The sequence below is a fragment of the Streptomyces sp. NPDC031497 genome, assembly GCF_055580905.1.
In genome coordinates, this window is sequence record NZ_JBVIKO010000039.1 from 1 (window position 1) to 57,671 (window position 57,671).

Sequence of the window (57,671 nt, forward strand, 5' to 3'; positions counted from 1 at the left end):
GCGTTGACTTTTGGCACGCTGTTGAGTTCTCAAGGAACGGTCGCTTCCTTTGTACTCACCCTCTCGGGCTTTCCTCCGGGCTTCCCTTCGGTGTTTCCAACCTTACCAGATCCGTTTTCCGTTCCGTTTCCGGTCGGAATTCATTTCCGGTGGCCGCTGGAGGGCCTTTGCCTATTCAATCGCCTTCCGGCTCTCTTTCGGCGTTTCCAACTTTATCAGAAGTTCTTGGCCGGTCTGACCGGCCACTCATTTCTGAGTAAATCGGAGGTGGCTTCGATGTTCGGAGAGAAGTCTCCGTTATGAAGCAGATCGATTCTAACGATCAGCCCTGAACCTGTCCAGTTCTAGGCAACTGTTTGAATCTACCTCCCCGCCGGACCCGTGTCAACAGGTCTTCCGGGGCGAAGAGGACACTAGCAGCTCACGAGGGGTCTCCGCACATCAGGCGGCCATCGGCACGACGGCGCTGCGCTCGGTCTCCTCAAGGTCACCCGTCTCGCCGGCGCGGGCGGCGCGTCCGCCTAGAACGAAGACATAGGCGAGGAAGGCCAGCTCAGCGACGACTCCGATGCCGATGCGGGCCCAGGTAGGCAGGCCGGACGGGGTGACGAAGCCTTCGATGGCGCCGGAGACGAACAGGACCAGGGCCAGCCCGATCGCCATGCCTACGGCGGCGCGGCCCTCCTCCGCCAGGGCGGTACGGCGGCTGCGCGGGCCAGGGTCAATGAGGGTCCACCCGAGGCGGAGCCCCGTACCCGCGGCGACGAAGACCGCGGTGAGTTCGAGCAGCCCGTGCGGAAGGACCAGGCCCAGGAAGGCGTCGAGGCGGCCGGCCGAGGACATCAGGCCGAAGCCGACGCCCAGGTTGAGCATGTTCTCGAAGAGGATGTAGAGCACCGGGAGGCCGAGAAAGACCCCCAGGACCAGACACATCGCGGCGGCCTCGGCATTGTTCGTCCACACCTGGGCGGCGAACGAGGCCGCGGGATGGCTGGAGTAGTACGTCTCGTACTCACCACCAGGACGGGTCAGCTCACGGAGCTGGCTGGGGGCGGCGATGGTCGACTGCACGTCCGGGTGGGCGCCGATCCACCAGCCCAGAAGGATCGCGATGGCGGTGGATATGAGCGCGGTGGGTACCCACCAGTGACGGGACCGGTAGACGGCAGCCGGAAATCCCTGCCCCAGGAAGCGGACGACATCGCGCCAGGAGGCACTGCGGGCCCCGGTCACAGCGCTACGCGCGCGTGCCACGAGTTGGCTGAGCCGTCCGACGAGCTGTGGGTCGGGTGCGCTGGACTGGATCAGGGAGAGGTGCGTGGCGGTGCGCTGGTAGAGGGCGACGAGTTCGTCGGCTTCGGTTCCGTTGAGGCGCCGCTGGCGGCGGAGGAGCGCGTCGAGGCGGTCCCACTCGGCTCGGTGTGCGGAGACGAAGACGTCGAGGTCCATCGGGTCTGCCTGCTCCTCGGCTGGTCGCCGACTGCCTGTCGTAGCTGTCAGCTTGTCGTACTGCGGCGCGATGCGCTCTCAGCTTGGCAGACTTGCGCTGTACGGGGCAGACCAGGGGAAGGCGGCAGGCGTGAGTGAGCTGGTGACAGGTGAGGCGGTGGCGCTCGAACTGCGTCCCGCGAGGCTGCCCAGCAGGGCGCTGGCCATACTGCTGGACCTGGTCGTGGCCATGACCGTGTATATCGGTGTGTCCATAGGCCTGGTGGCGGCCACGGCCTCGCTGGACGAGGCCGCACAGGTCGCCCTGTCGCTCGCGGCCTTCCTGTTGCTGCTGGTGGGCGGGCCGATCGCGGTGGAGACGCTGAGCCATGGGCGCTCGCTGGGAAAGATGGCGTGCGGACTGCGTGTGGTGCGCGATGACGGCGGGCCCATCCGGTTCCGGCACGCGTTGGTGCGTGGTGCTCTCGGCGTGATCGAGATTCTGATGACGTTCGGGGTCGTCGCCTGTATCGCCTCACTGGTCTCGGCGCGCGGCCGGCGACTGGGGGACGTGTTCGCGGGGACTCTGGTCGTACGTGAGCGGGTGCCCGTCGGGCAGACCCGATTCATTCCGCCGCCTCCGCCCTGGCTGGCGGGACGTTTCGCCGAGCTGGATCTGTCGGCCGTTCCGGACGGGCTGTGGCTTGCCGTCCGGCAGTACCTGACGCGCATGCAGCAGCTCGATCCGCAGGTCTCCTGGGCGATGGCCGAGCAGCTCGCGGCCGACCTCGCGGCCCGGACGGGTACTCCGGCGCCGCAGGGCATTCCGCCGGCGGCGTATCTGGCGGCGGTGGCACAGGAGCGGCAGGCGCGGGAGGCGCGGCGGGCCTTCGTCGGCCGTGGCCCCTCGGAGTCCGGTGCGCCGGACGCGTACGGCCCGCCGCCGCCCGGTGCTCCCTATGGGCCGGGCGTGCCCCACGGCTACGCCCCGCCGGTGCCCCAGGGGCCCGCGCCTCTGTCGGCTCCATACGGGCCCGGGCCGACGGCGCCGGCCGGTACGTATCCCCCGCCCCCGCCGGTGGAGCAGCCCCCGGCTCCCGCACCCGCCGCTTCTCCGGCGACTTCTCCGGCGATCGAACGGCCCTCCACCGGATTCGTACCGCCGGCCTAGGCCGGAACCCGAAGCCCGGTCAGTCGGGGAAGACGGACGGCGGCGACCGCAGCTCCTCCAGCTCGATTCCAGGTGCCGCCAGGACGACGTCGCCGGCCAGGTGCACGGCGTGCTGCTCTCCCGTGTCCAGGGCTGTGACCTGGTATTCGTCCACGGTCAGAGGGCCACTGTCAGTGGCGTGTGCTTCGCTTCTCACCAAGGCCCAGGACTGGTCCACGGTGCGCGGGGCGAGGACCGGGTCCGTGAAGGCCACTAGGCGTACGCGGGTCGCGGCGGCGGAAGGGGTGAGGCGCAGGAGACGGGCGGTGGCGACCATAAACGCGGGGGACGTACCGGTGAAGGCGTGGGCGCGCACATGGCCTTCGGTGGCATGAGCGCCGGTGGGGTCCGTGCGGACCCAGGTGACGCCGTCGAGGGCGGCGCCGCGCACCCGCCAGCTCCCGGCGTGCAGTTCGAGGCGGATGGGGCGGCCGAGGTCGTCGAGGGCGAGATCGACCGAGCCGCCGTGGTCACCGGAGGGGGTGGTCACCTGGGAGACATAACGCCAGCCGGAGGGGCCGGGGGCGCATTGGAAGTGTTCTTCGCCGAGGGGGGTGTGATCGTGCGGATCGTGGAGCGAATAACGGCCGCGGGGCATGGGGGTCCTGGGTCTTAGCGGGCTGCCGGTCCGGTGCTCGGTCCTGCGGTACGGCTGCGGGGGCGGGCCGGCGTGCCAAAGGGGCAGGCCCCCGACACGGGGGTGCGGGGGCCTGCCTCGATGGACCGGAGCGTCTGCCTCCGGGAGAGCGCGTCAGTGCACTGGCGTGTTCTCCCGGAGGGCGGGCCGCGGACTCAGCCGAGGCACCTCAGCAGCGGTACCTCAGTAGCGGTAGTGGTCCGACTTGTACGGGCCCTCGACCTTCACGCCGATGTACGAGGCCTGCTCGGGGCGCAGCGTCGTGAGCTTCACGCCGAGCGCGTCCAGGTGCAGGCGGGCGACCTTCTCGTCGAGGTGCTTGGGCAGCGTGTAGACGCCGACCGGGTACTCGTCGGGCTTGGTGAACAGCTCGATCTGGGCCAGGGTCTGGTCCGCGAAGGAGTTGGACATCACGAACGACGGGTGACCGGTGGCGTTGCCCAGGTTCAGCAGGCGGCCCTCGGAGAGGACGATGATCACCTTGCCGTCGGCGAACTTCCAGGTGTGGACCTGCGGCTTGACCTCGTCCTTGACGATGCCGGGGATCTTGGCGAGGCCGGCCATGTCGATCTCGTTGTCGAAGTGACCGATGTTGCCGACGATGGCCTGGTGCTTCATCTTGGCCATGTCCGAGGCCATGATGATGTCCTTGTTGCCGGTCGTGGTGACGAAGATGTCGGCCTTGTCGATGACCTCGTCGAGGGTCGTGACCTGGTAGCCGTCCATCGCGGCCTGGAGGGCACAGATCGGGTCGATCTCGGTGACGATCACGCGGGCGCCCTGTCCGCGCAGGGACTCCGCGCAGCCCTTGCCCACGTCGCCGTAGCCGCAGACGACCGCGGTCTTGCCGCCGATCAGGACGTCGGTGGCGCGGTTGATGCCGTCGATCAGGGAGTGACGGCAGCCGTACTTGTTGTCGAACTTCGACTTGGTGACGGCGTCGTTGACGTTGATCGCCGGGAACAGGAGCTCGCCGTCACGCTGCATCTCGTACAGGCGGTGGACGCCGGTCGTGGTCTCCTCGGTGACTCCGCGGATCTCGGACGCCAGCTGGGTCCACTTCTGCGAGCCGTCCGTGATGGTGCGGTGCAGGAGTTCGAGGATGACGCGGTGTTCGTCGGACTCGGCGGTGTCGACGGACGGCACCTTGCCGTCCTTCTCGTACTCGACGCCCTTGTGGACGAGGAGGGTGGCGTCACCACCGTCGTCCAGGATCATGTTCGGGCCGCCGGTGGGGGTGTTCGGCCAGGTCAGCGCCTGCTCCGTGCACCACCAGTACTCCTCCAGCGTCTCGCCCTTCCAGGCGAAGACGGGGACGCCCTGCGGGTTGTCGGGCGTGCCGTTCGGGCCGACGGCGATGGCGGCGGCCGCGTGGTCCTGGGTGGAGAAGATGTTGCAGGACGCCCAGCGGACCTCGGCGCCGAGGGCGACCAGGGTCTCGATGAGGACGGCGGTCTGCACGGTCATGTGCAGGGAGCCGGTGACGCGGGCGCCGGCCAGCGGCTGCGCGTCGGCGTACTCCTTACGGATCGCCATCAGGCCGGGCATCTCGTGCTCGGCGAGGGTGATCTCCTTGCGGCCGAAGTCGGCCAGGGAGAGGTCGGCGACCTTGAAGTCCTGTCGGTTGTCGACAGTCGTCATTGCGAGCTGCTCCTCGGTATCGGGTCGAGGGTGGGTACGGCTGGTCTGCGCGGCGGCGGACACAGGGGTGCCCGACAAGAGGACACAGGCATGCCCGCGTACGCGCAGCGCAGTCCGTCGGAGGCCCTCTCTCCCTCGGTCGGTCCGCAGGGGGACCGCCCGACCGCCATCAGCAGCGACGTCTGGCTCCGTCCCAAGCTACACCGGTGGGGCGGGGCGTCCCCAGTCCGGATCCGAACAGTTCACGCCGTTCGAGGGCGCGAGCGCGGTCGGCGGGGTGGGATGTGAAGAGGTGATGAGGGTCTCCGCGAGGGGGCACACAGGAGCGACCAGAAGGGGATCAACCTGGACTTTCGCGCCTTTGAGTCGGGGTGGGGGTGTTGCAGGATGCAGGGAGATCGGGAGTTCCGATCGAGCGCGCGGAGCGTCCGGGACGGCGTTTCGTGTGACGAAGGCGTTAGGAGATCGACGTGACCAGTCCGGCCGGCCCTCCCCCCACGGGCAGCCACGGTGACGAGCCGAAGACGTTGAAGCTGCTGGCGGTGACCGCGTGCCCGACGGGTATCGCGCACACCTACATGGCAGCCGAGAAGCTCGCGCAGGCCGCTCAGAGCCGCGGTGTCGACATGAAGGTGGAGACGCAGGGTTCCATCGGGGCCGAGAATGTGCTTGATGACAACGATGTCAGAACTGCGGACGGTGTCATCGTCGCCGCCGACAAGGATGTGGATCTGAGCCGCTTCGTCGGTAAGCGGGTGCTCAAGGTCGGGGTGGCCGAGGGCATCCGCCATCCCCAGCAGTTGATCGAACGGGTTCGGTCGGCGCCCGTGCACCAGCCCGGGGGCTCTGCCGCGGATCCAGCCGCGGCATCTGACGCGGACTCGGCAGCGAGCGGCGGCAAGGAGCGGAGCGTCGCCTACAAGGCGCTGATGAACGGCGTCAGTTACATGATCCCGTTCGTCGTGGTCGGCGGGTTGCTGATAGCGATCTCACTCTCGCTGGGCGGGAACCCGGACCCCTCCGGCGGGCTCGTCATCCCGAAGGACTCCTTCTGGATGGACGTGAACAACGTCGGCGTCATCGGCTTCACGCTGATGGTGCCGATCCTCTCCGGGTACATCGCGTACGCCATCGGCGACCGGCCCGCGTTGGTGCCGGGCATGATCGGCGGCTGGATCGCCAACACCGGGTCGCTGTACGACTCGAAGGCGGGCGCGGGGTTCATCGGAGCGATCGTGACCGGGTTCCTGGCCGGGTATCTGGTGCTGTGGATCAAGAAGGTCAAGGTCCCGAACTTCGTCCAGCCGATCATGCCGATCATCGTGATCCCGATCGTGGCGACGACGGCGCTCGGGCTGTTCTTCATCTACGTGATCGGGAAGCCGATCGCCTGGGTCTTCGAGCATCTGACCAGCTGGCTGAGCGGGATGACGGGCACCAGCGCGATCCTGCTGGGCGCGATCCTGGGCCTGATGATCGCGTTCGACATGGGCGGGCCGGTCAACAAGACGGCGTTCCTCTTCGGCGCCGGGCTGATCGCGACCGGCAACCAGACGGTGATGGGCATGTGCGCGGCCGCGATCCCGGTCATGCCGCTGGGCCAGGGGCTGGCCACGCTGGTTCGGAAGCGGTTGTACGACGAGCAGGAGCGGGAGACCGGACTGGCCTCCCTCTTCATGGGCTGCTTCGGTATCTCGGAGGGCGCGATCCCGTTCGCCGCGGCGCGGCCCGCGCAGGTCATCCCGGCCAACATGCTGGGCGGCGCGGTCGCCGGTGCGATCGCCGGGCTGGCCGGGGGACGCGGTGCCGCACGGCGGGCCGATCGTGGCGGTGCTGGGCGCGGTGAGCGGCGTACCGATGTTCTTCGTGGCCGTGGTGATCGGGGCGGTGGTGACGGCGGTGACGACCGTGACACTGGTCGACCTGAGCGTGCGGAAGAAGGGCGGCGAGCCGGCGGAGGGTGCAGGCGCGCCGGTCGAGGTGCCGGAGTCCGTGCTGGTCAGGGCGGTGGCCGGTGGGGGTGCGTTGCCGGTGGCGGTCGGTGCGGGCGGTGCGCCCGATCGGGCGACGGTGACGTCGGGCGCAGCGGGGACCGCGACGGGGACGGCAAGGGCGGCGACCGCGGGCGCGGCCGGCCGGCCGACGGTCGCGAGCGTGATCGGCGGGCCGGGTGCGCCGGGTGTGGCGGGTGTGGCGGATGCGGCGGATGCGGCGGATGCGGCGGATATATCCGAACGCGACTCGGTCGAGGTTCTCTCCGGGTATCTGACCGAGCAGACCGTCAAGGTCCGGCTGGACTCGGACGGCAAGGAGGACGCGATCCGGGAGATGGCCGGGTTGCTGGCGGGCAGTGGCCGGGTCGCGGATGTCGCGGAGCTGGTGGCCACCGCGCTGCGGCGCGAGGAACAGGGGACGACCGGGCTCGGTGAGGAGATCGCGATCCCGCATGCCAAGACGGATGCGGTGACCGCGCCGGTCGTCGGGTTCGCGCGGTCGGCGGAGGGCGTCGAGTGGGGCTCGCCGGACGGTACGAAGGCACGGCTGGTCTTCATGATCGCCGTACCGGAGGCGGCCGCCGGTGACGAGCATCTGCGGATACTCGCGCTGCTGTCCCGGAAGTTGATGGACGCCGGGTTCCGGGCGCGGCTGCTGGCGGCACCGGACGAGCGGGCGGTGCTGGGCGTGCTGAGCGAGGTCGGATGACCGGATGACAGCGGGCCCGCTTCCCCGGCGGACGGGGGAGGCGGGCCCACGTTCCGCGTGCGCTGGGCCAGAGCCGGAATCTCCGCGTGCTCTGGGCCAGAGCCGGAATCTCCGCGTGCGCTGGGCCAGAGCCGGAATCCGAGCCAGAACCGGCGCCAGGGCCAGGGCCATTGGCGAGCTGGGTCTGAGCGGGCTCGTCGGCTACGGGCACCCGATGGCGACGGGCCCGCTCCCCTGTCTCAGGAGGCGGGCCCGTCGCTGTGTCGGTCCGGGGAGGTCAGTGGCCGGCGGGGTGGGGGGTCGGGCCGCCCGGGGTGGCCTCGGGGTCGGGGCCCTTGGCGGCCTCGGCCTCGCTGTAGATGTCGGGTTCGAGGTAGATCACGCGGGCGATGGGGACCGCGGTGCGGATGCGGGCTTCGGCGGCGTTGATGGCCTGGGCGACCTCGGCGGCCGTGTCGTCGTGCTTGACGGCGATCTTGGCGGCGACGAGCAGTTCCTCGGGGCCGAGGTGGAGCGTGCGCATGTGGATGATGCCGGTGACCGTGTCGCTGTCGACGATCGCGGCCTCGATCCTCTTGACCTCTTCGACACCGGCGGCCTCGCCGAGCAGGAGGGACTTGGTCTCGGCGGCGAGGACGAGGGCGATGAGGACGAGCAGGACACCGATGCAGACCGTGCCGATGCCGTCCCAGACGCCGTCGCCGGTGAGCAGGGCGAGGCCGACGCCGCCGAGGGCGAGGACCAGGCCGATGAGGGCGCCGAAGTCCTCGAGGAGGACGACCGGCAGCTCGGGTGCCTTGGCGCGGCGGATGAACTGCGACCAGGACAGCTTGCCCCGCAGTTCGTTGGACTCCTTGATGGCCGTACGGAAGGAGAAGCCCTCGGCGATGATCGCGAAGAGCAGGACGCCCACCGGCCAGTACCAGTGTTCGACCTCGTGGGGGTGGCTGATCTTCTCGTAGCCCTCGTAGATGGCGAACATGCCGCCGACCGAGAAGAGGACGATGGAGACCAGGAAGGCGTAGATGTACCGCTCCCGGCCGTAGCCGAAGGGGTGTTGCGGGGTAGCCTCGCGCTGGGCCTTCTTGCCGCCGATGAGCAGCAGGAACTGGTTGCCGGAGTCGGCGACCGAGTGCACGCCCTCGGCGAGCATCGACGAAGAGCCGCTGAACGCGAACGCCACGAACTTCGCTGCCGCGATCGCGAGGTTGGCGCCGAGTGCCGCCACGATCGCCCTGGTGCCGCCTGACGCGCTCATGTGTCCGCGATGTCCCTTCTCGCCGTCGTCCGTCTACGCCTTCCAGGCGTGCGCTCGTCTTTGCCCGTGCTTTGCCGGATGGGTCATTCTTGCAGCCCTGCCCGGGACCGGCTCGTCAGGTATCCACAATCCCGGTACGACAATCCAACCCATCTGGACCCATGGATCCCTCAGACGATCACCGTGGCACGGAAGACCGTGCCCGCGCCCGAGACCTCCGCCTTTTCGCCTGCGGGGACGAACACCGACCGGCCGGGGGTCAGGTCGTACTCGCCCGCCCGGACCGCACCGGCCGTGCAGAGCAGGATCTGCGGGGTCGGCAGGGTCAGGTCGTGGGCCGAGGTGCCCTCTGGCAGGACGTACCGGGAGAGCCGGAACTCGTCGATCGGCGTCTCGTACACCTCCTCGCCGTCGGGGGCGGCCTCCGGGCGCAGCACGCCGGCGTCGCGGGCCTCGAAGCGGACGACACGCAGGAGTTCGGGGACGTCGACGTGCTTGGGGGTCAGGCCGCAGCGCAGCACGTTGTCGGAGTTGGCCATGATCTCGACGCCGAGGCCGTTGAGGTAGGCGTGCGGGATGCCGGCACCGAGGAAGAGGGCCTCGCCGGGCTGGAGACGGACGTGGTTGAGGAGCATCGAGGCGATCACGCCAGGGTCGCCCGGGTAGTGGTGGGCGAGGTCGGCGTAGGGCGCGTGGTCGCCGCCGAGGCGGGTGCAAGCGGCGGTGGTCTCGGCGACCGTGCGGGCCATCTCCTCGCGGTCGGCGGTGAGGATCGCGGTGAGGACCTCGCGCAGGGCCGCTTCCTCGGGGTGGGCGCGCAGCAGGTCGACGTACGGCTTGAGGGAGTCGACGCCGAGGGCTTCGAGGAGTTCGGCGGCCTGTTCCGGGGCGCGGAAGCCACACAGGCCGTCGAACTCGGTGAGGGCGCAGATCAGTTCGGGCTTGTGGTTGGCGTCCTTGTAGTTGCGGTCCGGGGCGTCCACCGGGATCCCACGCCGCTCCTCGTCCTCGTAACCCTCCCGCGCCTGCTCCAGGTTGGGGTGCACCTGGAGGGAGAGCGGGGCGCCGGCGGCGAGGATCTTGAGCAGGAAGGGCAGCCGCGGGCCGAACTTGGCCACGGCGGCCTCGCCCAGCTCGGCCTTCGGGTTCGCGTCGATGACCTCGACGAGCGTGCCGCGCGTGGTGCGCGAAGGGGCGCCCGGGTGCGCTCCCATCCACATCTCCGCCTGCGGCTCGCCGCTCGGCTCGACCCCGAGCAGCTTCGGGATGGCGGTCGGGGAACCCCAGGCGTAGGGGCGGATGGTGTTGTCGAGGCGGTCCATGACTTCTCTCTGCCGGTTCTCTCTGCGTACGGGGCGATCAGCGAGCAGGGCCGTCGCGTAGGGGCGCGGGGCGCGTCGTACGACGCTGTACGACGATCCACGACCGGTCCACGACGGGTCCACGACCGCGTACGCCGGTGTACGAGCGCATACGCCGTGCGCGAGCGCGTACGCCGGTGCGCGGCGGCCGTGTTCACCGTGTGTTCCCCCACCGGTTTGCCTCCGGTACGGCCCTCAGGTCGTCCTTCGTACGGCGGGCCCGGTGTCGGTGTCCACCTCAGGCCCCCGAAGCGAGCGCCAGGTAAACGGCGGCGAAATCCGTGACGGCGATCAGTTCCGCGAGGGTCTCCAGCTCGTCGCCCTCCTCGGGCTCCAGCTCGCTGACCGGGGTGTCGTGACCGAGTGCGAGCTCGCGAGCGGCGGGCGCCGCGGTGAGGCCGCCCAGGGGGCGGTCGCGCAGCAGCACCACGTGCGCGTGCAGCGCGGGAGCCTCCTCCACGCGGTCGCGGAAGAAGTCGTCCGGGTCGGCGCTGGCGGCGAGCGGGCCGGCGAGCAGCGCGTGGTGGGCCGCCAGGGCCTCGGGGAGTTCGGCGGCCAGGGCGGGGCGGCCGGCCAGTTCGGCGAGGGCGGCGGCGAAGCGGCGGCCCGCGGGGCCGGCCGAGACGCCCTCCGTCCAGACCACCGGGAGCGCGTCGGCGAGGTCCGAGGCGAGGGTCTTGGCGGGGTTGCTGTAGGTCACGATGGCCGGGCCGCAGCGCTCGGCGACCCGGTCGAGGCGGTCGGCGACCTTCTCCAGATCCTCCGGCGGGGCGGTGACGAGGCCAATGCGGTCGAGAAGCACCAACAGCGGGGTGAGCAGCGCCCACAGGACGCCCGGGGAGGAGCCTGCGAGCGGCTCGCCCTGGTCGTACGGGGCCGTCGCCATCGGCACGAACATGCCGTGGGCGCCGGCCACCGCCTCGGCGAGCGGGGTCTGGGCGGGGGCCACGGCCGCGACCGAGCAGCCGCGCCGGTAGGCCTGGTCGGCGAGGAGGGACAGGCTGGGTTCGGTGCCGTCCGGGGTGGCGATCAGCAGCAGGTCGACGGAGCCGGCCCAGCCGGGCAGCTCCCAGCGCAGGGCGCCGGCGGCCGGCGCGACGCCGGAGGGGGCCAGCCGGATGACGGGGCTGCCGGGGCCGGCCAGCGAGCCGAGGAGGTCGGCCGCGTGGGTGGCGGCGACGCCCGGGCCCGCGATCAGCACGGCGCGCGGGCGGCCGTCCGGCTTCAGCTCCTGGACACCTGCCTCGATGGCATGCCGGGCCGCGGTACGGACGCGGGCGCCGGCCTCGGCCGCGCCGCGCAGCAGACCTCGGCGGTCGGCCTCGGCGAGGCCCTCCGGGGTGTCGAGCAGCGATTCGTCGAGCATGGGAGCGGCCTCCGGTTGCCGGGGTCCTGATGCGGGGCGGTTGTGGTCGCGGTGGTGCTGCTTACGCGGGGCGGCGGGCCTCGTCGACGAGGAGGACGGGGATGCCGTCACGGACGGGGTACGCCAGGCCGCAGTCCTGGCCGGTGCAGATCAGCTCGGCGTCCTGCTCCTTGAGGGGAGCGTGGCAGGCCGGGCAGGCGAGGATCTCCAGAAGGCCGGCTTCGAGCGGCATGGGGCTTCCCTTCGGGGATTCGAGGTTTCGGAGTGTCGGGGAGTGGGATGTTCGCGTGCGGTCAGATTACCGCCGCAGGGGTGGGCGGGGCCGTTTACCGCCGCCGGGGTGGGCGGGGCCGATCTCAGCTCCTGATGATCGCCAGTACCTCGTCCCGTACCTTCGTCATCGTCGCCTCGTCCCTGGCCTCCGCGTTCAGGCGCAGCAGTGGTTCCGTGTTGGACGGGCGGACGTTGAACCACCAGTCGGCGGCGGTGACGGTCAGCCCGTCCAGGTCGTCCAGGGTGGTGTCGTCGCGGTCCCCGTAGGCGGCGCGGATGTCCGCGAGGCTGGCCTGCTGGTCGGCGACCGTGGAGTTGATCTCGCCGGAGCCGACATATCGGTCGTACTGGGCGACGAGGGAGGACAGCGGGCCGGTCTGGCCGCCGAGGGCGGCGAGGACGTGCAGGGCGGCCAGCATGCCCGTGTCCGCGTTCCAGAAGTCCTTGAAGTAGTAGTGGGCCGAGTGCTCGCCGCCGAAGATCGCGCCGGCCCTCGCCATCTCGGCCTTGATGAACGAGTGGCCGACGCGGGTGCGGACCGGGGTGCCGCCGTTCTCCCGGACCACCTCCGGGACGGTCCAGGACGTGATCAGGTTGTGGATGACCGTGCCCTTGCCGCCGTTCCGGGCGAGTTCGCGGGCGGCGACGAGGGCGGTGATCGCCGACGGGGAGACCGGCTCGCCACGCTCGTCCACGACGAAGCAGCGGTCGGCGTCGCCGTCGAAGGCCAGGCCGAGGTCGGCCGACTCCTCGCGGACGCGCTGCTGGAGGTCCACGATGTTGGCGGGGTCGAGCGGGTTGGCCTCGTGGTTCGGGAAGGTGCCGTCCAGCTCGAAGTACATCGGGACCAGGGTCAGGGGCAGGCCCTCGAAGACGGTCGGGACCGTGTGGCCGCCCATGCCGTTGCCCGCGTCGACCACGACCTTCAGCGGGCGGATGGAGGTCAGGTCCACGAGCGAGCGCAGATGGGCCGCGTAATCCGTCAACGTCTCGCGCGAGGTGATGGTTCCGGGCGTGGCGGCCGGCTCCGGGGCGCCCTCCTGCGACCAGCGCTCCGCCAGCTCCCGGATCTCCGTCAGGCCCGTGTCCTGACCCACCGGAGCGGCGCCCGCGCGGCACATCTTGATGCCGTTGTACTGCGCCGGGTTGTGCGAGGCCGTGAACATCGCGCCGGGCAGGCCGAGCGCGCCCGAGGCGTAGTACAGCTGGTCGGTCGAGCAGAGGCCGATCTCGGTGACGTCGACGCCGCGGGCCGCCGCGCCGCGCGCGAAGGCGCGGGACAGGCCGGGCGAGGAGGGCCGCATGTCGTGGCCGACGACGATCGCGGCGGCGCCGGTCACCTGTACGAACGCGGCGCCGAACAGCTCTGCGAGCGCCTCGTCCCACTGGTCCGGAACCACCCCGCGCACGTCGTACGCCTTGACGATCTGCGACAGATCAGCAACCACGGGCCAACCCTCCTGAAGTCCTATCGGTCGCCCCAAACTACCTGCCCCGGGTGAGGCGCGGACGCGGGATCCGCCAGCGGGATCCCCGACGGACTCCCGGCGCGGACTCCCGGCGGCCTCCCAGCGCTCTCCCGGCCGTGATCTGCGGCGATCTACGCCGATCCGATGCGATCCCACTCGGTCCTGCGATCCACCACGGTCAGACCCGGCCAGTCCCGCACAGCCGGTCACCCCCAGCCGGTCCGCACTGCCGGTCACGCACTACCGGTGATGCGCAGCCGGTCACGCACTACCGACCATGCGCAGGCCGCCCCACACAGCCCGTCCGCGCACCCCGCCCCCACACAACCAGACCCGCACAGCCGCCCCACACAACCAGACCCGCGCAGCCCGTCCGCGCACCCCCCTCCCACAGCCCGTCACGGCAGCATCCACCCCAGCACCGGCGAGCTCTGCCCCGCCACGATCAGGCACATCACCAGCAGCAGCCCGAGGCTCCACGGGAGCACCCTGCGCAGCAGGTCCCCCTCCCGCCCCTCCAGGCCGACCGCCGCGCAGGCGATCGTGAGGTTCTGCGGGGAGATCATCTTGCCGAGCACGCCGCCGGAGCTGTTGGCGGCCGCCAGGAGTTCCGGCGAGAGTCCCGACTCGTGCGCGGCGCTCACCTGAAGGGCGCCGAAGAGCGCGTTGGCCGAGGTGTCGGAGCCGGAGACCGCGACGCCGAACCAGCCGAGGACCGGCGACAGGAAGGCGAGGCCCGCACCGGCCGCCGCCACGAACTGGCCGATGGTGGCCGCCTGTCCGGAGAGGTTCATGACGTAGGCGAGGGCGAGGACGGATGTCACGGTGAGGATCGCGAACCTCAACTCCCGTACCGTCGCCGCCCACTCCGCGACCGCCACGCGCGCGTGCACGCGAAGGACGGCCGCCGTGGCGACGCCGGCGAGCAGGACGAGGGTGCCGCCGGTCGACACCACCGGCCAGGTGAAGAGATTCCCGCCGACCGGTTGGCCGTTCGGGCCGACGACGTCCAGGAAGGGCCAGTCGTAGACCTGGTTCGCCTGTGCCAGCCAGTCCTTGACGGGCGGGATCTGGGCGACGGAGAAGACGACGACGATGAGGGCGTACGGGGCGTAGGCGCGCAGGACTTCGGGGCGCGGGTCGGGTTCGTCGAGGTCCGCGCTGCGGGCGCCGGTGAGCACGGCCGCACGCACCTCCTCGGCGGCGGGCACGCGCGCGTGCGGTACGGCGACCAGGGCGGCCGCGCCGGCCAGCGCGGCGCAGATGTCCGCGAGTTGGGCGGAGACGTAGTTGGAGGCGGCGAACTGGGCGGCGGCGAAGGCGGTTCCGCATGCCAGGGCGGGCACCCAGGTCTCGCGGAGTCCACGTGTGCCGTCGACGAGGCCGACCAGTACCAAGGGCACCACCAGGGCCAGCAGCGGGGTCTGACGGCCCACCACGGAGGCCACCGAGTCCAGTGGCACTCCGGTGACCTGGGCGAGTGTGACCACGGGCGTGCCCATGGCGCCGAAGGCGACCGGGGCGGTGTTGGCGACCAGGGCGAGCACGGCCGCGCGTACCGGGTCGAAGCCGAGGGCGACGAGCATGACCGAGCAGATCGCGACCGGTGCGCCGAATCCGGCCAGCGCCTCCAGGAGGGCGCCGAAACAGAAGGCGATCACCAGGGCCTGGATGCGCGGGTCGTCGGAGAGTCGCCCGAACGAGCGGCGCAGGATGTCGAAGTGCCGGGTGCGGACCGTCATCCGGTACACCCACAGGGCGTTGACGACGATCCACAGGATGGGGAACAGACCGAACGCGGCGCCCTGAGCGGCGCTGGAGAGCGTCTGGCCGAGCGGCATGCCGTAGGCGAGGCGGGCGACGAGTACGGCCGCCACAAGGCCCGTCAGGGCCGCGAGGTGGGCCTTCACCCGGACACCGCCGAGCAGGATCAGGACGATCACCAGGGGCAGGGCGGCCACCAGGGCGGACAGGCCCAGGGAGCCGGCGAGGGGTTCCAGTTCCTGGACGTACACGGGCGCCTCCCCGGATTCCGACATGCGGAAAGCGATTTCCCGCCGGTCATCCGGAATGGTCGTGTCCGCGACAACGACACGTCAATGGGTGTGCGGCAACGAACAGGACGGCAGGGGAAGGACCGAAGGGGTACGTCCAGGAAGAGGAGCCGGAGGGAGCGGGGAGATCCGGGGCGACCTGGCAGGAGAGCGGCTCAGTTGTCCGGTGACCGCAGCACCCGCAGATGGCCGCGCCGTGCGACCTCCATCGGGTCCGCGCCGCGTCCGCCGCCCGCCTCGGCCGCCCGCTCCTGGGGGCGGGCCGCCTCGCGCACCGCGTTGGCGAGTGCTTCCAGGTCGTCCCCGCTGGGACGGGCCGGGGCGGAGCCGTCGATGAGCCGGACGACCTCCCAGCCGCGCGGGGCGGTGAGGCGCTCGGAGTGCTCGGCGCACAGGTCGTAGCAGTGGGGTTCGGCGTAGGTGGCGAGCGGGCCGAGGACCGCGGTCGAGTCGGCGTAGACGTACGTCAGCGTCGCGACGGCGGGTCGGCCGCAGGCGGTTCGCGAACAGCGACGTACAGGGCTCACGACGTTGGACGGTACCGCACTCTTGAGCGGGCCGCGACGACTCTCCCCCAGGTCACTCCACCGTGTCGTGTTGTGAAACGCCCCACACACCCCTCCGGACACGCCCCGCTGACCTGCGTGGACGGCACCGTCCAGGATTCCGGACAGTATCGCATCTGTTCACGAGTCGGTACAAACACCGTCAATTGCCTTGAGCTCGTCGGTCTTGTGGAGATACGGAAACGAGCCCAACCTTGGCTGGAATGGTCATCCTCCGACATGTCACCCCGGGCGGTGTCGAGGTGTGGGGCGGCGCGCCCGGAGCCCGCGAGGACTACGCTTCACCAGTGATGGACAACCGTGTACCGCCCCGTGCCGCCGGCCCCGGGCCCCGTCGACGCGATCGCCACGGTCGGGGCATGCGCGGGCCGATCGCGCCACCTCAGGTGCCGCTGGCCGCGAGCCGCGCCGACGTGTTCGCGGACCTGGTGCAGGACTCCGTGGAACGTCTGGAGCGGCGCTGGCCACAGCTGGCCGACATCGATTTCCTGGTCCTTGAAGTGCCCCGGCTCCAGGACCGGCACGACGAGAGCTGGAGCGACGAGGCGGTACCGCTGGGCGGGGTCATTCCCGCGCGCGAGGGACGCCGGGCACGCGTCGTCGTGTACCGGCGGCCGGTCGAGATCCGCACCAAGGGCCGCGACGAGCGGGCCGCGCTGGTGCACGAGGTCGTCGTGGAACAGGTGGCCGAACTGCTCGGCCTCACCCCGGAGACGGTGGACCCCCGCTACGGCGAGGAGTGAGCGGGGATCCCTTCGGCGCGGGCCGGCGGTGGAGCCTACTTCTGCAGCACCGACACGTCCTGGTCCGCCTCCGGTACGGCCACCGTGCCGCGGTCGTCGGGGAGGGTCTGGATCGTGAAGCCCGGGACGCCCTCCTCGGTGGCCGCCAGGGTGCGGGCGCCGTAGACCGGGCCTCCGGAGACCGGCTCCACGGTCAGCGCGTAGGTGCCCTTCAGGCCGGACGGGACCGGGGCGTCGACGTCCTGGGTGGTGCCGGACTTGATCGTGAACGTCTTGGACACCGCCTTGCCGCCGCCGCTGCCCGCCGACGCCGTGACCTTGACCTGGGCGGTGCCGGTGGGGGCGGTCAGGGAGAGGGTGGTGCCCTTGCCGCTGTTGTCGGCGGACGTCGCGCGGGTGCCGACCGGTGCGGTCGCCGGGATGTACGCGGTCTCCTGCTTGCCGCTCTTGCCGCGGGTGACGCGCAGCGCGGCCACCACCGGGACGGACTGGTCGGTGGGCGTGAGGACCAGTGAACCCGCCTCTCCGCGGGTGACGTCACCGAGGTCGGCCGCGGTGGTCATGCCCGCCTTCACGTGCAGCGTCTCGTTGCCGGCCGGGGTGATCAGGCCGTCCGGGGAGGCGAGGCGCACCTTCAGGTCGGCGTCGGAGTCACCGTCGGTGAAGGCGATCAGCCGGACGTCCGTGGCGTCCTTGGGGATGCCCGGCAGCACCAGGCTGCCCGAGGGGTCGGCGGAGGCGGCCAGCCAGTCGCCGCCGGTCTTGTCGTCCAGGGCCTGCACACTCGCGCCGACCCGCCCGCTGCGCACGTTCACGTGCACGGTCAGGTCGGTCTGCTTGTCGTCGCTGAGCGTGGAGAGCAGGACCGGCTCGCCGGCGTGCGGTGCGACCGTGATGCCCTCCCCCACGGTGGACTTGAGCTGCCCGTCCTTGCCGTACAGCTCGATGTCGACCACGGCGGCGCTGTCGTCGGGGTTGGTGAGGTGCACGTAGTCGGTGCGGCCGGAGGCGGTGCTGGCGCCGGGGAACCAGAAGTCGGTGTCGGCGGAGGTGCAGTTGACGCCCTGGAGGCCGCGTCCGGTGCCCGCGGCGACCTCGGTGGTCTCCTGGACGGTCCAGCCCGGGGCGTACCTCCCCTCCGCGGTGCCGACGTAGGCGGGCCCGTCAGCGCCGGAGGTGTCCCCGGTGGCCGGGGTGCCGGGCGCCTTCGGGGTGAGGACGGGCTTGGACGCCTTTTTCTTCTTGCCGCTCGTGCCGTCCGCCGACTGCTCGGTGGCCGCCTGGAGTCCGGCCTTGCCGTCGCTCGCGGTGCCCTCGGTGACGGGCGTGAACGAGGTGTACGAGGTGTCGGCGATGTCGGACAGGCTCGGCGCCGGGCACAGCAGGGTGGTGCGCTCCACGGGCAGCTGGGCGGCAGCCTCGGCGGTGTGCGCGGGTGCGGCGGCCGGCGGGCTGAGCGCGGCGAACCCGGTGACCGCCGCGAGGGCGGCCGTACCGGCGAGCAGGGACAGGGTGGTGCGGTTCACTGCTGGCTCCCGTCGTGGTGCTCGCCGCCGGTGCCGTGCTGGTGCTGGGCGGCCGGGTCATAGGCGGGGTCGTAGCCCTGCTGGTACGTCGGGTCGTACGCCGGCTGTCCCTGCTGTCCGCCGTAGGCGTACGGGTCGTACTGGCCGGTCTGGTACGGGTCGTAGGTCTGCTGGTCGTAGCCGCCCGTCCGGTACTGGCCGGTGTCCTGGTACTGGTCGGCGTAGCCGGGCTGGTAGCCGTCCGCCGCCGGGTAGGAGGCCGGGTCCCACTCGTCGTATGACGGCTGCTGCGGAACCGCGACCGGGGGCTGCTCCTCTTCGGTGGCCGGGAACTCGCCGCCGTCCTGAGCGGTCGCCGCCTCCTCGGACTCCGCCTGGGCACGCAGCCGGCGGGCACGGCGGCCCTCGCCCTCGACGGGCTGGGCGGGGATCGGCTGCTCCTCGGGGAGGTCGTCGTCGACGTCGCGGCGGCGGCCGGGCAGGGCGAGGACGACCAGGACGACGGCGAGCGCGCCCTGGACCCACAGCCAGACGGTGTGGGTGAACGGGGTGTCGTAGGTGACGTCCAGCTTCCCGCCGGAGGCGGGGAGTTCGAAGCCCTGGGCCCAGCCGTCGACCGTGGTGCGGGTCAGCGGCTTGCCGTCCAGGGTGGCCGTCCAGCCCGGTGCGGCCGAGTCGGCCAGGCGCAGGATGCGGCCGTCGGCGCCGGTCGGGACGGTGGTGTGGATGTCGACGGGTCCGGCGGCGACGGAGCCCGGGGTGCCCGAGCCGTTCGCGGAGACGATGGTCGCGCGGGAGACCTGCTGGTCGACGCGCCACAGGGCGCTGCCGTTCTGCTGGCTGAGCCGGGACAGACCGGGCGTGGCGTCCAGCACGCGCGTGAGGTCACGCGGTGCGCCCTTGTGGACGAGGACGTAGCGCACCGCGAATCCGCCGAGCTGGTCGGCCTGGTCGGCGCCGGAGCCGGCGACCAGGTTGGCGACGACCTTGTCGAGCTTGGCGTTCTCGCCGTCGGCGGCGGTCACCTCGGCGTCTCCCATGCGGGCGCCGGAGCCGCGCACCAGCATGTAGTCCACGCGCGCGGTGCTGTCGCTGTCGAGGACGAGGGTGCGGACCTGGTCGGTGGTGGAGCTGTCCTCGGCGACGAACGCGGGCACCTGGGTGGCGTCGCGCCGCTCGACCGGGCCGTCGGCGCCGGCGATCATCCAGCCGGCGGCGAGCAGCAGCGGGCCCGCGGCCGAGGCGAAAGCGATCAGCGCGGCCACCGGCTGGCGCCAGCCGAAGCTCTGCTCGGCGACACGCGAGCGTGCCCCGTCGGCGCCGAGCGCGGCGGCGGACACGATCGCGATGCCGTAGACGAGGGTCGCCGGGCCCGCCCAGGCCGACTTGTTGGACAGGACCGCGAAGACCAGGCCGACCAGGGCGACCGCCCAGGCGGCGCGGACGGCCGACTGGCGCTCGGAGCGCAGCAGGGCGGCCAGCGCGGCCAGGACGATGCCGATCAGCATCAGCCCGTCGACCGTGCCGGGGCCGCCCGGGCTGGCGCCGAGCAGGTCGAGGGCGGAGGCGGCCGAGGAGCCGTACTCCAGCCCGGCCTCCTTGAAGAAGCCGAACGGCAGCAGGGTCAGCGACCAGGGGGCGAGGACCAGCAGCGGGGTGCCGAGCTGGGTCAGCAGCCGCACGCCGGAGGCGACCAGGTCGGAACGGCGGACGGCGAGCACGACGACGCCGAGGACCAGGGCGATCGGCCAGACGATCGGCGTGAACGCGGTGGTGATGGTCAGCAGCAGCGCGTACGCCCAGGTGGCACGCCAGCTGCCGCGCCCGCCCGAGGTGTTGGTGAGGCCGCTGGCGGCGATGCCCGCGCGGGCGATCAGCGGCAGCAGGACGGCGAGGACGGCGGTGCCGATACGGCCGCCCGCGAGCGCGCCGGTGGCGGCGGGCAGGAAGGCGTAGGCGATGGCCGCCCAGGCGCGCAGCAGGCGGGAGGTGACCAGCGGCCGGGAGGCGAAGTAGGCGGTGAACCCGGCCAGCGGCACCGAGGCGACCAGCAGCACGGTCACCGCGAGCCCGGTCGAGCCGAACAGCACCGAGGCCAGCGAGGCCACGATCGCGAGATACGGCGGGGCGGCCGGGGTGCCACCGGCGCCGACCGCGTGCCAGGCGTCCAGGTAGCGGGACCACAGCTCGCCCGAGGTGCCCGGGGCGGGCAGCAGTGCGCCGCCCGCGAGCGCGCCGCTGCCGAGCAGTGCGCGGCAGGCGACCAGCGAGAACAGCAGCAGCACCAGGAAGAGCACCGGGCCCGGTTTGCGGGCGATGCGCTTGACGCGGGCGAACTGCTCGATCTCCAGGAAGTCGGCGTCGTCGCCGCCGGGCCCGGACTCGACCACGCCGCCGTGCCGGCCGGCCGCGGACAGCTCCTCGTCGGCGCCGAAGAAGTTGCCCGCGACCTGCTCGACGGTGGCCCGCACGGTCGCGCCGGGCGGCGGGAACAGCGGGCGCAGCTCGCCCTTGTCGAGCTGGGAGGGGCCGCGCCTGCGCCGTCCGGCGATGATCCGCTCGGGCCGCAGCAGGGTGCCCAGCAGGCCTCGGATCTCGTCGAGGGCCTGTCCGGGGACCTTGCCGACGAGATTGCTGACCGTGCGCAGCAGGGTGCCGAGGACCAGCCGCAGCAGGATCCAGGGCAGCGCGGCCGTACGGGCGTTGACGAGCAGGGTGTAGACGGCGCCGGCCTTGTCGACCTTGTGCGGGGAGGCGGTGGTGCGGCCCGCGCAGTCGACGGCGCGGCGCTCGCGGGAGGCGGCCTCGGCGTGCCGTACGACGGCCTCGGGGGCGATCAGGACGCGGTGGCCGGCGTTGTGCGCGCGCCAGCACAGGTCGACGTCGTCGCGCATCAGGGGGAGCCGGCGGTCGAAGCCGCCGAGTTCCTCGAAGACGTCGCGGCGGATCAGCATGCCGGCGGTGGAGACGGAGAGCACGGGCCGCACGTGGTCGTGCTGTCCCTGGTCCTGCTCACGGCGGTCCAGGCCGGTCCAGCGGCGGCCGGAGTGGGCGATGGTGACGCCGACCTCCAGCAGCTGCCGGCGGTCGTACCAGCCGCGCAGCTTGGGGCCGACGACCGCCACGTCGTCGCGGCCCAGCTCCATCTCGTTGTCGACGACCCGGAGCAGCTGGGCCAGGGCGTCGGGTTCCGGGGCGCAGTCGTCGTGCAGCAGCCACAGCCACTGGACGGGTTCGCCGTACGGCAGCTCGGGCATGTCGTAGGCGTCGTCGCGCCACTGCCGGGTGACCGGGTCCCAGCCGCTGGGCCGCTTCAGGTACGGCAGGTCGTCCGGGGTGAGGACGGGCGCGGTGCGGGTCGCCTCCTCGACTGCCTGGCCGAAGCCGGTGCGGCGGGCGAGGTGCAGGACGTTCGCGTCGCCGAGGGACTCGGTGAGCAGCCGGGCGGAGTCGTCCGCGCTGCCGGTGTCGGCCGCCACCGCGTACTGGGCGGGGCGCTCCTGGCCGAGCAGCCCGGCGAGCGCGTCGGGCAGCCAGCGGGCGCCGTCGTGGGAGACGAGGACCGCGGTCACCACATGACGCGGGAACTCGGGTGGGCGGGTCGGGTCGGACACCGCTGGGCGGGTCGAGTCGGACACCGCTGGGGCACCCGGTGGCTGGGCTGCCTGGTGGCTGTGGACGGACATCGAGGTACGGGCCCCGGTTCGATGGACTGCGGTGGACTCCTGCGCCCGCTGGTGGCGGCGAGGCGTCTCGGACGAGCGCCCACACTATCGGCTGGGCATGTCGACGGCCCGCCCCCTGTGGACAACCCACGGGTGACGGGCCGTTCGCGCAGCTCAGTTGTATGCGTCGGGTGGACGCCTGGTCCGGACCGCGGTCCCCTTCTCAGACGGCGGCCTTCTTCAGGCGGCGGCGTTCCCGCTCGGAGAGTCCGCCCCAGATACCGAACCGCTCGTCGTTGGCGAGGGCGTACTCGAGGCACTCGGAGCGCACCTCGCAGGCGAGGCAGACCTTCTTGGCCTCTCTGGTGGAGCCGCCCTTCTCGGGGAAGAAGGACTCGGGGTCGGTCTGGGCGCACAGCGCGCGCTCCTGCCAGCCGAGTTCCTCGTCCGCGTCGTCGACCAGCAGTTGCTGCACCAGCTCGGTCATGTGCGCCCCTCGTCTGTCTTTCACGTCCCCGTGCCTGGCCGTTACCGATTTCGGCTGAACGACACGAGTGAAATTACAAGTGTGCTGCTCCGGGCGAGTCAAGCCGAGATCTGCTATTGAGCCCGTTATTCACTCTGCGGAACCAAGGCCGTGCGGAAAGTGTTCAAATCGCCATAAACCTTGACACGCAGACGAGGCCCATGAGGCCCCCGACCCCATACAGACCTTGTACGGAGAAGGACGCCCAGATGTTCGATCGCGTTCCGCAGTGACACGCGCGCCCAGTTGTGCGCCATGTGTCCCGGGTGCTTGCTGAACAAACCTTTCGGCAGAGAGATGAACCGGATGAGGTGAAACATGTCCCACATACCGGGAGCCGAGTTGACACTGCGGGTGTGAACCGATGTCCTAGTGGGCATGCTCGCGAACTTGGCATTCACCTCGACCCGCACCACCGGGTCCCACGGTGCTGCCCGCGCTCGCTGTAGCTGTTGCTGTTCCAGCTGTTGAGCCGTAGCCGTATCCCACCGCTCCAGCTGCAGACCGGGTCCCCAGGACTCGGTTTTCGCATCTCGTTCCCCGCTGACCTTCTTCACTGAGGAACCACCGCACCCCATGAACAGCGACAACGACCTGCAGATCGCCGGCGACATCCTCGAGGTGCCCCACCTGCTGCAGCCCCCGCGCGAGCACCCGGTCACCGTGGCCGAGTTCGCCGGCCTGGCCCGCGCGATCGCCGCCGACCGCGCGCAGTGGGAGCACCTCGTGCGGTACGACGCCACCACGCGCTGGTACCACCGGCTGCGCACCGGCCCCGGCTACGAGGTGTGGCTGCTGTCCTGGGTGCCCGGTCAGGGCAGCGGGTCGCACGACCACGGCCGCTCCTCCGGTGTGCTGACCGTCCTGGAGGGCACGCTCACCGAACACACCGGGCGCGCCACGCGCGCGCTGTCCGCCGGCGCACAGCGGGTCTTCGCGCCGGGGTACGTGCACGAGGTGGTGAACGACGCGCTGGAGCCGGCGGTGAGCCTGCACGTCTACTACCCGGGCCTCACCGAGATGCCGATGCACACGGCGCAGAGCTGCGAGGCGCGACCCGTGACTGCGTGACACGTTGTCGGACCCGCCTGCAAGACTTGGCGCATGCGCATTGTGGTTCTGGCAGGCGGTATCGGCGGTGCCCGGTTCCTGCGCGGTCTCAAGCAGGCCGTGCCGGACGCCGACGTGACCGTCATCGGCAACACCGGGGACGACATCCACCTCTTCGGGCTGAAGGTCTGCCCGGACCTCGACACGGTGATGTACACCCTCGGCGGCGGCATCAACGAGGAGCAGGGCTGGGGGCGGGCCGACGAGACCTTCCACCTCAAGGAGGAACTCGCGGCCTACGGCGTCGGGCCCGACTGGTTCGGGCTGGGCGACCGGGATTTCGCGACGCACATCGTGCGCACCCAGATGCTGGGTGCCGGCTATCCGCTGAGCGCGGTGACCGAGGCGCTGTGCGACCGCTGGAAGCCGGGCGTGCGGCTCATCCCGATGACCGACGACCGGGTCGAGACCCATGTGGCCGTCCAGGTCGACGGCGAGCGCAAGGCGGTGCACTTCCAGGAGTACTGGGTACGGCTGCGGGCGTCCGTGCCCGCCGAGGCGGTCGTCCCGGTCGGCGCCGAGCAGTCCAAGCCGGCGCCCGGCGTCCTGGAGGCCATCGCCGAAGCGGACGTGATCCTCTTTCCGCCGTCCAACCCGGTGGTCTCCGTCGGCACGATCCTCGCGGTGCCCGGCGTCCGGGAGGCGATCGCGAACGCCGGGGTGCCGGTGGTGGGCCTCTCCCCCATCGTCGGGGACGCGCCGGTGCGCGGGATGGCCGACAAGGTGCTCGCGGCGGTGGGCGTGGAGTCGACGGCGGCGGCGGTCGCCGAGCACTACGGCTCGGGGCTGCTGGACGGCTGGCTCGTGGACACCGTGGACGCGGGCAGCGTGGCGCGTGTCGAGGAGGCCGGCATCCGCTGCCGGGCCGTACCCCTGATGATGACCGACCTCGACGCGACCACGCAGATGGCGCGGGAGGCGCTGGCACTCGCCGAGGAGGTGCGCGGGGTATGACCGACGCGATCGACGACGCGACCGACCCGACCGGGGACGCGGTGCCCGAGTACCGCGTGTGGGCCCTCGCCGGGCTCCCCGAGGTCCAGCAGGGCGACGACCTGGCCAAGCTGATCGCCGCGGCCGGGCCGGGACTGGCCGACGGGGACGTGGTGATCGTCACGTCGAAGATCGTCTCCAAGGCCGAGGGGCGGCTCGTCGAGGCGACCGACCGGGAGGCGGCGATCGACGCCGAGACCGTGCGGGTGGTGGCCCGGCGCGGGACCCTGCGGATCGTGGAGAACCGGCAGGGGCTGGTCATGGCGGCGGCGGGGGTGGACGCCTCCAACACCCCGTCCGGGACGGTGCTGCTGCTGCCCGAGGACCCCGACGCGTCCGCCCGCGCGATCCGCGCGGGGCTGCGCGACGCCCTCGGCGTCAACGTCGGGGTCGTCGTCACCGACACCTTCGGGCGCCCCTGGCGCGCGGGCCTCACGGACGTGACCATCGGCGCCGCAGGGGTGCGGGTGCAGGACGATCTCCGCGGGGGCGTGGACGCGTACGGCAATCCGCTGGTCGCGACGGTCGTCGCCACGGCCGACGAACTGGCCGCCGCCGGTGATCTGGTGAAGGGCAAAGCGAGCGGCCTGCCGGTGGCCGTGGTGCGCGGGCTCGCGCACGTCGTGGCCGAGGCGGGGGACGAGGGCGAGAGCGCACGGGCGCTGATCCGGGACGCGGCCACCGACATGTTCCGGCTCGGCACGTCCGAGGCGGTCCGGGAAGCCGTGGCGCTACGGCGGACGGTGCGGGCGTTCACCGGCGATCCCGTCGACCCCGGGGCGGTACGGCGGGCGGTCGCCGCGGCCGTGACGGCGCCGGCGCCGCACCACACGACGCCGTGGCGGTTCGTGCTGCTGGAGTCGCAGGAGTCGCGCACCCGGTTGCTGGACGCGATGCGGGACGCCTGGATCGCCGACCTGAGGAAGGACGGCAAGTCCGAGGAGTCCATCGCCAAGCGGGTACGGCGCGGGGACGTGCTGCGGAACGCGCCGTATCTGGTGGTGCCCTGTCTGGTGATGGACGGTTCGCACACGTACGGAGACCCGCGGCGGGACGCGGCCGAGCGGGAGATGTTCGTGGTCGCGGCCGGGGCGGGCGTGCAGAACTTCCTGGTCGCGCTGGCCGGGGAGCAGCTGGGGTCGGCGTGGGTGTCGTCGACCATGTTCTGCCGGGACGTGGTGCGGGAGGTGCTGGCGCTTCCTGCGGGTTGGGATCCGATGGGGGCGGTGGCCGTGGGGAAGGCGGCGGAGGAGCCGAAGGAGAGGGCGCCGAGGGAGGTCGGGGACTTTATCGAGGTGCGGTGACGTTCGTGCCGCCTTCGGTTCGGGGTCGGCCGGTTCGTCGGCGAGTGCGCGTGGTGGGGTTGACCGCGCCCACGCGGCGGTGGCCGCATATCGGACACACCCCCGCGCCCCCGAAAAACGGGGCGCTTGAGGCCTAGGATTCTTTGAGTGGCTGGTCGGTTTGCTCCGAAGCCCACGCGTACGACTGTGCGGGGTGGGCAGGTTGTGGTGCCCGCCGGCGTGCCCCGGCAGGCGACCGCGCCCGGCCGGGTTCGGCTGTGGAAGCCCGACGGGGCCCTCGATCTCGGGCTCGTGCTGGGGCCGCTCCGGCGGGGGCCCGGGGATCCGACGTTTCGGGCCACCTCCGACGGGTCCGTGTGGCGGGCCAGCCTCACGCCTGCCGGGCCGGGGACGCTGCGGGTCGCCGCGTACGGCGGTGAGGTGCGCGGGGAGGCCTGGGGGGCCGGTGCCGAGTGGCTGCTGGAGCGGTTGCCGGAGATGCTCGGTTCCGCCGACGACCCGTCCCTCTTCGTGCCCCGGCACCGGGTTCTCGCCGCTGCGCGGCACCGGCGGCCGGGGTTGCGGCTGACGCGGACCGGGCTGGTGCTGGAGTCGTTGATTCCGTCGGTCCTGGAGCAGAAGGTCACGACCGACGAGGCGTACCGGGCCTGGCGGTTGCTGGTGCGCAGGTTCGGGGAGCGGGCGCCAGGACCCGCCGGGGTGGGCGACCGGCCGATGTGGGTGATGCCGGCGCCTCGGACCTGGGCGCTGATTCCCTCCTGGGAGTGGCACAAGGCCGGCGTCGACAACAAGCGGGCGTCGACGATCCTGCGGGCGGTACGGGTCGCCGCGCGGCTGGAACAGGCCGTGGGGATGGCGGCGGAGGCCGCGCAGGCGCGGTTGGAGGTGGTGCCGGGGGTGGGGCCGTGGACGTCCGCGGAGACCGTGCAGCGCAGTCACGGGGCGGCGGACGCGGTGACGGTCGGGGACCTGCATCTGCCGGGGATCGTGGGGTTCGCGCTGGCCGGGGACCGGCATGCCGACGACGAGGCGATGCTGCGGTTGCTGGAGCCGTATGCGGGGCAGCGGCATCGGGCGGCTCGGTTGATCCTGCTGAGCGGTCAGGTGCCGAAGCGGCGGGCGCCGCGGATGCCGCGGGGGGACATCGGCCGGTTGTGACGTGCGGGTGGGTGGGGGCAGGGTTTCGCCTGCCGGCGCCGGCAGGGTGCCTCCCCCGGAGGGGGGTACCCCGAGGGCCCACCCGTGCCGCCTGGGGACAACCTCCCGGGCCCTCGAGGCACTGGGGGAGGCACGATTGCCCGCAGCCAAGGAGAGGCAGCGGGCGAGGCGCCCCTCAGGGGCGCCTCGGGAACTGCGCGACCAGCCCCCACGCGCCCGCGGTCGGCGTACCTGACCAGCCACCCCTACTGGTCCGAGGAGAACCGCACCGCCCCCGCCGGGATCATCGCGTCGCACCACACCCGCGCACCCTCCCGCAGCTCGTTGTCGGCGCCGACGGTCGCGCCGTCGCCGATCACCGTGCCCGTGAGGACCGCGCGTTCGCCGACCCGGGCGCGGTTGCCGATCAGGGAGTCGGTGATGACCGCGCCGGGTTCGATCACGGCGCCCGGCAGGATCGTGGAGCCGAAGACCCGCGCGCCCTCCGCCACGAACGCGCCCTCGCCCACCACCGTGCCGCCGGTCAGCTTCGCGTCCGGCGCGACCCGTGCCGTGGGCAGGATCAGGCGGTCGCCGCAGCGGCCGGGAACGGCCGGGGACGGGGCGCGGCCCAGGACCAGGTCCGCCGAGCCCCGGACGAACGCCGCCGGCGTGCCGAGGTCCAGCCAGTACGTGGAGTCCACCATGCCCTGGAGGTGGGCACCGGCCGACAGCAGCTCCGGGAAGGTCTCCCGCTCGACCGACACCGGGCGGCCCTGCGGGATCGTGTCGATGACCGAGCGGCGGAAGACGTACGCCCCCGCGTTGATCTGGTCGGTGACGATCTCCTCGGGAGTCGCCGGCTTCTCCAGGAAGGCGAGGACCCGGCCCGTCTCGTCGGTGGGGACCAGGCCGTACGCGCGCGGGTCCGTCACCTTGGTGAGGTGGAGGGAGACGTCGGCGTCGCTCGTCTCGTGCATCTCGACGAGCGCCCTGATGTCCAGGCCCGTCAGGATGTCGCCGTTGAAGATCAGGACCGGTTCGTCGGGGCCCGAGTGCAGACGGGCGGCCACGTTGCGGATCGCGCCGCCCGTGCCGAGCGGTTCCTCCTCGGTGACGTATTCGATGTGCAGGCCGAGTGCCGCGCCGTCGCCGAAGTACGGCTCGAAGACCTCCGCCAGATAGCTCGTCGCGAGGACGATGTGGTCCACGCCCGCCGCTCTGGCTCTGGCCAGCTGGTGCGTCAGGAACGGCACGCCCGCCGCCGGGACCATCGGCTTGGGCGTGTGGACCGTGAGCGGGCGCAGCCGGGTGCCTTTGCCGCCGACCAGGAGGATCGCTTCTGTCACCTGTCGTCTCTGCTTCCTGCCGGGACCGGCCGAACTCTCTGTCGGCCGGCCAGTGTATGCAGACCGTGCGACGGCGCCTTCGACGGCCGCGCGGTGCCACGCGGCATGGGTGTGCGGTTTCCCCCGACTGCCCCCGACGGCGTTGAACGCGGCCCCCGTGCTCAGCGTCCCTGGAGGTGCGCGGAGCTGGTCCGGGCCGAGCCGAGTTTGGCGTAGAGCTTCGCGCCGGGACACTCGGTGGCGTACCCGTCCCTATGGCCGGAGATCACGTTCAGTCGTACGTTCTTCCCCTTTGGGTAGAGATTGCCACCTCCGGACTTCAGATATGTCTTTCCCTTGGGATTGGCTCCGAAGAGCCCGAGTTTCCACGCGGTGAGCTTGGCGATGGCCGTCACGGCGGCGGCGGGCGGCTTGTGCGAGCCGAACGAGCCGATCACCGCGATGCCCATACTGTTGTTGTTGAAGCCCAGGGTGTGGGCGCCTCTGACGGCCTTCGCCACTCCCCCGGCGCGGCCCTCGTAGATGCTTCCGCACTTGTCGACGAGGAAGTTGTAGCCGATGTCCCGCCAGCCCATGCTCACCACGTGGTAGCGGTAGATACTGCGGATGACGGACGGGGTCTGGGAGCACTTGTAGCCGTTGCCGGAGGCGGTGTGGTGGACAAAGGCCGCCTTGACCTTCCCGGTGTAGACGAACCCCTTGTCGCGCAGTGACTCGTCGGCGCCCCAGCCGCGGCGGGTGACGATCCTCGGGCGCGGTCCGATGTACGGCTTCGCGCGCGGTACGCCGGTCAGCTCCGCCAGTTCGTCCTCGGTGTCCTGCCGGTCCAGGGCCGGGATCTCGGCGGCGCCGAAGGGAGCGAGGTCGGTGTTGACGGCCGCCGCCGCGTCGGCCTCGGTGCCGGTGCGGGGGACGTCGGCCGGCGGGCCCTGGGGCGGGGCCTCCTCGCCGGGGTCGACGAGTTCGAGGCGCAGGCCGGCCGGGAGCAGGTCGCGGCCGCCGGTGGGGGTGCTGCCGCGCGGGCCGGGATCGTCGTCGAGTTCGGCACGCACGCGTACGTCGACGCCGTCCGAGTCGCCGACCCACAGGGGCGCGGTGCCGCCGTGCACGTGGCCCGAGTCGGCCTCCGCCGTGTCCGGGTCGGCGCCGTGGTCGGCGTTGTGCGTCTCGACGTCCTGCCAGCCCGACCAGTGGCCGGTGGCGGCGGACCGGGTGCGGACCTGGACCAGGCCGTGCAGTTCGGTGCCGGGGTTGTCCCAGCTGACGCCGACGAGCGAGAAGTGCTCCAGGTCGTCGCGGTACAGGCCCTGTTCGGGGGCTCTGCCGAGGACGCGCTCACCGGTGCGGGGGGCCAGGGGCAGTGACCGGGTGCTGCCGGCGAGGGCAGCGGTCCCGGTGGGACGGCCGGTGGTCTTCGTGGCCCGCTCCGCCGGTGCGGCGGCCGCGGACGGCACGTTCAGCGCGGCGGCGGGGAGGGTGAGGGCCGCCGCGCAGGTGACGCCGATCGAGGAAGTCAGGAATCCACGCATGCCCCTGATCTTGAACATAGTCAGACATGTATGTCTATTGCGGAACTGACGGCCCGTCGGGAGCGATTGCGCCGAACCGGTGGCCCCGCCGGTCGGTGCGGGCGCCGGTCGCGGCGTACGCTTGCCCGGGTGAACGCCACCGATCGCACCCCCGCCGACCTGCTGCGTTCCGCGCTCGCCGCGGACCCCGGACGCCCCCTGGTGACCTTCTACGACGATGCCACGGGCGAACGCGTCGAATTGTCCGTGGCCACCTTCGCCAATTGGGTGGCCAAGACGGCGAACCTGCTCCAGGGCGACCTCGCGGCACAGCCGGGTGACCGGGTGGCCCTGCTGCTGCCCGCGCACTGGCAGACGGCGGTGTGGCTGCTCGCCTGTTCGTCGGTGGGTGTGATCGCCGACGTGGCCGGCGACCCGGCGGCGGCCGACGTGGTGGTGAGCGGGCCGGATTCGCTGGAGGCGGCCCGGGCCTGCCGTGGGGAGCGGGTCGCTCTCGCGCTACGGCCGCTGGGCGGGCGTTTCCCGGCGGTCCCGGACGGGTTCGCCGACTACGCGGTGGAGGTGCCGAGCCAGGGAGACCGGTTCGCTCCGTTCTCGCCCGTCGATCCGGACGAGCCCGCACTGATCGTGGCCGGTGCGGAGATGAGCGGGGCCGAGGTGGCGGAGCGGGCGCTCGGGGACGCACCGGGGCTGGACCTGACCGGGCCGGGGTCGCGGCTGCTGTCGGGGCTGGGGTTCGACACGTGGGAGGGGCTGAGCGCAGGCCTGTACGCGCCGATCGCGGTCGGGGGATCCGTGGTGCTGTGCCGGCACCTGGAGGAACTGGGCGAGGAAGGAATCGCCAAGCGGATCGAGAGCGAGCGGGTGACAGCGACGGTCCGGTGAGGCCGTCCACCGTCCGCGAGCCGAGGCCGCCGCCGACCGGCGAAGGCCGACCACACACCGGTGAAAGCCGGCCGCCGACCACAGGCCGGTGAAAGCTGTTCGCGCTCGCGTGGTGGAGCCGCGCGTCGCTGCGGCCCGCGCCCCTGGGGTGGTCCACTCACCCTTGTGGAGTAGTTGGCCCCCACCCCCGCCCTCACCCCCAGGCACTCTGGAGGAGTGACCGATGCCGGAGGGGCCACCGCGACCGGGGACGGTATTGCCCGGCGTCGGCGGCGGCGTTGGCTGACCGGTGCGGCGGCGGCCGCCGGGCTCCTCGCCGCCGGCACCCTCGCCTGCGGCTGGGTGCTCTACGACCGGCTCAGCGACAACATCACCCCCGACGAGGCGGCCGCCGCCGAGCTGGCCCGCTACGAGCGGGAGCGGCCCACCGCGCTGGTGCGGGGCGCGCAGAACATCCTCCTCATCGGGTCGGACACCCGGGCGGGGGACGGGAACCGCCGCTACGGCAAGGACCTGGGCACCGAGCGGTCCGACACCACGATCCTGCTGCATCTCGCCGCCGACCGGCGCAGCGCCACCGCGGTGTCCCTGCCCCGGGACCTGATGGTGCACGTGCCGAGCTGCCTGCGGGGCGACGGCCGCCGCAGCGAGCCCCAGTTCACGCTGTTCAACTCGGCGTTCGAGGTCGGAGGTTCGGCCTGCACCATCCGTACCGTCGAGAAGCTCACGGACATCCGGATCGATCATCACGTCGTCGTCGACTTCAGCGGGTTCAAGGACATGGTCGACTCGATCGACGGGGTGCAGGTCTGCCTGAAGGAGCCGATCAACGACAAGGCCGCCAAACTGCGGCTGCCCGCCGGCCGGGTCACCCTCGACGGGGAGCAGGCGCTGGGGTACGTACGGGCGCGCAAGTCGCTCGGCAACGGCAGCGACACCGAACGGATGGAGCGGCAGCAGCTGTTCCTGGCGGCGCTGGTCAGCAAGGTGCGGGGCAGTGACGTACTGCTGAACCCGGCGAAGCTCTATCCACTGCTGGACGCGGCGACCTCGGCGCTCACCACCGACCCGGAGCTGGCCAGTCTGCGTGGTTTGTACCAGCTCGTCCGCGGACTGCGCGACATCCCCACCGAACAGGTGCAGTTCCTCACCGTCCCGAGGGAGCCGTACGTGTACGACTCCAATCGTGACCAGCTCGTGGAGGGCAGGGCGGACGCGCTCTTCGCGCTGCTGCGGGCCGACAAGCCGGTGCCGGTCACCAAGAAGAACGTCCCCTCTTCCGGCAACTCCGAGGCGCCCGGATTCCACGGGAACACCGCCGCCGAGGACAGTTGCGCGTAAAGCACCAGCCAAGGCGGCGAACTTCCGCGTCGCACGTTGTCAGTTATATGAGATGGATTGCCCGGTTGTAGGGATGACTAATTTGTCACTGGCGTCACTTGACGCTGAACTGGACGGATAGTGTGAGCCCTCCGGTGCACCCGGCCGCGAGGTCCGTCCTGGGGTCGTGCACTGTTAACCGTGACCGAGCGCCTTGATGGGGGGAAGGCGCCGCGTGGCCCCGACGGAGGATTCGGACAACCGTGGACGCGCAAGGCCGTGGGCGGGCGGACAACATCGATCCCGCAGACCAGTGGGTACTCAATCCGAACACCGGCGAATACGAACTGCGACTGACACCTTCCGCACCGCAGTCGTCGGTACCCGGACCGCGCCGACCGACTTCGTCGCGCGCCGGCACGGACGCGCCGCGGGAGACGGCGGCCCGGGAGGTCCCGGGGCAGCCCCGGGTTCCGGGACAGGTTCCGGGGCAGCGCAGGCGACGCGGCGAGCCCGAGCCGCCGGCCGGTCGGCGCTCACGGCGGCCGGTGAAGAAGAAGTCGAAGGCCAAGAAGGTACTGCTGTGGACCGGCGGTTCGATGGCCTTCGTCCTGGTCGCCGTCTCGGCCGCCGGCTATCTGTACGTGAAGCACCTCAACGACAACATCACGTCCGTCTCCGACGACGGCGCGAGCACCGGTGGCTTCAGCAAGGACAAGGCGATCAACCTGCTGGTGATCGGTACCGACAAGCGCACCGGCAAGGGCAACGAGGGGTACGGCGACACGGGCAGCGTCGGGCACGCCGACACCAACATCCTGCTGCACATCTCCAAGGACCGCTCCAACGCGACCGCGTTGAGCATCCCGCGCGACCTGATCGTGGACGTCCCGGACTGCCCGACCGAGCAGCCCGACGGCACCCAGAAGGTCATTCCGGGCACCACCGGCGTCCGCTTCAACACCAGCCTCGGGCAGGACGGGCGTACGGCCAGCTGCACGGTGCGCACGGTGACGGAGCTGACCGGGATCACACCGGACAACTTCATGGTGGCCGACTTCAACGCGGTGAAGACGCTGACCGACGCGGTGGGCGGGGTCGAGGTCTGTCTGGCCAAGGACATCGACGACTCGGACTCCCATCTGAAGCTGTCCAAGGGCACCCACAACATCTCCGGCGAGACCGCGCTGGCCTTCGTGCGCACCCGGCACTCGGTCGGCTTCGGCGGTGACCTCAGCCGGATCCAGCTCCAACAGCAGTTCCTGAGCGCGCTGATGCGCAAGCTCAGCTCCAACTCGACGCTCACCAGCCCGACCAAGCTGCTGAAGCTGGCCGAGGTCGGCACCAAGGCACTGACCGTCGACTCCAAGCTGGACAACATCGGCAAGCTGAAGGACCTGGGTCTGGAGCTCGGCAAGCTCAACCCGAAGAACCTGACCTTCACCACCATCCCGGTCGTCGACAACCCGGCGGAGAAGGTCAAGGCGACCGTCGTGCTCAACGACACGAAGGCCCCGCCGGTGTTCCAGGCCATCAAGGACGACGTCTCCTTCACCGACGTCAAGAAGAAGCAGGCGAAGGCCAGCAAGGACGCGGCGGCCGCCCGCCTGGAGGGCAGCAAGTCCGCGGCCTCCGAGGTGCGGGTGCGGATCCTCAACGGCGGGGCCGACGACGGCAGCGCCCAGAAGGCCCTCAACTGGCTGCAGAACGACGAGGGCGTCCTCAAGTCGGAGAACGCCGGCAACGCGGACGCCAAGCTCAGCAAGACCACCCTGGAGTACGCCCCCGACCAGGCCCCTCAGGCGCGTGAACTGGCCAGCATCATGGGGCTGTCCGGTTCGGCGCTGAAGCCCGGCAAGAGCGTGACCAACTCCCAGGGGCTGCCCGCGATGACCCTGACGCTGGGCAAGGACTTCCAGGGGGCGGGGGTGCCCCTCACCACTCCGACAAAGGCGCCGGACGTGGACAGCAAGACCACCGCGGACAAGGTGACCTGCGCGAAGTAGCGGCAAGCGGCGTGCGACAGCGGGGAGTTGCGCCCCGATGACACCAAGTCACAGCGAATAAGCAGGTAACCCTATGGGTCCGTCGCGCGTCTAACCGGGCGCGGGGCGGACCCGTGTGGTCCGTGAAGCGTCCGATGGGGGGCGTCGGCGACGGGCCGGTGCGCGCAGAGCGCAGGGCGGGGAGGGCAGGGCGTTGACGCAGAGCGATGTACGGGGGGAAAAGCCTGCGGTCGAGGACACGATGTCCCTCGCACCGAAGGCATCCGGGGCGCCGGGCGGTGCGGGCGGCGGCCGTCGCAAGGGCAGCACGAACGGCCCGACCAGGGCGCACGGTTCGAACGGCAACCGGCGCAGACGCGGACGGCGCGCGTTGCGCTGGACCGCGACCGTGGTGTCGGTGGTGATCCTCGGTACGGCCGGTGCCGGTTACCTCTACTACCAGCACCTGAACGGCAACATCCACAAGGGCGAGCGCGACATCGGCGACGCCAAGGCGCGGAAGACCGCGGCCAACGCGGCCGGTCAGACGCCGCTGAACATCCTGCTGATCGGCTCCGACAGCCGTAACTCCGACGAGAACGTGAAGCTCGGCGGCGCAAAGTACGACCGGGGCAGCCCGCCGCTCGGGGATGTCCAGATGCTGATCCACCTGTCGGCGGACCGCAAGAGCGCGGCGATGGTGAGCATCCCCCGGGACACCCGCGTCGACATCCCCAAGTGCACGGACCCGGACACCGGCAAGGTGTACCCGGCGACCAACACCATCATCAACGAGTCGCTGGCCCGCGGCGGCGCCGGCTGCACGCTGGCCACCTGGGAGAACCTCACCGGGGTCTACATCGACCACTGGATCACGATCGACTTCGCGGGCGTGGTGAAGATGGCGGACGCCATCGGCGGCGTCGACGTCTGTGTGAAGCAGAACGTGTGGGACCGGCCGACGGCCGCGGTGTCCGGCGGCTCGGGGCTGAAGATGACGGCCGGCACTCACAAGGTGCAGGGCGAGCAGGCCCTGCAGTGGCTGCGCACCCGGCACGCCTGGGGCAGTGACCCGCTGCGGGCCAAGGCCCAGCACATGTACCTCAACTCGATGATCCGGACGCTGAAGGGGCAGAACGTCTTCACCGACACCGGCAGGCTGATGGACCTGGCCGAGGCGGCCACCAAGTCGCTGACGGTCTCCGAGGAGATCGGCACCCCGAAGAAGCTCTACGACCTGGGCATGCAGCTCAAGTCGGTACCGACGGACCGCATCACCTCGCTCACGATGCCGAACCTCCAGGACCCGCAGAACAAGGACCACCTCGTACCGGACACCGCCAACGCCGACAAGATGTGGCAGATGCTCCGCGACGACGTGGCGTTCGACAAGAACGGCGCCGCCAAGGAGAACAAGAAGCCCACGGCGACCGCCGCGGCGACCAAGTCGCCCTCCGTCCCCGCCGGCCAGCTCGGAGTGCTGGTGCAGAACGCCACCGGGAGCGCGACCGAGGCCGCGGTCTCCGGCCGGGCCCGGGCGATGGCCACGGAACTCGGCGCCAAGGGCTACACCCGGGCGGCGGCGGACACCTCGTCGGCCACCGAGTCCGTGGAGAAGACGGTCGTGGAGTATCCGAGCGCGGACCTGCGGGGCGACGCCCAGGCGGTCGCCAAGGCGCTGGGGATCCCGGTCGGCCAGGTGAAGCAGACCACCGATGTGTCGGGCGTCACGCTCGTCGTCGGTGCCGACTGGCGCGACGGGACGGCGTATCCCAAACAGTCCGCCCCGAAGGCCGGTGACCTGCCCGACAACTCCGACGCCATCAACGGCTCGGACACCAAGCAGTGCATGGACGTGTACGCGCCCTATCGGTGGTAGGCCGCACCCCCGGTCCCATACAAGGTCATTACAGGCGGCACGATCCCCTCACACACAGAACCGCACAGGTAAGCACAGGCAACTCCTAAACGACTGCATGACACTGCCGCCGTGCCCAGGTGCCCGGGAGTCGGGTGCGGCGGCAGTGGCGAGCGGGAGGGCGGGCAGTTGGTGCGCGGCAATGTGCGAGGGGAGGTGTCCGACGTGGCCGTGGTCGACGACACGATGACCCTGACGCCCCAGGACGGTGGCGGTCGGCACGGCGGCAGACGGGGCGGCGGCGGGGCGGACGGTGACCGCGGGCGGCGCAGACGCCGGGTGCTGCGCTGGTCGGCCTCGGTCGTGGCCCTGGCGATAGCCGGCACCGCCGGCGCCGGATACCTCTACTACGAGCACCTCAACGGCAACATCAAGAAGGAGTCCCTGAACATCGGGGACTCCAAGGACCGCGCGGCCGAGTCGAAGGCGAACGCGGCCGGGCAGACGCCCCTGAACATCCTGCTGATCGGTTCCGACGCCCGGGACACCGCCGAGAACCAGAAGCTGGGCGGCGCCAAGGACATCGGCACCGCCGCCCGCGCCGACGTGCAGATGCTGCTGCACGTCTCGGCCGACCGCACCAACATGTCGGTGGTGTCCATGCCCCGCGACACCCTGGTCTCCATCCCCAAGTGCACGGACACCGACACCGGCAAGGTCTACGCGGCGACCTCCGACACCATGACCAACTCCTCCCTGGAGCGCGGCGGCCCCGGCTGCACGGTGGCCACCTGGGAGAAGCTCACCGACATCCACATCGACCACTTCATGATGGTCGACTTCTCGGGCGTGGTGTCCATGGCGGACGCGATCGGCGGGGTGCCGGTGTGCGTGGACGCCAACATCTACTCGCACACCTCCACAGGACACGGCTCGGGCCTGAAACTGACGAAGGGCACCACCTCGGTCAAGGGCAAGCAGGCCCTGCAGTGGCTGCGCACCCGGTACGGCTTCGAGGACGGCAGCGACATCGCCCGCACCAAGGCGCAGCACATGTACATGAACTCGATGGTCCGCCAGCTGCGCTCCAACGCGACCCTCAGCAACCCCGACAAGCTCCTCAAGCTCGCCGAGACGGCCACCAAGGCACTGACGGTGGACGACGGCCTCGGCACGGTCACCAAGCTCTACGACCTGAGCAAGGAGCTGAAGAAGGTCCCCACCGAGCGCATCACCATGACGACCATGCCGTGGGTGTACTCCGCGGACGGCAACCGCGTCCTGCCCAAGCCCACCGACGCGGCCAAGCTGTGGCGGCTGGTCCGCGAGGACATCGCCCTCGACGGCAAGGACAAGAAGAAGACGACGACCGCGACCAAGGTCACCGACAAGGCGGCGGCCGACGACCGGATCGCCGTACAGGTGCAGAACGGCACCAGCAGCGGCACGGAGTCCGCCGTCACCGGACGGGCCGCCGCGGTCACCGGGCTGCTGGTCGCCAAGGGCTTCACCAAGGCGGCCGCCGACTCCTCGGCGCTGCTCAGCGAGGACCAGACGCTGGTGCGCTATCCGAGCGCCGACCTGGCGGGCGACGCCCAGCGGGTCGCGAAGGCGCTGGGCGTCCCGGCCGACCAGGTGAAGAAGTCCACGGACGTCGACGGGGTCACGCTGGTGGTGGGCGCCGACTGGCGCTCGGGCACGAAGTACACCGCCGACGACGATGACACCACCCCGGCCTCGGCGAGCGCCCTCAACGCCGCGGACACCAAGGCGTGCATGCACGTCGACCCGGACTACACCTGGTAGTCCGGGCCGCGCCGAAGGCAGGTGCTCAGCTGGAGGAAGAGCTGAGCACCGCGGGGCGGCGGGACGCGATGACCCGCTTCGCCAGGGACCTGGGGCTGGTCAGGAAGCCGTATCCCCACGACATGTGCATGGTGGCGAGGGCCAGCGGGATCTGCAGCCGCGCCTTGAGCGGCAGCCCCTTGCCGGCCGGGACCGACCCGGCGGCGATCGCCGCGAGATAACCGCCCGGGACCACGAAGCCGAACGGGGTCACCAGGGCCCCGACGACGATCCCGGCGGCTATCGCGCACACCGCCACCGGCGGGGCGAGGTAGCGCAGGTTGATGGAGCCCTCGTGGTAGCGGGCGACGACGTGCCGCCAACGGCCGTAATCCTTGTACTGCTTGGCGAGGGCCTTCACCGACGGCCGCGGCCGGTACGACACCTTCAGCTCCGGCGAGAACCAGATCAGGCCACCGGCCTCGCGGATCCGGAAGTTCAGCTCCCAGTCCTGGGCGCGGATGAACTCCTCGTTGTAGCCGCCCTGTTGTTCCAGGGCCTCGCGCCGGAAGACGCCCAGGTACACGGTCTCGGCGGGACCGGCCTCGCCACCCGTGTGGAAGGCCGCGTTGCCGACGCCGATCTTCGAGGTCATGGCCGCCGCGACCGCGTGCTCCCAGGCGTTCTCGCCCTCGGCGTGCATGATGCCGCCGACGTTCTGCGCGCCGGTCTCCTCAAGGAGCCGTACGGCGGTCGCGATGTAGTTCGGGGAGAGCATGCCGTGGCCGTCCACGCGCACCACGATCGGATGCCGGGAGGCCTTGATCGCGGCGTTCAGCGCGGCCGGGGTGCGGCCGGTCGGGTTCGGGACGGTGTGCACGCGGGGGTCATCCGCTACGAGCTGCGCCGCGATCTCGTCCGTGCGGTCCGTGGACGGACCGAGGGCGATGACGACCTCCAGCTCGCCGGCGTACTCCTGCGCGAGGATCGCTTGGACGGCCCCACGCAGATGCCGCTCCTCGTCGAGGACGGGCATGATCACAGAAACTGCGGGGTGCCGCACGTCGGGATTGGCGTTCATAGGGGGCTCACGTTACCGCGAACGGGGGACACCGGTGCGCGCCGCCGGGGCCAAGCCGCGGGCTGAAGGTCGTATCGGCCTACCGTGCTCACGGATCCCACGTACGGCCTCGTCCGGAGGTGTCCTTTGGCCGCCAGCCCGCCCCGGTCCCCCGCCCGGCCCGCCCCGCCGCAGCGTCGACCGCAGCCCACCCGTCAGGCCCCGCGGCCGCCGGTACGACCCACGAGGCCCCGGCGGCCGCGCTGGGCCATGCGGGCCGTGACCACACTCTCGGTGGTGGTGCTGGCGTCGGCCGGGATCGGACACTCGGTGATGGCCAGCCTGGACGCGGACATCGCCCGGGTCGACCCGTTCAAGGACATGAAGAACCGTCCGGCCCCGGGTCACGGCATGAACGTCCTGCTGGTCGGCACCGACGGCCGCGACAAGATCACGGAGAAGGAGCGGCGCCGGTACCGGCTGGGCGGCGCGCCCTGCCACTGCACGGACACGATCATGATCGTGCACATCTCGCCGGACCGGGAGCGGGCGACGGTCGTCAGCCTGCCGCGCGACTCGTACGCCGAGGTCCCGCCGCACGTCGACCAGACGACGGGCCGGACGCACAGCGCCCATCCCATCAAGCTGAACGCGGCCTACGCGGAGGGCGGCCCGCAGCTGACCGTCCGCACGGTCGAGGACATGACCCATCTGAAGATCGACCACTATCTGGAGGTCGACTTCATCACGTTCATGCGGACCGTGGACGTGCTCGGCGGGGTCCGGATCTGCACGCCCCAGCCGCTGAAGGACTCCTACACCGGCCTCGACCTCTCCTCCGGCACGCACAGGCTGAACGGCGGCCAGGCCCTGCAGTACGTCCGCGCCCGGCACGTCGACGGGGCGAGCGACCTCGGCCGGATGAAGCGGCAACAGCGGTTCCTGGCCGCGCTGATCGAGCGGGTGTCGTCGTCGGGGGTGCTGCTGAACCCGATCAGGTTCCGGGACGTGACACGGGCGGTGCTGGGCTCCGTCCGGGCCGACACGGGCTTCGGCACGGACGAGCTGCTGGACCTCGGCCGGGCGATGCGGAACTTCTCCCCGTCCTCGTCCGAGTTCACGACGGTCCCCATCGGGCAGATCGCGTACCCCGTGAAGGGCATCGGCTCGACGCTGAAGTGGGACCAGGCCAAGTCGGACCAGCTGTTCCAGTCCCTGCGCGACGACAAGCCGCTGGCACCGCCGGCACCCAAGCGGCCCGCGGGACCGGCGCCGGTGACCGTGGAGGTGGCGCCGGCACAGATCCGTGTGCAGGTGGAGAACGGCACGGGGACGGCGGGGCTCGGGCGGCGGATGGACGCGGCGCTGGCGGCGGCGGGGTTCGCGACGAACCACCAGCCGGTCACCGCCGCCCGGCACGACGTGCGGCGGACGGTGATCTCCTACGACCCCCGCTGGGACCGCTCGGCCCGGTCGCTGGCGGCGGCCCTGCCCGGGAGCGAACTGCGGGCGGTGAAGGGGATGGGCCCGGTGCTGCGGGTGACGACCGGGGCGGACTTCAAGGGGCCGGCGAATGTACGGAAGGTACGGGCCGAGGCCCCCGTGCAGGGGGAAACCTCTGTGATCAGGGGAGATGAGACGGTGTGCTGAGGGTCGTGTCTCGGCCGCGGGCCGGTGGGGGCTTGTCGCGCAGTTCCCCGCGCCCCTAAAAAGCAGGGTTGCTGCACGAGCGCTTCTTCAGGGGCGCGGGGAACTGCGCGAACAACCCCCACGCACCCGCAGCCGACCGGCGGTCCCGCGCGGCACCGCCCTAGTCCTCGAACCCCTCGGCCACCCTGCGCTCGCGCAGCTCGCGGATCTCCCGCCGTCGCGCCAGCCGGTGCGTGCGCCTGATCTGGGCCTCCTGATTGCGCCGGCGGTCCCGGTCGGTCTCCGGTATCACCGGCGGTACCCGGCGCGGCTTGCCGTCGGCGTCGACCGCCGCGAAGACCAGGTAGGCCGAGCCGACCTGGGTCGCCGGGGTCGATTCGTTCCAGCGCTCGGCCAGGACCCGCACGCCCACCTCCATGGACGTCCGGCCGGTCCAGTTGACCTGCGCCTTGACATGGACCAGGTCGCCGACGCGGACCGGCTCCAGGAACGCCATCTCGTCCATGGAGGCGGTGACGGCGGGACCGCCCGAGTGGCGGCCGGCGACCGCACCAGCCGCGTCGTCGACGAGCTTCATGATCACACCGCCGTGCACCGTGCCGAGGAGGTTGGTGTCGTTGTGGCTCATGATGTGGCTCAGGGTGGTCCGGGACGCGGACGTCGGCTTGCCGGGTATATCGGATTCCGCCTCGGGGGCCTGGTCTGTCATGGCCCCCACCTTATGCGGAAGCGACAATCGCGGAATTTGTGTCGGGTTCGCAACAGCGGTGCCCTGATTTTCCTACGACCCTTGTAAGAGGCACTGCCGCTGCCTGCACACTGGGGCCCATGAACGAATGGCCCGAGGGACGGTCGAACGACAACCGCGGCAACCGGTACGGACGCGGTAGCGCCAGCGCGCAGCCTGAGGGCGCCCGCGTGATGCGCCAGGTACGACGCGGGGAACCGTCGGCGCCGCCGTACGGCGCGCCGCAGCAAGGGGGCGGCGGCTACGCCGGCGTCCCGCAGCAGCCGGCCTACGGCAACGGGTACGACGACGGCTCCGGGTACGACAGCGGTTACGACAACGGCTACAACACCGGCCAGGTCTACGGCGGCGGCCCCGGGGGCGGGGGACCCGGCGGCACCCGTGAGCGCGGCCCGCGTCCGGCTCCGAACTGGCGCAAGCGGATCAAGTGGACGGCGATAGTCGTCGTGAGCGTGCTGATCGTCACATCCGTCGCGACCTACTTCTGGGCCGACTCCAAGCTGCACCGGGACGTCGACCTGTCGAAGGTCATCGACCGTCCCGACGCCGGCAAGGGCACCAACTACCTGATCGTCGGTTCCGACAGCCGCAAGGGCATGTCGGCCGAGGAGAAGAAGAAGCTGCACACGGGGTCGGCCGAGGGCCAGCGCACGGACTCGATGATGATCCTGCACGTCGGCGACAACGGCGACACCCTGATCTCCCTCCCCCGCGACTCGGACGTGGAGATCCCCTCGTACAAGGGGTCGACGTCCGGCAAGGTCTACCAGGGCACCGGCCGGCACACGAAGCTGAACGCGGCCTACGCCGAGGACGGCCCGACCCTCCTCGTCCGCACGGTCGAGTTCAACACCGGTCTGCACATCGACCACTACGTGGAGATCGGCTTCGCCGGCTTCGCGGACATCGTGGACGCGGTCGGCGGTGTCACGATCGACATCGACAAGGGCTTCAAGGACAGCTACTCGGGCGCGAACTTCAAGGCGGGCAAGCAGACCCTGAACGGCGAGGAGGCCCTCGCCTTCGTCCGCACCCGGCACGCCTTCGCCGCGTCCGACCTGCAGCGCACCAAGAACCAGCAGAAGTTCCTGGCCGCCCTGGCCCACCAGGTCGCCACCCCGTCGACGATCCTGAACCCCTTCAAGCTCTACCCCACCCTGGGCGCGGGCCTGGACTCCCTCACCGTCGACAAGGACATGAGCCTGTGGGACCTGGCCTCGATGTTCTTCGCGATGAAGGACGTCAACGGCGGCGGCGGCACCTCGATGAACATGCCGGTCTCCGGCTCCACGGGCGGCAACCTCGTCTGGGACAAGGCGAAGGTCAAGACCCTGGTCGACGAGCTGAAGAACGACCAGAAGGTCACCGTCACCAGCAACTGAGACCGGTCGTACGCGGTTCGGGGGCACCCTGCGGGGTGCCCCCGACGCCGTTCAGCGGGGTGTCACATGGACGCGCCCGCCATCGAGCGGCACATCTCGGCGCAGCGACGACACGCGTCGGCACAGCGCTTCATCTGCGGGTCGTCCGGCATGGACATACACGCCTCGGCGCACATGTCGCAGGCCTTGGCGCACATCGCGCACATCTCGGCCGACAGGGGCGAGCGCCGCATCATCATGTCGGCGCACATCCGGGTCATCTCGGAGCAGTCCATCAGCGCCCGCATGATCCTCATGTGGGTCGGGCCGCCCTCCATGGACATGCAGGAGCTGAGGGTCTCCTCGCACATCGTGTGGGTGGCCATGCACGCGTTGACGCACTCCTGCATCTGCTTGCTCATGGCGGTCATGGGTCCGGTCTGGGTCATGGCTCCTCCAGGGGAGAGGGGGGTAGGGCCCGGGGCAGGCCCCGTTCGTCTTCGTTCCTAAGCCCGACCCTCCGGTAGCGCCATTCGGCGACAGCCGGACGCTTGTCGGCCATATGGCTCCGGCCTGTACGAACACCTCTCGGCAGCAGCCGCGAAAAAGGCGCCCCGCAGGGCGCCTTTTCCATGTCCTGGAGTGCTGAACTCCGCTGTCGTTACGGCAGGTTCCTTGCCATCACGATCCGCTGGACCTGGTTCGTGCCCTCATAGATCTGGGTGATCTTGGCGTCGCGCATCATGCGCTCGACCGGGTAGTCGCGGGTGTAGCCGTAGCCGCCGAGGAGCTGGACGGCGTCCGTGGTGACCTCCATGGCGGTGTCGGAGGCGAAGCACTTCGCCGCCGCGCCCTGGAAGGTGAGGTCGCTGTCGCCGCGCTCGGAGGCGGCCGCGGCCTGGTAGGTGAGGGCACGTGCCGCGGCGATCTTCATGGCCATGTCGGCGAGCATGAACTGGATGCCCTGGAAGTCGCCGATCGGCTTGCCGAACTGCTTGCGCTCCTGGACGTAGCCCTTGGCGTAGTCCAACGCGCCCTGCGCCACGCCCAGCGCCTGGGCGGCGATGGTGATGCGGGTGTGGTCCAGGGTCTTCATCGCCGTCGCGAAGCCGGTGCCCTCCGCGCCGATCATGCGGTCGGCGGGGATGCGGACGTTGTCGAAGTAGACCTCACGGGTCGGCGAGCCCTTGATGCCGAGCTTCTTCTCCGGAGCGCCGAAGGAGACGCCCTCGTCCGACTTCTCGACGACGAACGCGGAGATTCCCTTCGAGCGCTTGGACGGGTCGGTCACGGCCATGACGGTGTAGTAGTCGGACACACCCGCGTTGGTGATCCAGCGCTTCACGCCGTTGAGGACGTAGTCGTCGCCGTCGCGGACCGCCTTCGTCTTCATGCCGGCCGCGTCGGAGCCCGCCTCCGGCTCGGAGAGGCAGTACGAGAACATCGCGTCGCCCTTGGCCAGCGGCGCCAGGTACTTCTTCTTCAGGTCCTCGGAACCGGAGAGGATCACCGGGAGCGAGCCCAGCTTGTTCACGGCGGGGATGAGGGAGGAGGAGACGCAGGCGCGGGCCACCTCCTCGATCACGATGACCGTGGCGAGCGCGTCGGCGCCGGCACCGCCGTACTCCTCGGGGACGTGCACGGCGTGCAGGTCGTTGGCGACCAGCGCGTCGAGGGCCTCCTGCGGGAAGCGGGCCTCCTCGTCCACCGCGGCCGCGTACGGGGCGATCTTCGCCTCGACCAGCGCGCGGACGACGTCGCGGAGCATGTCGTGCTCCTCGGACGGGCGGTACAGGTCGAAGTCAGCCGATCCGGCCAAGGTCCCTCACTCCAGACGCAGTGGTGCTGACGCTAATTACTGTTAAGTAACTCAAAGTTTAGAGCGCGGCCCACGGAACGGTGACGTGAGGTACGCGACAGCGGGAAAGTTGCCCGCAGGAGGGCCCGGTTATGCTCGGCCCCGCAGCAGCACAAACGTCCCCGAGCTGGAGCATCATGAGCCTCAAGATCACTGTGATCGGCACCGGTTATCTCGGCGCCACGCATGCCGCGGCCATGGCGGAGCTCGGCTTCGAGGTGCTCGGCCTCGACGTCGTACCCGAGAAGATCGCCATGCTGGAGCGCGGCGAGACCCCGATGTACGAGCCGGGGCTCGACGAGTTGCTGCGCCGACACGTGGCGGGCTTCGAGGGCTCCACCGGGCGGCTGCGCTTCACCACCGACTGGGCCGAGGTGGGCGCCTTCGGGGATGTCCACTTCGTCTGTGTGAACACCCCGCAGAAGCACGGCGAGTACGCGTGCGACATGTCGTACGTCGACTCCGCGATCGCGTCGCTGGCCCCGCATCTCACCGGGCCCGCGCTCGTCGTCGGCAAGTCGACCGTGCCGGTCGGTTCGGCGGACCGGCTGGCCGCCTACCTCGCCGAGAACGCGCCCGCGGGCGCCGAGGCCGAGCTGGCCTGGAACCCGGAGTTCCTGCGGGAGGGCTTCGCCGTCCAGGACACCCTGCACCCCGACCGGATCGTGGTCGGCGTGCGCAGCGAGCGGGCCGAGAAGCTGCTGCGCGAGGTGTACGCGACGCCGCTGGGCGAGGACACGCCGTTCGTGGTGACCGACTTCCCGACCGCCGAGCTGGTGAAGACGGCCGCGAACTCCTTCCTGGCGACCAAGATCTCCTTCATCAACGCCATGGCCGAGGTGTGCGAGGCCGCGGACGGCGATGTGGCCAGGCTGGCCGAGGCGATCGGGCACGACGACCGGATCGGGAACAAGTTCCTGCGCGCCGGGATCGGGTTCGGCGGCGGCTGCCTGCCGAAGGACATCCGGGCGTTCATGGCCCGCGCGGGCGAGCTGGGCGCCGACCAGGCGCTGACCTTCCTGCGCGAGATCGACTCCATCAACATGCGGCGCCGGGGCCAGATGGTCGAGATGGCCCGGGAGGCGCTGGGGGGCGGATCGTTCCTCGGGAAGCGGGTCGCGGTGCTCGGCGCGACGTTCAAGCCGGACTCGGACGACGTGCGGGACTCGCCGGCGCTGAACGTCGCCGGGCAGATCCATCTGCAGGGCGGCCAGGTGACGGTGTACGACCCGAAGGGGATGGAGAACGCCCGGCGGCTGTTCCCGACACTCGGCTACGCGGATGCCGCGCTGGAGGCCGTGCGGGGGGCGCATGTCGTGCTGCACCTCACCGAGTGGCGGGAGTTCCGGGAGCTGGATCCGGCCGCGCTGGGTGCGGTGACCTCGGAGAGGGTGATCCTCGACGGGCGTAACGCGCTGGAGCCGGAGGTCTGGCGGCGGGCGGGGTGGACGTACCGGGCGATGGGGCGTCCGACCGCTTAGATCCGCGGGTGCGCGCCCTGGGCTCTGCGGGTGCGCTTTGAGCTCCGCATGTGTCCAGGACGGAAAGACGACACCGGTTCGGCCGAGGCTCAGTCGGCCGAACCGGTGTCTTGCTGCATTCTGCACCACGCGGCACAGACATGGCCGGTGAACTGACTGTGCCTTACCTGTCCTTGGCCCGGTACCGGCGCATCTTCGCGCGCGCCCCGCACACCTGCATCGAGCACCAGCGGCCGCGCCCCGCCGGGCTGCGGTCGTAGTACGCCCAGTGGCAGGTGTCGGCCTCGCAGGCCTTGAGGCGGGTCCAGGTGCCCTCCACCAGGGCCGTGGCAACGGCGGCGGCGATCCGGGAGAGCAGCGGGGCCGAGTCGCCGGGGACGAGGGCCGCCGAGCCGTCGGCAGGGTCGACGGCGACATACAGGGGCGCGTGCGCGAGCAGTTCTCCCAGCGGGGTCACCCGGCGGTGCGGGGGGTGGCCGGCGTGGGCGAGGAGGGTGGCGCGCAGCGACTCGCGCAGGGCGCGCGCGGGCGGGAGCCCGGCTTCCGTGATGCCGAGGCGCGCCCTGCCGTCCGGCGTGTCGAGCGCGTCGGTGCCCGACTCGATGTCCAGCGTGTTCACCAGGGCCTCGACCAGTGCCAGGCCGCCCGGCGCGGGCGATCTCTCACTCATCCCTGCCAGCTACCTCCCGAATTCCCTTGCGAGGTTACCTCCACTACGGAAGCATGCGGTAACGGTGACTGGTTACCCGGCTCTACAGGTAACAGGCAACTCGGCCTACGAGGAGGAAGTCATGGCTCTCGCCAAGCTCGGTGTCGTCGTCCTGGACTGTCCCGACCCGTCCGCGCTCGCCGGTTTCTACGCGGCGGTGCTCGGCGGCAGCGTCGAGGGGGACGAGGAGTGGGTGGACCTGGTGGTGCCCGGCGGACAGGCGCTGGCCTTCCAGAAGGCGCCCGGTCTCGTGCCGCCGAAGTGGCCCGCGCCCGACGACTCCCAGCAGTTCCACCTGGATCTGGTGGTGGACGATCTGGACGCGGCCGAGAAGGGGGTGCTGGAGCTGGGCGCGAAGCCGCTGGACGCGGCGGACCGGGCGCGCAGCTTCCGGGTCTACGCCGACCCGGCGGGGCACCCGTTCTGCCTCTGCGCCAGCTGACCGGGGAGGACTCATGGCGATCGTCGCCCGTCTGCGCAACGTGGTGATCGACAGTCCCGACCCGCTCGCACTGGCCGGCTTCTACGCCGCCGTGGCCGGGGGTACCCCGGTGGCCGAGGACGACGACTGGGTCGTCCTGCAGGTACCGGACGGACCGCGACTGGGCTTCCAGCGGGTGGCGGGGTACACGCCGCCCGAGTGGCCGCGGGCCGACCGCAACGCCCAGCAGTTCCATCTCGACTTCGACGCGGGGTCGACCTGGGAGGAGGTCGACGCGGCACACGAGAAGGTACTGGCGCTGGGGGCGCGCCCGCTGGATCTGGAGGACCGGGAGGAGAAGGACTTCCAGGTGTACGCCGACCCGGCCGGCCATCCCTTCTGTCTGTGCCGGATCCCCTGATCACGCCGTCCGGACCGGCCCGGCGGGCTCACGCCTCCGGGTCGGCCGGACTGGCGGGGTCCGGCTCGCGGCGGCGTTGGGCCGCGCGGGCGGTGAAGTCGGCGCTGCGGAGCACTCGCTGGACGTTTTCCCAGGTCAGCAGGGACAGCTCGGTGTCGGACCAGCCTCGTCGGAGCAGTTCGGCGATCAGGTGCGGATAGCGCGAGGTGTCGGCGAGGTCGCGTGGGTGGGCGGCTCCGGTGTCGTAGCTGCCGGACAGGGCGACGCACTCGGGGCCGGCCACGATCCGGACGTGGTCGAGATGGTCGGCGACGTCGGGGACGGCCGGCCCGGACTGCTCGGCGGTCAGCGGCACCATGCACAGGCCCTGCTGCTCGCCCAGCTGCACGAGCAGTGCGTCGGAGAGGTTGGCGGGGTGCGGGCGTACGGCCGCGGCGGCGGAGCGGGTGCACAGGACCGGCGTCTTGGACAGGGCGAGCACCCGGGCGAGGACGGGCTCCGGGGCGCCGGACAGGTCGGCGAGCACGCCGAGCCGGTTCATCTCGCGGATCACCTCCTCGCCGAACCGGGTCAGCCCCTCCCGGTCCGCCCAGTCGGCCCCGGCCAGGGAGAGCACGCGCAGGCCGAGGGAGTTCAGGACGCGCAGGATGCCGAGGGAGTCGTCGACGGCGGCGGCGGAGGCGGGGCCGAGCACCACCGCGACCCGGCCGCAGTGGCGGGCGTCGATGATCTGCCCGGCGGTGCGCACCAGGCGGAGCCCCTCCGGGTGCCTCCCGACCACCCGGCGCGCCAGGTCCAGCTGTTCCAGGGTGGCCCCCACGGCCCGGCCGCCGCGCTCCTCCTCCGGCAGGTCCAGCGACCAGAACAGCGCGCCCACGTGCCCCTCGCGCAGCCGGGGCACGTCCGTGTCCACGGCTGCCTCGCCCAGTTCCAGGTCGTACCACGGCAGCGGCCCGAGCGCCCGCGGCAGCCCGCTGTAGCCGTCCGCGACCGGGTACGCGGCCAGCAGGACATGGGCCCGTTCCAGGAACTCGGCGTGGGACACCACCGGGTACGGGTCGTCCGGGAGGCTGTCGTCCTCGCCGACCTCGGTCGTGGTGGGAATGTCGTGGAGGTCGGCCATTGCGGGCTCCGTACGTCGTCGTGAGCTACGTCGTGATGGGGCTGTAGCCCACCGTCGCACGCCCGGCCGGGAGGGTTCCTGGTGGACGGGGCGTTCGGGGGTACGGCCGCCCGCACGGCCCGGGAGACGGAGCCGCCGGCCGGGACCGGGGCGGACCGGGCGGGGCCGACGGTCGCACCGGTCGCCCCGCCCCGCCGCGCCGGTCAGCCGTCCAGCTGGGAGATGGTCGCGTTCGACGGCCCCCGCGTCCCCTGGAGGTCCCGGGCCACGTCCTCCGCCGCGCCCAGGACGCGGACCGCGTTCTGCCAGGTGAGCTTGGCCAGGTCGGGGCGGGACCAGCCGCGGTCGAGGAGTTCGGCGATCAGGTTGGGGTAGCCGGAGACGTCGTTCAGGCCGTCCGGGGTGAAGGCCGTGCCGTCGTAGTCGCCGCCGATGCCGATGTGGTCGATGCCGGCGGTCTCGCGCATGTGGTCGAGGTGGTCGGCGACCGTGGCGGTCGTCGCGACCGGGCGGGGGTGGCTCTCCTCGAAGGCCCGGTGGACCTTCATCGCGTCCTCGGTGGTGTCGAGGTGGTGGAAGCCGTGCGCGCGCATGTTGTCGTCGGCCGCCGCCGTCCAGTCGACCGCCGCCTGGAGCACGAACTTCGGTACGAACGTCACCATCGCCACACCGCCGTTGGCGGGGAGGCGTTCGAGGACGTCGTCCGGGATGTTGCGGGGGTGGTCGCAGACGGCCCGGGCGGAGGAGTGCGAGAAGACCACCGGGGCGCTGGTGGTGTCGAGCGCGGCCCGCATGGTCGTCGGGGCCACGTGCGAGAGGTCCACCAGCATGCCCAGCCGGTTCATCTCCCGCACCACCTCGCGGCCGAAGGCGGACAGACCGCCCACGTTCGGCTCGTCGGTCGCCGAGTCCGCCCAGTCGTTGTTGTCGTTGTGGGTGAGCGTCATGTACCTCACGCCGAGGGCGTACAGACCGCGCAGCGTGCCCAGCGAGTTGTCGATGGAGTGGCCGCCCTCCGCCCCCATGAGAGAGGCGATCCGGCCCTCGGCACGCGCCGCCTCCATGTCGGCGGCGGTCAGCGCGGCCCGCAGGTCGGCCGGGTAACGGGCGATCAGCTGCCGTACGCAGTCGATCTGTTCGAGGGTCGCCGGGACCGCGCCCGGCAGGTCCGAGCGGACGTACACCGACCAGAACTGCGCGCCCACGCCGCCCTCGCGCAGGCGCGGGATGTCGGTGTGCAGATGCGCGTTCTGGTGGCCGGCGATGTCACGGGCGTCGAGGTCGTAGCGGACCTGCTCGCGCAGCGCGTAGGGCAGGTCGTTGTGGCCGTCGACGACCGGGAACTCGCGCAGCAGGGACCGGGCTTCGTCGAATGAGGTCATTGCGTATTGCTTCCCGGTGTCCTACTTGCCGAAGCCGAAGCCGTTCGAGCCGCCTTCGACCTTTGCCCGCAGGCGCTTGCCCTTCTCGGCCGCCTGGTCGTTGAGGTCCTGCTGGAAGTCCCGCATCCGGGCCAGCAGGTCCTCGTCGTGCGTGGCCAGGATACGGGCGGCCAGCAGGCCCGCGTTGCGGGCGCCGGCGACCGAGACCGTGGCGACCGGGACACCGGCCGGCATCTGCACGATCGACAGCAGGCTGTCCATGCCGTCGAGGTACTTCAGCGGGACCGGGACGCCGATGACCGGGAGGGGGGTGACGGAGGCGAGCATGCCCGGGAGATGGGCCGCTCCCCCGGCACCCGCGATGATCACCTTCAGGCCGCGCTCCGCCGCCTGCTCGCCGTACGTCACCATCTCGCGCGGCATGCGGTGCGCGGAGACGACGTCGACCTCGTACCCGATCTCGAACTCGTCCAGGGCCTTCGCGGCGGCCTCCATGACGGGCCAGTCGGAGTCCGAACCCATGACGATGCCAACAACAGGGCTCATTCGGTGATCGTGCCTCTCAGGTAGCCGGCAGCGTGACGTGCGCGTTCGAGAACGTCGTCCAGGTCGTCGCCGTAGGTGTTGACGTGGCCGACCTTGCGGCCGGGCTTCACGTCCTTGCCGTACATGTGGATCTTCAGTTTGGGGTCGCGGGCCATGCAGTGCAGGTACGCGGAGTACATGTCGGGGTAGTCGCCGCCGAGGACGTTGACCATGACCGTCCACTTGGCGCGGGGCCGCGGGTCGCCCAGGGGCAGGTCGAGAACGGCCCGCACATGGTTGGCGAACTGGCTGGTGATCGCGCCGTCCTGACTCCAGTGCCCGGAGTTGTGCGGGCGCATCGCCAGTTCGTTGACGAGGATGCGGCCGTCACGGGTCTGGAACAGCTCCACGGCGAGGTGGCCGACCACGCCCAGCTCCTTGGCGATCAGCAGCGCCATCTCCTCGGCCCGCAGGGCGAGGGCCTCGTCCAGGTCGGGGGCGGGGGCGATGACCGTGTCGCAGACGCCGTTCACCTGCTGGGACTCGACCACCGGGTAGGCGACGGCCTGGCCGTGCGGGGAGCGTACGACGTTGGCGGCCAGCTCGCGGACGTATTCGACCTTCTCCTCGGCGAGGACGGGCACGCCGGCCCGGAACGGGTCGTTGGCCTCCTCGGCGGTCTCCACGACCCAGACGCCCTTGCCGTCGTAGCCGCCGCGGACCGTCTTGAGGACGACGGGGAAGCCGTCGCCCTCGGCGGCGAACCGGACCACGTCCTCCGGGTCGGCCACGATCCGGTAGCGCGGGCAGGGGATGCCGATCGCGTCGAGCCTGGCCCGCATCACGCCCTTGTCCTGGGCGTGCACCAGAGCGTCGGGGCCTGGGCGCACGGGGATGCCGTCCGCCTCCAGGGCCCGCAGATGCTCCGTGGGCACATGCTCGTGATCGAAGGTGATCACATCGCAGCCGCGCGCGAACGCACGCAGTGTCTCCAGGTCGCGGTAGTCGCCGATGACGACATCGCTCACCACCTGGGCCGCGGAATCCTGAGGGGTGTCACTGAGGAGCTTGAACCTGATGCCCAACGGGATGCCCGCTTCGTGCGTCATACGCGCGAGCTGGCCCCCGCCGACCATGCCGACTACCGGGAACGTCACGCCCCCAGGGTATCGGCCGCGCCAGGGTGGCCGGTTTCCGCGCCCGCGACCAGGGCTCTTACCTGACGCTTCGCCGCCTCTTGCCCCGCTTTTCCGGTGCTCTTTCCAAGCCGTTTCCGACCTGTGTCGCCATCCACAGGCGTGGGTCATACTGGCTCGTTAGAGTGGCTGGGTCGCAATATCTACGGACGGGAGCCCGCACAACCATGGAACGTGGTTCCTCGGGGCTGCAACGGCTCGTACGCGAGGTCGCCAAATTCGGCGCCGTCGGCGGCGCCGGCATTCTCGTCAATCTCGGCGTCTTCAACCTGGTCCGGCACCTCACCGAGCTTCCGGTGGTGCGGGCGAGCGTGATAGCCACCGTCGTCGCCATTGTCTTCAACTACCTCGGCTTCCGCTACTGGACGTACCGGGACCGTGACAAGGGCGGCCGCACCAAGGAACTCACCCTGTTCCTGCTGTTCAGCGCGGTCGGCCTGGTGATCGAGAACGGTCTGCTGTATCTGGCGACCTACGGCTTCGGCTGGGACAGCCCGCTGCAGAGCAACGTCTTCAAGTTCGTCGGCATCGGCGTGGCGACGCTGTTCCGCTTCTGGTCGTACCGCTCCTGGGTGTTCAAGGCGCTGCCGGCCCGTGAGACGGTCGCCGACGCGGAGGCGATCCTGGAGCGGGCCGCCGATACCCCGGAGCCCAAGCCCAGGCAGCGGGTCTTCTGATCATTCGTCCTAGCGGACCGTCGGCAGGTCTTCGTCCGGCGGCTTGTGGGCCGGCGGGGTGCGGGACAGGAACAGGCCGAACACCGGCGGCTGGGCCTGGAGCAGCTCCAGACGGCCGCCGTCGGCCTCCGCGAGGTCGCGGGCGACGGCCAGCCCGATCCCGGTGGAGTTACGGCCGCTGATCGTCCGCTCGAAGATCCGGTTGCCGAGGTCGGCGGGCACCCCGGCCCCCTCGTCGGTCACCTCGATGACCGCCTGGTTGCCGGTCACCCGGGTCCGCAGGGCGACCGTGCCACCGCCGTGCATCAGCGAGTTCTCGATCAGCGCGGCCAGCACCTGGGCGACCGCGCCCGGCGTGCCCACCGCCCGCAGATGCCGCTTGCCGGAGCTGACGATCGCCCGGCCCGAGCTGCGGTAGGCGGGCCGCCACTCGGCGAGCTGCTGCTGGATGACCTCGTCGAGGTCGAAGGTGACGGCGGAGCCGGTGCGCGGGTCGCGAGAGTTCGTCAGCAGCCGCTCCACGACATCGGTCAGCCGCTCCACCTGCGTCAACGCCACGTTCGCCTCCTCCTTCACGGTGTCCGGGTCGTCGGTGAGGGTGATCTCCTCGAGCCGCATGGACAGCGCGGTCAGCGGGGTGCGCAGCTGGTGGGAGGCGTCGGCGGCCAGCCGCCGCTCGGCGGTGAGCATGCGCCCGATCCGCTCGGCGGAGGAGTCCAGCACGTCGGCGACCCGGTCCAGCTCCGGGACGCCGTACCGCTTGTGCCGGGGGCGGGGGTCGCCGGAGCCGAGCCGCTCGGCGGTCTCGGCGAGGTCGGTGAGCGGGGAGGCGAGCCGGTTGGCCTGCCGGATGGCCAGCAGCACGGCGGCGATCACGGCGAGCAGCGCGACCGCCCCGATGATCAGCAGCGTCCGGCCGACCTCCCGGGTCACCGTGGACCGCGGCTCCTGGACGGTGACCGTCTCGCCTTCCTCGCCGTCGACGGTGTAGTGGATGACATCGCCCTCGGGCTTGACCCCGAGCTCGATCGGCGCCTTGCCCGGGATCCGGATGACGGCGTACTGGTCCTTGCCGACCTGGCTGTGCAGTATCTCGGCGGTGACGTCCTCGTCCCCGAGGATGCGGCTGTCGACGATGCTGGCGAGCCGGAGCGCTTCGGAGTCGACGCGTTCCTGGGCGCTGTTGCTGATGGTCCGCGATTCGACGATCACCAGGGAGACGCCGAAGACCGCGATGACGACGAGCACGACGGCGAGGGTGGACTGGATCAGACGACGACGCACGTCAGCGCCCCTTCAGGGGCGCGGGGAACTGCGCGATCAGCCCACGACGACGGCCAGTCGCGCACTTACCCGTGCCACCCACGACGAATCGCACTTAACTCTTCTCGAACCGGAAGCCCACACCACGCACCGTAGCGATGTACCGCGGGTTCGCCGCATCGTCGCCGAGCTTCTTCCGCAGCCACGAGATGTGCATGTCGAGCGTCTTGGTCGACGACCACCACGTCGTGTCCCAGACCTCGCGCATCAACTGGTCACGAGTAACCACCCGTCCGGCGTCCCGCACCAGCACCCGCAGCAGGTCGAACTCCTTCGCGGTGAGCTGGAGTTCCTCGTCCCCCATCCACGCCCGGTGCGACTCGACGTCGATCCGCACCCCGTGCGTGGCCGGCGGCTGCGCGGGCTCCGCGGCGCCACGGCGGAGCAGCGCCCGTACCCGGGCGAGCAGTTCGGCGAGCCGGAACGGCTTGGTGACGTAGTCGTCGGCACCCGCGTCCAGGCCGACGACGGTGTCCACCTCGTCGGCCCGCGCGGTAAGGATGAGGATGGGTACGGCGTGGCCCTCGGCACGCAGTCGGCGCGCCACCTCCAGGCCGTCCATGCCGGGCAGCCCGAGGTCCAGCACGACCAGGTCGATGCCGCCCTGCATTCCGGCGTCGAGCGCGGTGGGTCCGTCCTCGCGCACCTCGACCTCGTAACCTTCCCGGCGCAGTGCGCGGGCCAGCGGCTCCGAAATGGACGCGTCGTCCTCGGCGAGCAGTACACGGGTCATGAGGTGATGGTAGTCCGATTACGCGCTGTGCCGGGGTGTGATCGGCACCAGGGATTCTTACCTTGGGGCACAGTGGTACGAACCTGTGAGCGAGAGGTGAGATCGTGGAGGCGCCTTCGAATGCGGGCGCACGGTTCCCCCGACACCTGTGATCCGTGTCTCAAGTCCTTCCATATACGGCCGTGTCCTGACGTACAGTGACGTGAACGCCTGTAGTACACCCGGTGACCTTTGGTGGGCTTTGACGCTGAAGGTCTCTTTTGTGTGCGGGTCGGCCCAGGCCGGCCTTGAAAGGAATGACCTCTGGCCGGGCTCCGGACGCGACACAGCGTCACGGCGCGTGGATCCCGGTGGTCGCCGTCCGCCGCTCCGTGATCCGGGGCGGACTCCCCCTGGGCGTGGGGTGGACGGTTCGACCCGCCGGTGCCGGCCGCTCCCCCCACGGGCGCGCACAGCCCCACCGCGCGTCCCGACCAGCAAGGAACGACCCATGGCGTCCAGCCTGACGAAGGACTCGGTCCGACCGGGCACCCCCGGTTCCGAGAAGACCTTCTTCGGCCACCCCCGCGGACTGGCCACTCTCTTCATGACCGAGATGTGGGAGCGTTTCTCCTACTACGGCATGAAGGCCCTGCTCCCGCTGTACCTGGTCGCTCCCGGCGGCCTGCACATGAGCGCGGCCACGGCGACGGCGATCTACTCGGTGTACCTGTCGCTCGTGTACCTGCTCGCCCTGCCGGGCGGCTGGTTCGCCGACCGTGTCCTCGGCCCCCGTAAAACGGTCGCCGTCGCGGGCGTGATCATCATGCTCGGCCACCTGACGCTGGCGCTGCCCAGCGCCGGCACCTTCTTCGCTGGCCTCGGCCTGGTCGCCATAGGCTCAGGTCTGCTGAAGGCAAACATCTCCACGATGGTCGGTCACCTGTACGACGGTCCGGACGACCCGCGCCGTGACGGTGGCTTCACGCTCTTCTACATCGGCATCAACGTGGGCGCGTTCGCCGCGCCACTGGCCATCGGCACGGTCGGCGAGAACTACAACTGGCACCTCGGCTTCGCGCTGGCCGCGCTCGGCATGGCGCTGGGCCTGGCCCAGTTCCTGCTCGGCACGCGCCACCTGAGCTCGCGTTCGGACATCGTCCCGACGCCGCTGTCCGCCGCGGAGAAGAAGGCGACGCTGACGAAGGCCGGTCTGTGGGCCGCCGTCGCCGTGGTCTTCTACGTCGTCGTGGGTGTCTCCGGCGTCTACACGCTGAACTGGCTGCTGGTCCCGATCACGATCGCCGGTCTGCTGATCCCGGTCGTCGTCATCGCCCGCATCAAGCGCGACAAGGACCTGGACCGCGCCGACCAGTCCAAGATGAGCGCGTACATCTGGTTCTTCGTGGCCGCCGCGGTCTTCTGGATGATCTACGACCAGGGTGGCTCGACGGTCTCCCTGTTCGCCGAGGCCTCCGCGCGGAACACCATCTTCGGCTGGGAGTTCCCGGTCTCCTGGTACCAGTCCGTCAACCCGGTCATGATCATGGCGTTCGCGCCGGTCTTCGCCTGGGCGTGGCTGGCGATGGCGCGGCGGGGCAAGGAGCCGAGCACGGCCGTGAAGTTCGCCGGTGGTCTGGTGCTGATCGGTGCGTCGTTCTTCCTGTTCCTCGCGCCGCTGTCGATCGCGGACGGCGGTCACAAGGCCGCGGCGATGTGGCTGGTCGGCATCTACTTCGTGCAGACCGTGGGTGAGCTGCTGCTCTCTCCGGTGGGTCTGTCGGTGACGACCAAGATGGCTCCGGCGAAGTACGCGTCCCAGATGATGGGCGTGTGGTTCCTCGCGGTCACCGCGGGCGACGCGACGACCGGTCTGCTGTCCATCGCCGGGGTCGACCTCAACAAGACGGGGATCGTGGCGTTCCAGGCGGTACTGGCGGTGCTCGCCGGTGCGGCGGTGTGGATGTACCGGAAGAAGGTCCGGGAGCTCATGGGCGACGTTCACTGATCGTCTTCTGCGTCTTCTGACAGAGGGCCACCGCGTTCTTTTGAACGGGGTGGCCCTCTTGCGTTGTCGGCCAACGGTTTGTGGGGGCTGGTCGCGCAGTTCCTCGCGCCCCTCAGAAGCGGTGGGTCACCTCGTCCTCTTTCGCGGCATGAACGTGAACACGGCGCCTCCCAGCAGGATCGCCGTTCCCGCTACCAGTCCCAGCGCCTTCACCGCCCCGTTGCTGCTGTCGCCCGTCTCCGCCAGGCCGCCGCTGCCGCTCGAACTGCCCGACGAACCGCCCGACGTCGACGAACCGCCCGACGCGCCGCTCGCCTGCTCGGTCGTGTCCAGGGTCAACGACACCTCCGACTTGGTCGGCGTGCACGTCGTGGTCGTACCGAGCGCGTTGACCGTCAGGACGCCCGGTGACAGCGTCGACTCGCCGCTCGCGCCCGGCTTGTAGGTGCCTGTCAGGTCCGGGATGTCGATCGGGTCGCCGGACTTGATCGCGGAGGAGTTGGTGGGGCCCTCCACATGGACCGTGCCCTTGTCGGCGCCGCCCAGGACCACCTCCATCGACGGCTTCACCGAGTCCGCCGGGATGTCCGCGGGGCTGTCCATCACCGACCCGTTGAACCGCACGGTGAGGTCGAAACTCCCGCCGTTCTTCTTGGCGTTGATCTGCACCGGCGAGGTCGCGTTCTTGTCGCCGATGGGTGTCTTGCAGGCGTAGGGGACCTCGACCTCCTTGCCCGTGAAGTCGGTCTGGCCGGTGCCCGTGCCGTCGGAGGCGGAGGCGGAGGCGGAGACCGAATCGGACGGGGAGGCGGAGGCGGACTCCGACGCCGAGTCCGTGGGGGACGGGGAGGCCGAGCCGGTGCCGGTCGGGGTCGCCGAGTCGCTGGAGCCGCTGCCGGTCACCTCGATCGTCGCCGCCTTCGGCACCGTCCCCGAGGGGGTGCACACGGTGTCCGTCCCGAACGCGTTGACCTTGTAAGCGTCCGGGGTGAGCGTCACCTCGCCGGGTGAGGTCAGTTTCAGCGTGCCCGTCATGTCGGACAGCACCATGTCGCCGCCCTTGGGGATCGCCGGGTTCTCGCGCGGCCCCTGCAGGGCGATGTCGGCGGTCTGGGCACCGGCCGCCTTGAGCGTGCCGGACGGCTGGACCGAGTTGGCGGGCAGGTCGATGATGTCCGGGTTCTTGGACGCGGCCTGTACGAACTTCCAGGTGATGTCGACCGTGTCGCCGACCTTCGCGGTGGCGGGCGCGGTGATCTCCACCTTCGTGGTCCCGTCGACGGGGTCGGCGACCCCGGCGGGCGGTACGCAGTGGGTCGCGAACGACACCTCGGC

General features: G+C 70.9%; 46 protein-coding genes and 1 pseudogene (1 of these 47 running past the window's edge). 20 read left to right on the forward strand and 27 right to left on the reverse strand.

Annotation, left to right across the window (positions count from 1 at the left end; genetic code table 11):
* On the forward strand, positions 1–303 hold a 303-nt coding region (locus tag ACZ5K7_RS44570; RefSeq protein ID WP_468923575.1), incomplete at its 5' end, for a hypothetical protein.
* Positions 304–441: 138 nt separating this feature from the next.
* Here the strand turns inward: ACZ5K7_RS44570 and ACZ5K7_RS44575 are convergent.
* Positions 442–1,449 (reverse strand): stage II sporulation protein M, encoded by a 1,008-nt coding sequence (locus ACZ5K7_RS44575; protein WP_468923578.1) that lies wholly within the window; start codon positions 1,447–1,449, stop codon positions 442–444.
* A gap of 130 nt (positions 1,450–1,579) precedes the next feature.
* On the opposite strand from ACZ5K7_RS44575, the gene ACZ5K7_RS44580 reads away from it, so the two are divergent.
* Positions 1,580–2,599 carry an RDD family protein gene (locus tag ACZ5K7_RS44580; RefSeq protein WP_468923581.1) on the forward strand — a complete coding sequence of 340 codons (1,020 nt, stop codon included), beginning with the start codon at positions 1,580–1,582 and terminating at the stop codon, positions 2,597–2,599.
* A gap of 19 nt (positions 2,600–2,618) precedes the next feature.
* On the opposite strand, the gene ACZ5K7_RS44585 is transcribed toward ACZ5K7_RS44580, so the two are convergent.
* Both ACZ5K7_RS44585 and ahcY read right to left on the reverse strand, forming a co-directional pair.
* Positions 2,619–3,236 (reverse strand): hypothetical protein, encoded by a 618-nt coding sequence (locus ACZ5K7_RS44585; protein WP_468923584.1) that lies wholly within the window; start codon positions 3,234–3,236, stop codon positions 2,619–2,621.
* 222 nt (positions 3,237–3,458) lie between these two features.
* The gene (gene ahcY, locus ACZ5K7_RS44590) at positions 3,459–4,916 is read right to left on the reverse strand and encodes an adenosylhomocysteinase (protein ID WP_351706340.1); all 1,458 of its coding nucleotides are present in this window, start codon (positions 4,914–4,916) and stop codon (positions 3,459–3,461) included.
* A 470-nt stretch (positions 4,917–5,386) separates the two neighbouring features.
* Here ahcY and ACZ5K7_RS44595 point away from each other — a divergent pair.
* Positions 5,387–7,619: pseudogene (locus ACZ5K7_RS44595) on the forward strand (fructose-specific PTS transporter subunit EIIC).
* A gap of 277 nt (positions 7,620–7,896) precedes the next feature.
* Here the strand turns inward: ACZ5K7_RS44595 and ACZ5K7_RS44600 are convergent.
* The 7 genes from ACZ5K7_RS44600 to ACZ5K7_RS44630 form a co-directional block, all read right to left on the reverse strand.
* A complete protein-coding gene (locus tag ACZ5K7_RS44600; protein ID WP_468923588.1) occupies positions 7,897–8,877 on the reverse strand; it encodes a cation diffusion facilitator family transporter in 981 nt (326 codons plus the stop codon).
* Between the two features lie 170 nt (positions 8,878–9,047).
* The gene (gene manA, locus ACZ5K7_RS44605) at positions 9,048–10,199 is read right to left on the reverse strand and encodes a mannose-6-phosphate isomerase, class I (protein ID WP_468923591.1); all 1,152 of its coding nucleotides are present in this window, start codon (positions 10,197–10,199) and stop codon (positions 9,048–9,050) included.
* A 277-nt stretch (positions 10,200–10,476) separates the two neighbouring features.
* Entirely contained in the window at positions 10,477–11,604 is a 1,128-nt protein-coding gene (locus ACZ5K7_RS44610; RefSeq protein ID WP_351706352.1) for an SIS domain-containing protein, read from the reverse strand.
* Between the two features lie 61 nt (positions 11,605–11,665).
* Positions 11,666–11,836: a Trm112 family protein gene (locus tag ACZ5K7_RS44615; protein ID WP_020940431.1), complete on the reverse strand. Its 171-nt coding sequence runs from the start codon at positions 11,834–11,836 to the stop codon at positions 11,666–11,668.
* A 124-nt stretch (positions 11,837–11,960) separates the two neighbouring features.
* The gene (locus ACZ5K7_RS44620) at positions 11,961–13,325 is read right to left on the reverse strand and encodes a phosphomannomutase/phosphoglucomutase (protein ID WP_351706356.1); all 1,365 of its coding nucleotides are present in this window, start codon (positions 13,323–13,325) and stop codon (positions 11,961–11,963) included.
* 419 nt (positions 13,326–13,744) lie between these two features.
* Positions 13,745–15,361 carry an L-lactate permease gene (locus tag ACZ5K7_RS44625; protein ID WP_468923706.1) on the reverse strand — a complete coding sequence of 539 codons (1,617 nt, stop codon included), beginning with the start codon at positions 15,359–15,361 and terminating at the stop codon, positions 13,745–13,747.
* A 194-nt stretch (positions 15,362–15,555) separates the two neighbouring features.
* A complete protein-coding gene (locus ACZ5K7_RS44630; RefSeq protein WP_351706829.1) occupies positions 15,556–15,978 on the reverse strand; it encodes a DUF3499 domain-containing protein in 423 nt (140 codons plus the stop codon).
* A gap of 278 nt (positions 15,979–16,256) precedes the next feature.
* Here ACZ5K7_RS44630 and ACZ5K7_RS44635 point away from each other — a divergent pair, with 278 nt between their 5' ends.
* Positions 16,257–16,709 (forward strand): metallopeptidase family protein, encoded by a 453-nt coding sequence (locus tag ACZ5K7_RS44635; RefSeq protein ID WP_351706832.1) that lies wholly within the window; start codon positions 16,257–16,259, stop codon positions 16,707–16,709.
* A gap of 35 nt (positions 16,710–16,744) precedes the next feature.
* Here ACZ5K7_RS44635 and ACZ5K7_RS44640 read toward each other — a convergent pair whose 3' ends face one another.
* The 3 genes from ACZ5K7_RS44640 to ACZ5K7_RS44650 form a co-directional block, all read right to left on the reverse strand.
* Complete coding sequence (locus ACZ5K7_RS44640; RefSeq protein WP_351706359.1) at positions 16,745–18,235, reverse strand: DUF5719 family protein; 1,491 nt, start codon at positions 18,233–18,235, stop codon at positions 16,745–16,747.
* The gene (locus ACZ5K7_RS44645) at positions 18,232–21,921 is read right to left on the reverse strand and encodes a glycosyltransferase (protein WP_468923596.1); all 3,690 of its coding nucleotides are present in this window, start codon (positions 21,919–21,921) and stop codon (positions 18,232–18,234) included. The genes ACZ5K7_RS44640 and ACZ5K7_RS44645 overlap by 4 nt, the downstream gene beginning before the upstream one ends.
* A 202-nt stretch (positions 21,922–22,123) precedes the next feature.
* Entirely contained in the window at positions 22,124–22,387 is a 264-nt protein-coding gene (locus ACZ5K7_RS44650) for a WhiB family transcriptional regulator (protein ID WP_003975777.1), read from the reverse strand.
* A 615-nt stretch (positions 22,388–23,002) separates the two neighbouring features.
* On the opposite strand from ACZ5K7_RS44650, the gene ACZ5K7_RS44655 reads away from it, so the two are divergent.
* The 4 genes from ACZ5K7_RS44655 to ACZ5K7_RS44670 all read left to right on the forward strand — a co-directional run bounded on the left by ACZ5K7_RS44655 (position 23,003) and on the right by ACZ5K7_RS44670 (position 26,991).
* Positions 23,003–23,497 carry a cysteine dioxygenase gene (locus ACZ5K7_RS44655; protein WP_351706362.1) on the forward strand — a complete coding sequence of 165 codons (495 nt, stop codon included), beginning with the start codon at positions 23,003–23,005 and terminating at the stop codon, positions 23,495–23,497.
* 33 nt (positions 23,498–23,530) lie between these two features.
* Positions 23,531–24,490, forward strand: coding sequence for a 2-phospho-L-lactate transferase (gene cofD, locus ACZ5K7_RS44660; protein ID WP_468923601.1), 960 nt, complete (start codon positions 23,531–23,533; stop codon positions 24,488–24,490).
* Complete coding sequence (locus ACZ5K7_RS44665; protein ID WP_468923604.1) at positions 24,487–25,833, forward strand: coenzyme F420-0:L-glutamate ligase; 1,347 nt, start codon at positions 24,487–24,489, stop codon at positions 25,831–25,833. Before cofD ends, ACZ5K7_RS44665 begins: the two co-directional genes overlap by 4 nt.
* 147 nt (positions 25,834–25,980) lie before the next feature.
* Positions 25,981–26,991: a DNA-3-methyladenine glycosylase family protein gene (locus ACZ5K7_RS44670; protein WP_468923607.1), complete on the forward strand. Its 1,011-nt coding sequence runs from the start codon at positions 25,981–25,983 to the stop codon at positions 26,989–26,991.
* Positions 26,992–27,236: 245 nt separating this feature from the next.
* On the opposite strand, the gene manB is transcribed toward ACZ5K7_RS44670, so the two are convergent.
* Both manB and ACZ5K7_RS44680 read right to left on the reverse strand, forming a co-directional pair.
* Positions 27,237–28,319: a mannose-1-phosphate guanylyltransferase gene (gene manB / locus ACZ5K7_RS44675; RefSeq protein WP_351706374.1), complete on the reverse strand. Its 1,083-nt coding sequence runs from the start codon at positions 28,317–28,319 to the stop codon at positions 27,237–27,239.
* A 161-nt stretch (positions 28,320–28,480) separates the two neighbouring features.
* On the reverse strand, positions 28,481–29,866 hold the full coding sequence (locus ACZ5K7_RS44680; protein WP_468923611.1) for a peptidoglycan recognition protein family protein: 1,386 nt from the start codon (positions 29,864–29,866) through the stop codon (positions 28,481–28,483).
* 111 nt (positions 29,867–29,977) lie between these two features.
* Here ACZ5K7_RS44680 and ACZ5K7_RS44685 point away from each other — a divergent pair, with 111 nt between their 5' ends.
* The 5 genes from ACZ5K7_RS44685 to ACZ5K7_RS44705 all read left to right on the forward strand — a co-directional run bounded on the left by ACZ5K7_RS44685 (position 29,978) and on the right by ACZ5K7_RS44705 (position 37,702).
* Positions 29,978–30,733: a TIGR03089 family protein gene (locus ACZ5K7_RS44685; RefSeq protein ID WP_468923614.1), complete on the forward strand. Its 756-nt coding sequence runs from the start codon at positions 29,978–29,980 to the stop codon at positions 30,731–30,733.
* A gap of 216 nt (positions 30,734–30,949) precedes the next feature.
* Positions 30,950–32,074 (forward strand): LCP family protein, encoded by a 1,125-nt coding sequence (locus ACZ5K7_RS44690; RefSeq protein WP_468923617.1) that lies wholly within the window; start codon positions 30,950–30,952, stop codon positions 32,072–32,074.
* 242 nt (positions 32,075–32,316) lie between these two features.
* The gene (locus ACZ5K7_RS44695; protein ID WP_468923620.1) at positions 32,317–34,059 is read left to right on the forward strand and encodes an LCP family protein; all 1,743 of its coding nucleotides are present in this window, start codon (positions 32,317–32,319) and stop codon (positions 34,057–34,059) included.
* A gap of 241 nt (positions 34,060–34,300) precedes the next feature.
* Positions 34,301–35,917, forward strand: a complete 1,617-nt coding sequence (locus tag ACZ5K7_RS44700; protein ID WP_468923623.1) for an LCP family protein — start codon at positions 34,301–34,303, stop codon at positions 35,915–35,917.
* Between the two features lie 225 nt (positions 35,918–36,142).
* Positions 36,143–37,702 (forward strand): LCP family protein, encoded by a 1,560-nt coding sequence (locus ACZ5K7_RS44705; protein WP_468923710.1) that lies wholly within the window; start codon positions 36,143–36,145, stop codon positions 37,700–37,702.
* A gap of 25 nt (positions 37,703–37,727) precedes the next feature.
* On the opposite strand, the gene ACZ5K7_RS44710 is transcribed toward ACZ5K7_RS44705, so the two are convergent.
* A complete protein-coding gene (locus tag ACZ5K7_RS44710) occupies positions 37,728–38,762 on the reverse strand; it encodes a glycosyltransferase family 2 protein (protein ID WP_468923626.1) in 1,035 nt (344 codons plus the stop codon).
* A gap of 126 nt (positions 38,763–38,888) precedes the next feature.
* Here ACZ5K7_RS44710 and ACZ5K7_RS44715 point away from each other — a divergent pair, with 126 nt between their 5' ends.
* Entirely contained in the window at positions 38,889–40,391 is a 1,503-nt protein-coding gene (locus tag ACZ5K7_RS44715; protein WP_450972873.1) for an LCP family protein, read from the forward strand.
* Positions 40,392–40,551: 160 nt separating this feature from the next.
* Here the strand turns inward: ACZ5K7_RS44715 and ACZ5K7_RS44720 are convergent, their stop codons facing one another.
* Entirely contained in the window at positions 40,552–41,100 is a 549-nt protein-coding gene (locus tag ACZ5K7_RS44720) for an acyl-CoA thioesterase (RefSeq protein ID WP_351706398.1), read from the reverse strand.
* 119 nt (positions 41,101–41,219) lie between these two features.
* Between ACZ5K7_RS44720 and ACZ5K7_RS44725 the strand changes: the two genes are divergently transcribed.
* A complete protein-coding gene (locus tag ACZ5K7_RS44725; protein WP_468923631.1) occupies positions 41,220–42,521 on the forward strand; it encodes an LCP family protein in 1,302 nt (433 codons plus the stop codon).
* Positions 42,522–42,583: 62 nt separating this feature from the next.
* Here ACZ5K7_RS44725 and ACZ5K7_RS44730 read toward each other — a convergent pair whose 3' ends face one another.
* Positions 42,584–42,949 carry a four-helix bundle copper-binding protein gene (locus ACZ5K7_RS44730; RefSeq protein ID WP_351706404.1) on the reverse strand — a complete coding sequence of 122 codons (366 nt, stop codon included), beginning with the start codon at positions 42,947–42,949 and terminating at the stop codon, positions 42,584–42,586.
* Positions 42,950–43,161: 212 nt separating this feature from the next.
* Complete coding sequence (locus ACZ5K7_RS44735; protein WP_468923634.1) at positions 43,162–44,319, reverse strand: acyl-CoA dehydrogenase; 1,158 nt, start codon at positions 44,317–44,319, stop codon at positions 43,162–43,164.
* 176 nt (positions 44,320–44,495) lie between these two features.
* Here ACZ5K7_RS44735 and ACZ5K7_RS44740 point away from each other — a divergent pair, with 176 nt between their 5' ends.
* Positions 44,496–45,839 (forward strand): UDP-glucose dehydrogenase family protein, encoded by a 1,344-nt coding sequence (locus tag ACZ5K7_RS44740; RefSeq protein ID WP_468923637.1) that lies wholly within the window; start codon positions 44,496–44,498, stop codon positions 45,837–45,839.
* A gap of 163 nt (positions 45,840–46,002) precedes the next feature.
* On the opposite strand, the gene ACZ5K7_RS44745 is transcribed toward ACZ5K7_RS44740, so the two are convergent.
* The gene (locus ACZ5K7_RS44745) at positions 46,003–46,509 is read right to left on the reverse strand and encodes a CGNR zinc finger domain-containing protein (protein WP_351706413.1); all 507 of its coding nucleotides are present in this window, start codon (positions 46,507–46,509) and stop codon (positions 46,003–46,005) included.
* Between the two features lie 121 nt (positions 46,510–46,630).
* On the opposite strand from ACZ5K7_RS44745, the gene ACZ5K7_RS44750 reads away from it, so the two are divergent.
* Positions 46,631–46,990 (forward strand): VOC family protein, encoded by a 360-nt coding sequence (locus tag ACZ5K7_RS44750; protein WP_351706416.1) that lies wholly within the window; start codon positions 46,631–46,633, stop codon positions 46,988–46,990.
* A 13-nt stretch (positions 46,991–47,003) separates the two neighbouring features.
* Entirely contained in the window at positions 47,004–47,390 is a 387-nt protein-coding gene (locus ACZ5K7_RS44755; protein ID WP_468923642.1) for a VOC family protein, read from the forward strand.
* Between the two features lie 28 nt (positions 47,391–47,418).
* Here ACZ5K7_RS44755 and ACZ5K7_RS44760 read toward each other — a convergent pair whose 3' ends face one another.
* The 4 genes from ACZ5K7_RS44760 to ACZ5K7_RS44775 all read right to left on the reverse strand — a co-directional run bounded on the left by ACZ5K7_RS44760 (position 47,419) and on the right by ACZ5K7_RS44775 (position 51,577).
* Positions 47,419–48,513: a dipeptidase gene (locus ACZ5K7_RS44760; RefSeq protein ID WP_468923645.1), complete on the reverse strand. Its 1,095-nt coding sequence runs from the start codon at positions 48,511–48,513 to the stop codon at positions 47,419–47,421.
* Positions 48,514–48,716: 203 nt separating this feature from the next.
* The gene (locus ACZ5K7_RS44765; RefSeq protein ID WP_351706425.1) at positions 48,717–49,895 is read right to left on the reverse strand and encodes a dipeptidase; all 1,179 of its coding nucleotides are present in this window, start codon (positions 49,893–49,895) and stop codon (positions 48,717–48,719) included.
* A 21-nt stretch (positions 49,896–49,916) separates the two neighbouring features.
* Positions 49,917–50,441: a 5-(carboxyamino)imidazole ribonucleotide mutase gene (gene purE / locus ACZ5K7_RS44770; RefSeq protein WP_351706428.1), complete on the reverse strand. Its 525-nt coding sequence runs from the start codon at positions 50,439–50,441 to the stop codon at positions 49,917–49,919.
* Complete coding sequence (locus tag ACZ5K7_RS44775) at positions 50,438–51,577, reverse strand: 5-(carboxyamino)imidazole ribonucleotide synthase (protein WP_468923648.1); 1,140 nt, start codon at positions 51,575–51,577, stop codon at positions 50,438–50,440. The genes purE and ACZ5K7_RS44775 overlap by 4 nt, the downstream gene beginning before the upstream one ends.
* 206 nt (positions 51,578–51,783) lie before the next feature.
* Between ACZ5K7_RS44775 and ACZ5K7_RS44780 the strand changes: the two genes are divergently transcribed.
* Complete coding sequence (locus ACZ5K7_RS44780; protein ID WP_351706434.1) at positions 51,784–52,293, forward strand: GtrA family protein; 510 nt, start codon at positions 51,784–51,786, stop codon at positions 52,291–52,293.
* A 9-nt stretch (positions 52,294–52,302) separates the two neighbouring features.
* Here the strand turns inward: ACZ5K7_RS44780 and ACZ5K7_RS44785 are convergent, their stop codons facing one another.
* Complete coding sequence (locus ACZ5K7_RS44785) at positions 52,303–53,577, reverse strand: ATP-binding protein (protein ID WP_468923652.1); 1,275 nt, start codon at positions 53,575–53,577, stop codon at positions 52,303–52,305.
* Between the two features lie 94 nt (positions 53,578–53,671).
* Positions 53,672–54,349, reverse strand: coding sequence for a response regulator transcription factor (locus ACZ5K7_RS44790; RefSeq protein WP_007382513.1), 678 nt, complete (start codon positions 54,347–54,349; stop codon positions 53,672–53,674).
* A 490-nt stretch (positions 54,350–54,839) separates the two neighbouring features.
* Between ACZ5K7_RS44790 and ACZ5K7_RS44795 the strand changes: the two genes are divergently transcribed.
* Positions 54,840–56,336 carry an oligopeptide:H+ symporter gene (locus tag ACZ5K7_RS44795; RefSeq protein WP_468923655.1) on the forward strand — a complete coding sequence of 499 codons (1,497 nt, stop codon included), beginning with the start codon at positions 54,840–54,842 and terminating at the stop codon, positions 56,334–56,336.
* Positions 56,337–56,462: 126 nt separating this feature from the next.
* Here the strand turns inward: ACZ5K7_RS44795 and ACZ5K7_RS44800 are convergent, their stop codons facing one another.
* Positions 56,463–57,671: the 3' portion of a hypothetical protein gene (locus ACZ5K7_RS44800; RefSeq protein ID WP_468923658.1), read on the reverse strand. It continues 105 nt past the right edge of the window; the window shows 1,209 of its 1,314 coding nt (coding positions 106–1,314); its start codon lies beyond the right edge, outside the window — the gene reads right to left on this strand; it ends in the stop codon at positions 56,463–56,465.

Bases quoted from the DNA above. Each gene is read 5' to 3' on its own strand.
- ACZ5K7_RS44575 (WP_468923578.1), bottom strand. From the start codon at position 1,449: ATGGACCTCGACGTCTTCGTCTCCGCACACCGAGCCGAGTGGGACCGC.
- ACZ5K7_RS44585 (WP_468923584.1), bottom strand. From the start codon at position 3,236: ATGCCCCGCGGCCGTTATTCGCTCCACGATCCGCACGATCACACCCCC.
- ahcY (WP_351706340.1), bottom strand. From the start codon at position 4,916: ATGACGACTGTCGACAACCGACAGGACTTCAAGGTCGCCGACCTCTCC.
- ACZ5K7_RS44600 (WP_468923588.1), bottom strand. From the start codon at position 8,877: ATGAGCGCGTCAGGCGGCACCAGGGCGATCGTGGCGGCACTCGGCGCC.
- manA (WP_468923591.1), bottom strand. From the start codon at position 10,199: ATGGACCGCCTCGACAACACCATCCGCCCCTACGCCTGGGGTTCCCCG.
- ACZ5K7_RS44610 (WP_351706352.1), bottom strand. From the start codon at position 11,604: ATGCTCGACGAATCGCTGCTCGACACCCCGGAGGGCCTCGCCGAGGCC.
- ACZ5K7_RS44615 (WP_020940431.1), bottom strand. From the start codon at position 11,836: ATGCCGCTCGAAGCCGGCCTTCTGGAGATCCTCGCCTGCCCGGCCTGC.
- ACZ5K7_RS44635 (WP_351706832.1), top strand. From the start codon at position 16,257: ATGGACAACCGTGTACCGCCCCGTGCCGCCGGCCCCGGGCCCCGTCGA.
- ACZ5K7_RS44645 (WP_468923596.1), bottom strand. From the start codon at position 21,921: ATGTCCGTCCACAGCCACCAGGCAGCCCAGCCACCGGGTGCCCCAGCG.
- ACZ5K7_RS44650 (WP_003975777.1), bottom strand. From the start codon at position 22,387: ATGACCGAGCTGGTGCAGCAACTGCTGGTCGACGACGCGGACGAGGAA.
- ACZ5K7_RS44655 (WP_351706362.1), top strand. From the start codon at position 23,003: ATGAACAGCGACAACGACCTGCAGATCGCCGGCGACATCCTCGAGGTG.
- cofD (WP_468923601.1), top strand. From the start codon at position 23,531: ATGCGCATTGTGGTTCTGGCAGGCGGTATCGGCGGTGCCCGGTTCCTG.
- ACZ5K7_RS44665 (WP_468923604.1), top strand. From the start codon at position 24,487: ATGACCGACGCGATCGACGACGCGACCGACCCGACCGGGGACGCGGTG.
- ACZ5K7_RS44680 (WP_468923611.1), bottom strand. From the start codon at position 29,866: ATGTTCAAGATCAGGGGCATGCGTGGATTCCTGACTTCCTCGATCGGC.
- ACZ5K7_RS44700 (WP_468923623.1), top strand. From the start codon at position 34,301: ATGTCCCTCGCACCGAAGGCATCCGGGGCGCCGGGCGGTGCGGGCGGC.
- ACZ5K7_RS44705 (WP_468923710.1), top strand. From the start codon at position 36,143: ATGACCCTGACGCCCCAGGACGGTGGCGGTCGGCACGGCGGCAGACGG.
- ACZ5K7_RS44710 (WP_468923626.1), bottom strand. From the start codon at position 38,762: ATGAACGCCAATCCCGACGTGCGGCACCCCGCAGTTTCTGTGATCATG.
- ACZ5K7_RS44720 (WP_351706398.1), bottom strand. From the start codon at position 41,100: ATGACAGACCAGGCCCCCGAGGCGGAATCCGATATACCCGGCAAGCCG.
- ACZ5K7_RS44725 (WP_468923631.1), top strand. From the start codon at position 41,220: ATGAACGAATGGCCCGAGGGACGGTCGAACGACAACCGCGGCAACCGG.
- ACZ5K7_RS44730 (WP_351706404.1), bottom strand. From the start codon at position 42,949: ATGACCCAGACCGGACCCATGACCGCCATGAGCAAGCAGATGCAGGAG.
- ACZ5K7_RS44740 (WP_468923637.1), top strand. From the start codon at position 44,496: ATGAGCCTCAAGATCACTGTGATCGGCACCGGTTATCTCGGCGCCACG.
- ACZ5K7_RS44745 (WP_351706413.1), bottom strand. From the start codon at position 46,509: ATGAGTGAGAGATCGCCCGCGCCGGGCGGCCTGGCACTGGTCGAGGCC.
- ACZ5K7_RS44750 (WP_351706416.1), top strand. From the start codon at position 46,631: ATGGCTCTCGCCAAGCTCGGTGTCGTCGTCCTGGACTGTCCCGACCCG.
- ACZ5K7_RS44755 (WP_468923642.1), top strand. From the start codon at position 47,004: ATGGCGATCGTCGCCCGTCTGCGCAACGTGGTGATCGACAGTCCCGAC.
- ACZ5K7_RS44760 (WP_468923645.1), bottom strand. From the start codon at position 48,513: ATGGCCGACCTCCACGACATTCCCACCACGACCGAGGTCGGCGAGGAC.
- ACZ5K7_RS44765 (WP_351706425.1), bottom strand. From the start codon at position 49,895: ATGACCTCATTCGACGAAGCCCGGTCCCTGCTGCGCGAGTTCCCGGTC.
- purE (WP_351706428.1), bottom strand. From the start codon at position 50,441: ATGAGCCCTGTTGTTGGCATCGTCATGGGTTCGGACTCCGACTGGCCC.
- ACZ5K7_RS44780 (WP_351706434.1), top strand. From the start codon at position 51,784: ATGGAACGTGGTTCCTCGGGGCTGCAACGGCTCGTACGCGAGGTCGCC.
- ACZ5K7_RS44790 (WP_007382513.1), bottom strand. From the start codon at position 54,349: ATGACCCGTGTACTGCTCGCCGAGGACGACGCGTCCATTTCGGAGCCG.
- ACZ5K7_RS44795 (WP_468923655.1), top strand. From the start codon at position 54,840: ATGGCGTCCAGCCTGACGAAGGACTCGGTCCGACCGGGCACCCCCGGT.